Annotated in this window: 51 protein-coding genes and 5 pseudogenes (2 of these 56 running past the window's edge); 24 read left to right on the top strand and 32 right to left on the bottom strand. The window is 66.7% G+C overall.

Features of this window, described 5'->3' with window-relative positions; genetic code table 11:
* Positions 1–409, top strand: a pseudogene (locus EJC51_RS00555) (IS5 family transposase) (its annotated part extends 391 nt beyond the left edge of the window); the annotation flags it as partial.
* A gap of 754 nt (positions 410–1163) precedes the next feature.
* Here the strand turns inward: EJC51_RS00555 and EJC51_RS49360 are convergent.
* Entirely contained in the window at positions 1164–1763 is a 600-nt protein-coding gene (locus tag EJC51_RS49360) for a hypothetical protein (protein ID WP_126269173.1), read from the bottom strand.
* Positions 1764–2033: 270 nt separating this feature from the next.
* Positions 2034–2744 (bottom strand): hypothetical protein, encoded by a 711-nt coding sequence (locus EJC51_RS00545; protein ID WP_166682790.1) that lies wholly within the window; start codon positions 2742–2744, stop codon positions 2034–2036.
* 98 nt (positions 2745–2842) lie between these two features.
* On the opposite strand from EJC51_RS00545, the gene EJC51_RS00535 reads away from it, so the two are divergent.
* Positions 2843–3736, top strand: coding sequence for a S1 family serine peptidase (locus tag EJC51_RS00535; RefSeq protein ID WP_126269170.1), 894 nt, complete (start codon positions 2843–2845; stop codon positions 3734–3736).
* 158 nt (positions 3737–3894) lie between these two features.
* Here EJC51_RS00535 and EJC51_RS00530 read toward each other — a convergent pair whose 3' ends face one another.
* From EJC51_RS00530 to EJC51_RS00520, 3 genes are all read right to left on the bottom strand, one after another.
* Positions 3895–4473, bottom strand: coding sequence for a hypothetical protein (locus EJC51_RS00530; protein WP_126269169.1), 579 nt, complete (start codon positions 4471–4473; stop codon positions 3895–3897).
* An 860-nt stretch (positions 4474–5333) separates the two neighbouring features.
* Entirely contained in the window at positions 5334–6302 is a 969-nt protein-coding gene (locus EJC51_RS00525; RefSeq protein WP_244362301.1) for a hypothetical protein, read from the bottom strand.
* Positions 6303–6777: 475 nt separating this feature from the next.
* Positions 6778–6963 (bottom strand): hypothetical protein, encoded by a 186-nt coding sequence (locus EJC51_RS00520; RefSeq protein ID WP_126269168.1) that lies wholly within the window; start codon positions 6961–6963, stop codon positions 6778–6780.
* A gap of 656 nt (positions 6964–7619) precedes the next feature.
* Between EJC51_RS00520 and EJC51_RS49355 the strand changes: the two are divergent.
* Positions 7620–8720, top strand: a pseudogene (locus EJC51_RS49355) (PAS domain-containing protein); the annotation flags it as partial.
* A 933-nt stretch (positions 8721–9653) separates the two neighbouring features.
* Positions 9654–11297, top strand: a pseudogene (locus EJC51_RS48415) (ATP-binding protein); the annotation flags it as partial.
* 191 nt (positions 11298–11488) lie between these two features.
* On the opposite strand, the gene EJC51_RS48410 reads toward EJC51_RS48415, so the two are convergent.
* The 5 genes from EJC51_RS48410 to EJC51_RS00490 all read right to left on the bottom strand — a co-directional run bounded on the left by EJC51_RS48410 (position 11489) and on the right by EJC51_RS00490 (position 17969).
* Positions 11489–11821 carry a helicase associated domain-containing protein gene (locus EJC51_RS48410; RefSeq protein WP_244362298.1) on the bottom strand — a complete coding sequence of 111 codons (333 nt, stop codon included), beginning with the start codon at positions 11819–11821 and terminating at the stop codon, positions 11489–11491.
* 755 nt (positions 11822–12576) lie between these two features.
* A complete protein-coding gene (locus tag EJC51_RS48405) occupies positions 12577–13377 on the bottom strand; it encodes a helicase associated domain-containing protein (RefSeq protein WP_244362295.1) in 801 nt (266 codons plus the stop codon).
* Positions 13378–13620 carry a hypothetical protein gene (locus EJC51_RS48400; protein ID WP_244362292.1) on the bottom strand — a complete coding sequence of 81 codons (243 nt, stop codon included), beginning with the start codon at positions 13618–13620 and terminating at the stop codon, positions 13378–13380. It abuts the gene before it with no gap.
* Positions 13621–14131: 511 nt separating this feature from the next.
* On the bottom strand, positions 14132–17035 hold the full coding sequence (locus EJC51_RS00500; RefSeq protein ID WP_126269166.1) for an NACHT domain-containing protein: 2904 nt from the start codon (positions 17033–17035) through the stop codon (positions 14132–14134).
* Between the two features lie 490 nt (positions 17036–17525).
* The gene (locus tag EJC51_RS00490) at positions 17526–17969 is read right to left on the bottom strand and encodes a hypothetical protein (RefSeq protein ID WP_244362289.1); all 444 of its coding nucleotides are present in this window, start codon (positions 17967–17969) and stop codon (positions 17526–17528) included.
* A 182-nt stretch (positions 17970–18151) separates the two neighbouring features.
* Between EJC51_RS00490 and EJC51_RS00485 the strand changes: the two genes are divergently transcribed.
* On the top strand, positions 18152–18679 hold the full coding sequence (locus EJC51_RS00485) for a hypothetical protein (protein WP_126269164.1): 528 nt from the start codon (positions 18152–18154) through the stop codon (positions 18677–18679).
* Positions 18680–18748: 69 nt separating this feature from the next.
* Positions 18749–20287: an ISKra4 family transposase gene (locus EJC51_RS00480; RefSeq protein WP_126269163.1), complete on the top strand. Its 1539-nt coding sequence runs from the start codon at positions 18749–18751 to the stop codon at positions 20285–20287.
* Here EJC51_RS00480 and EJC51_RS00475 read toward each other — a convergent pair.
* From EJC51_RS00475 to EJC51_RS00455, 5 genes are all read right to left on the bottom strand, one after another.
* A complete protein-coding gene (locus EJC51_RS00475) occupies positions 20277–20606 on the bottom strand; it encodes a hypothetical protein (RefSeq protein WP_126269162.1) in 330 nt (109 codons plus the stop codon). The genes EJC51_RS00480 and EJC51_RS00475 overlap by 11 nt on opposite strands.
* Before the next feature lie 104 nt (positions 20607–20710).
* Positions 20711–22144 carry a hypothetical protein gene (locus tag EJC51_RS00470; protein ID WP_126269161.1) on the bottom strand — a complete coding sequence of 478 codons (1434 nt, stop codon included), beginning with the start codon at positions 22142–22144 and terminating at the stop codon, positions 20711–20713.
* A gap of 336 nt (positions 22145–22480) precedes the next feature.
* A complete protein-coding gene (locus EJC51_RS00465) occupies positions 22481–24850 on the bottom strand; it encodes a restriction endonuclease (protein WP_126269160.1) in 2370 nt (789 codons plus the stop codon).
* Positions 24851–24865: 15 nt separating this feature from the next.
* Entirely contained in the window at positions 24866–25087 is a 222-nt protein-coding gene (locus EJC51_RS00460) for a hypothetical protein (protein ID WP_126269159.1), read from the bottom strand.
* Positions 25088–25997: 910 nt separating this feature from the next.
* Positions 25998–26285 carry a hypothetical protein gene (locus tag EJC51_RS00455; RefSeq protein ID WP_126269158.1) on the bottom strand — a complete coding sequence of 96 codons (288 nt, stop codon included), beginning with the start codon at positions 26283–26285 and terminating at the stop codon, positions 25998–26000.
* A 142-nt stretch (positions 26286–26427) separates the two neighbouring features.
* On the opposite strand from EJC51_RS00455, the gene EJC51_RS00450 reads away from it, so the two are divergent.
* The 4 genes from EJC51_RS00450 (at position 26428) to EJC51_RS00435 (ending at position 30441) form a co-directional block, all read left to right on the top strand.
* A complete protein-coding gene (locus EJC51_RS00450; protein ID WP_126269157.1) occupies positions 26428–27468 on the top strand; it encodes a DUF5919 domain-containing protein in 1041 nt (346 codons plus the stop codon).
* A complete protein-coding gene (locus EJC51_RS00445) occupies positions 27465–28214 on the top strand; it encodes a phytanoyl-CoA dioxygenase family protein (RefSeq protein ID WP_126269156.1) in 750 nt (249 codons plus the stop codon). The genes EJC51_RS00450 and EJC51_RS00445 overlap by 4 nt, the downstream gene beginning before the upstream one ends.
* A 4-nt stretch (positions 28215–28218) precedes the next feature.
* Entirely contained in the window at positions 28219–28878 is a 660-nt protein-coding gene (locus EJC51_RS00440; protein ID WP_126269155.1) for an HAD family hydrolase, read from the top strand.
* Positions 28879–29242: 364 nt separating this feature from the next.
* Positions 29243–30441 (top strand): IS3 family transposase gene (locus tag EJC51_RS00435; protein WP_126269154.1). Its coding sequence is split into 2 segments (ribosomal slippage): positions 29243–29545 and positions 29548–30441, totalling 1197 coding nucleotides; the frame shifts between segments, so codons are not numbered across the junction.
* Positions 30442–31599: 1158 nt separating this feature from the next.
* On the opposite strand, the gene EJC51_RS00430 is transcribed toward EJC51_RS00435, so the two are convergent.
* Both EJC51_RS00430 and EJC51_RS00425 read right to left on the bottom strand, forming a co-directional pair.
* Positions 31600–31848 (bottom strand): hypothetical protein, encoded by a 249-nt coding sequence (locus tag EJC51_RS00430; protein WP_126269153.1) that lies wholly within the window; start codon positions 31846–31848, stop codon positions 31600–31602.
* A gap of 143 nt (positions 31849–31991) precedes the next feature.
* Positions 31992–32717, bottom strand: coding sequence for a hypothetical protein (locus tag EJC51_RS00425; RefSeq protein ID WP_126269152.1), 726 nt, complete (start codon positions 32715–32717; stop codon positions 31992–31994).
* A gap of 326 nt (positions 32718–33043) precedes the next feature.
* On the opposite strand from EJC51_RS00425, the gene EJC51_RS00420 reads away from it, so the two are divergent.
* Positions 33044–33832, top strand: a complete 789-nt coding sequence (locus tag EJC51_RS00420; RefSeq protein ID WP_126269151.1) for an SAVMC3_10250 family protein — start codon at positions 33044–33046, stop codon at positions 33830–33832.
* Between the two features lie 6 nt (positions 33833–33838).
* Here the strand turns inward: EJC51_RS00420 and EJC51_RS00415 are convergent, their stop codons facing one another.
* Both EJC51_RS00415 and EJC51_RS00410 read right to left on the bottom strand, forming a co-directional pair.
* Positions 33839–34468 (bottom strand): hypothetical protein, encoded by a 630-nt coding sequence (locus EJC51_RS00415; protein WP_126269150.1) that lies wholly within the window; start codon positions 34466–34468, stop codon positions 33839–33841.
* A gap of 515 nt (positions 34469–34983) precedes the next feature.
* Positions 34984–35532: a flavoprotein gene (locus EJC51_RS00410; protein WP_126269149.1), complete on the bottom strand. Its 549-nt coding sequence runs from the start codon at positions 35530–35532 to the stop codon at positions 34984–34986.
* 90 nt (positions 35533–35622) lie between these two features.
* Between EJC51_RS00410 and EJC51_RS00405 the strand changes: the two genes are divergently transcribed.
* From EJC51_RS00405 to EJC51_RS00390, 4 genes are all read left to right on the top strand, one after another.
* On the top strand, positions 35623–36813 hold the full coding sequence (locus tag EJC51_RS00405; RefSeq protein ID WP_126269148.1) for a helix-turn-helix domain-containing protein: 1191 nt from the start codon (positions 35623–35625) through the stop codon (positions 36811–36813).
* Between the two features lie 288 nt (positions 36814–37101).
* The gene (locus tag EJC51_RS00400) at positions 37102–37959 is read left to right on the top strand and encodes an IS5 family transposase (RefSeq protein ID WP_126269134.1); all 858 of its coding nucleotides are present in this window, start codon (positions 37102–37104) and stop codon (positions 37957–37959) included.
* Between the two features lie 16 nt (positions 37960–37975).
* On the top strand, positions 37976–38380 hold the full coding sequence (locus EJC51_RS00395) for a hypothetical protein (protein ID WP_126276729.1): 405 nt from the start codon (positions 37976–37978) through the stop codon (positions 38378–38380).
* A 71-nt stretch (positions 38381–38451) separates the two neighbouring features.
* Positions 38452–39269 (top strand): IS5 family transposase gene (locus EJC51_RS00390; RefSeq protein ID WP_126269147.1). Its coding sequence is split into 2 segments (ribosomal slippage): positions 38452–38794 and positions 38794–39269, totalling 819 coding nucleotides; the frame shifts between segments, so codons are not numbered across the junction.
* On the opposite strand, the gene EJC51_RS48395 is transcribed toward EJC51_RS00390, so the two are convergent.
* Positions 39239–39700, bottom strand: a complete 462-nt coding sequence (locus EJC51_RS48395) for a hypothetical protein (RefSeq protein ID WP_244362286.1) — start codon at positions 39698–39700, stop codon at positions 39239–39241. The genes EJC51_RS00390 and EJC51_RS48395 overlap by 31 nt on opposite strands.
* 216 nt (positions 39701–39916) lie before the next feature.
* Positions 39917–41635, bottom strand: a complete 1719-nt coding sequence (locus tag EJC51_RS00380; protein WP_126269146.1) for an SIR2 family protein — start codon at positions 41633–41635, stop codon at positions 39917–39919.
* 211 nt (positions 41636–41846) lie between these two features.
* Between EJC51_RS00380 and EJC51_RS00375 the strand changes: the two are divergent.
* Positions 41847–42196: pseudogene (locus tag EJC51_RS00375) on the top strand (DUF72 domain-containing protein); the annotation flags it as partial.
* A gap of 9 nt (positions 42197–42205) precedes the next feature.
* Here EJC51_RS00375 and EJC51_RS00370 read toward each other — a convergent pair.
* Positions 42206–42406 (bottom strand): hypothetical protein, encoded by a 201-nt coding sequence (locus EJC51_RS00370; protein WP_126269145.1) that lies wholly within the window; start codon positions 42404–42406, stop codon positions 42206–42208.
* A gap of 1740 nt (positions 42407–44146) precedes the next feature.
* Between EJC51_RS00370 and cdgB the strand changes: the two genes are divergently transcribed.
* Together cdgB and EJC51_RS00360 are read left to right on the top strand one after the other, a co-directional pair.
* On the top strand, positions 44147–45679 hold the full coding sequence (cdgB, locus tag EJC51_RS00365; protein WP_244363331.1) for a diguanylate cyclase CdgB: 1533 nt from the start codon (positions 44147–44149) through the stop codon (positions 45677–45679).
* 441 nt (positions 45680–46120) lie between these two features.
* Positions 46121–46504 (top strand): hypothetical protein, encoded by a 384-nt coding sequence (locus EJC51_RS00360; protein ID WP_126269144.1) that lies wholly within the window; start codon positions 46121–46123, stop codon positions 46502–46504.
* Between the two features lie 219 nt (positions 46505–46723).
* Here EJC51_RS00360 and EJC51_RS47555 read toward each other — a convergent pair whose 3' ends face one another.
* Both EJC51_RS47555 and EJC51_RS00355 read right to left on the bottom strand, forming a co-directional pair.
* Entirely contained in the window at positions 46724–46873 is a 150-nt protein-coding gene (locus tag EJC51_RS47555) for an ATP-dependent DNA ligase (RefSeq protein ID WP_166682771.1), read from the bottom strand.
* Positions 46874–47121: 248 nt separating this feature from the next.
* A pseudogene (locus tag EJC51_RS00355) lies at positions 47122–47538 on the bottom strand (ATP-dependent DNA ligase); the annotation flags it as partial.
* A 179-nt stretch (positions 47539–47717) separates the two neighbouring features.
* Between EJC51_RS00355 and EJC51_RS00350 the strand changes: the two are divergent.
* A complete protein-coding gene (locus EJC51_RS00350; protein WP_126269143.1) occupies positions 47718–48413 on the top strand; it encodes a hypothetical protein in 696 nt (231 codons plus the stop codon).
* Positions 48414–48851: 438 nt separating this feature from the next.
* On the opposite strand, the gene EJC51_RS00345 is transcribed toward EJC51_RS00350, so the two are convergent.
* The 4 genes from EJC51_RS00345 to EJC51_RS48390 all read right to left on the bottom strand — a co-directional run bounded on the left by EJC51_RS00345 (position 48852) and on the right by EJC51_RS48390 (position 50454).
* Positions 48852–49208 carry a hypothetical protein gene (locus EJC51_RS00345; RefSeq protein ID WP_126269142.1) on the bottom strand — a complete coding sequence of 119 codons (357 nt, stop codon included), beginning with the start codon at positions 49206–49208 and terminating at the stop codon, positions 48852–48854.
* A 192-nt stretch (positions 49209–49400) separates the two neighbouring features.
* Positions 49401–49613: a hypothetical protein gene (locus EJC51_RS00340; protein ID WP_126269141.1), complete on the bottom strand. Its 213-nt coding sequence runs from the start codon at positions 49611–49613 to the stop codon at positions 49401–49403.
* 427 nt (positions 49614–50040) lie between these two features.
* Positions 50041–50172, bottom strand: a complete 132-nt coding sequence (locus tag EJC51_RS49115) for a hypothetical protein (protein WP_279631326.1) — start codon at positions 50170–50172, stop codon at positions 50041–50043.
* A 144-nt stretch (positions 50173–50316) separates the two neighbouring features.
* Positions 50317–50454, bottom strand: a complete 138-nt coding sequence (locus EJC51_RS48390; protein ID WP_244362283.1) for a hypothetical protein — start codon at positions 50452–50454, stop codon at positions 50317–50319.
* A gap of 527 nt (positions 50455–50981) precedes the next feature.
* Here EJC51_RS48390 and EJC51_RS00330 point away from each other — a divergent pair.
* Both EJC51_RS00330 and ku read left to right on the top strand, forming a co-directional pair.
* Positions 50982–51992 carry an RNA-binding protein gene (locus EJC51_RS00330; protein ID WP_126269140.1) on the top strand — a complete coding sequence of 337 codons (1011 nt, stop codon included), beginning with the start codon at positions 50982–50984 and terminating at the stop codon, positions 51990–51992.
* A 127-nt stretch (positions 51993–52119) separates the two neighbouring features.
* Positions 52120–53091, top strand: coding sequence for a non-homologous end joining protein Ku (ku, locus tag EJC51_RS00325; protein WP_126269139.1), 972 nt, complete (start codon positions 52120–52122; stop codon positions 53089–53091).
* Positions 53092–54197: 1106 nt separating this feature from the next.
* On the opposite strand, the gene EJC51_RS00320 is transcribed toward ku, so the two are convergent.
* The 4 genes from EJC51_RS00320 to EJC51_RS00305 all read right to left on the bottom strand — a co-directional run bounded on the left by EJC51_RS00320 (position 54198) and on the right by EJC51_RS00305 (position 55814).
* Positions 54198–54638: a hypothetical protein gene (locus EJC51_RS00320; protein ID WP_126269138.1), complete on the bottom strand. Its 441-nt coding sequence runs from the start codon at positions 54636–54638 to the stop codon at positions 54198–54200.
* Positions 54639–54676: 38 nt separating this feature from the next.
* Complete coding sequence (locus EJC51_RS00315) at positions 54677–54976, bottom strand: hypothetical protein (RefSeq protein WP_126269137.1); 300 nt, start codon at positions 54974–54976, stop codon at positions 54677–54679.
* 159 nt (positions 54977–55135) lie between these two features.
* Complete coding sequence (locus EJC51_RS49350; protein ID WP_341870723.1) at positions 55136–55468, bottom strand: DUF6207 family protein; 333 nt, start codon at positions 55466–55468, stop codon at positions 55136–55138.
* A gap of 139 nt (positions 55469–55607) precedes the next feature.
* On the bottom strand, positions 55608–55814 hold the full coding sequence (locus EJC51_RS00305) for a DUF6207 family protein (RefSeq protein ID WP_126269135.1): 207 nt from the start codon (positions 55812–55814) through the stop codon (positions 55608–55610).
* Between the two features lie 246 nt (positions 55815–56060).
* Between EJC51_RS00305 and EJC51_RS00300 the strand changes: the two genes are divergently transcribed.
* From EJC51_RS00300 to EJC51_RS00290, 3 genes are all read left to right on the top strand, one after another.
* The gene (locus EJC51_RS00300; RefSeq protein ID WP_126269134.1) at positions 56061–56918 is read left to right on the top strand and encodes an IS5 family transposase; all 858 of its coding nucleotides are present in this window, start codon (positions 56061–56063) and stop codon (positions 56916–56918) included.
* A 16-nt stretch (positions 56919–56934) separates the two neighbouring features.
* Entirely contained in the window at positions 56935–57339 is a 405-nt protein-coding gene (locus tag EJC51_RS00295; RefSeq protein ID WP_126276729.1) for a hypothetical protein, read from the top strand.
* Positions 57340–57460: 121 nt separating this feature from the next.
* Positions 57461–57671: the start of a hypothetical protein gene (locus tag EJC51_RS00290; RefSeq protein WP_126269133.1), read on the top strand. Its footprint extends 476 nt past the window's final position; only the first 211 of its 687 coding nucleotides appear in the window; its start codon is at positions 57461–57463; its stop codon lies off the right edge, out of view.

Genomic DNA, 57671 nt, shown 5'->3' with positions numbered 1-57671 from the left:
TAAGCATCACCTGATCGTCGACCGGCACGGCACCCCGCTCGCCGTCACGCTGACCGGCGGCAACCGCCACGACGTCACACAGCTCCTGCCGCTTCTTGACGCGGTCCCACCGATCCGGGGCCTGCGCGGAGGCCCGCGCACACGGCCACGCAGGCTGTTCGCCGACCGAGGGTACGACTTCGACAAGTACCGCCGCCTGCTGTGGAAGCGTGGGATCAAGCCGCTCATCGCCCGTCGCGGCGTCGCCCACGGCTCGGGCCTGGGCAAGACCCGCTGGGTGGTCGAGCGGACGTTCGCATGGCTCCACCAGTTCAAGCGCCTGCGCATCCGCTACGAGATACGCGCAGACCTCCACCACGGCTTGCTTCAACTAGCCTGCAGCATCATCTGCCTGAGACGACTCCGAACCTCATTCGTGCCGTTCGACAACGGCGAAGGCCCGCGGCACGTCATGCTGGTCGACGTCTTCCCTCCGCGATGGGGCGATCCGCTTCACCCGCTCCGCAAGGAGTACCAGAACTTCTACGCGGGCACCGTCTTCCACCGGTACGCCGGAAAGACTCAGCCCGCGCGCGCAGCCGAGATCGATGCCCTGACGGAGCGGGCCCGGCGCGCGGCCAAGCGCGTGAATGTCACCGTAGGTGTTGCTGCGGGTGCTGTCGCTGTGGTGTCGCCCATCGAAGACACGCGCAGCAAGATCCTCGACGTCTTGCGTGAGGACCTTCTGAAGCAGCTCGACGCCAGGCGCCCTGCGAAGAAGACCAGCGCGACAGGAGCCCTCCCGTACGCCACGGCATTCGACGTGTTCCGCGCCCTGCCCCCCCACTGACTACCGCTCGCCCGATGACTTCCGCGAGCAGGTTGAGGAGTACCTGCGCGACTTCGACGCCGCGATGCAGCAATCCTTCGTACAGGCAGTTGGCACAGAGGGGACGCCACTGCGGCTGAAACTGACCAACCCGGGGGAGGAAAATCTCCGCAAGGTCGAAGTCGTGCTGAGTCTCCCCGACACGATCCTCGCGCACGTCACAGACGACGAAGAGGACGTCGAATGGCCTGACGAGCCCAAAGAATACGGATCAGCGGCCCTCCCCGTCAGCCTCAGCACCTTCCCGCGTATGGCTGCCCTGCAGGCATCAGTGCTTCGGCTGCCACCCATCGACTCACCGGACATCGAGCACGAAGAGGGCCGCACGATCATCCGCTTCACGCCGGTCGACTTGCGACCCCACGAGACGGTCCGTCTCGATCCGATCACGCTCTACAGCACGCAGGTGGCAGGCGACTCCTTCGTCGGCGAGTGGCGCGCTACGGCAACGAACGTCAGCGGCACCGTGCGCCAGCGTCTGCTCATCCCCACCCAGCACCTCGAAGTCGACCTGCGCCGAGCGCTTCTTCCTCTGACCAATGACGACATCACCGCATAGGCAGTCGACGTCCAAGAACCTGACGCGACCGGCGCCGCGGGGACCTGCGCTGGCCCGGAGCACGGCACGGGAGGCCTGGTCGGGACCGAGTGGGGTGTCGGCGGCGACCATCGCGGCCAGGTCCGGCCTGCTGCACACGGCGTCGACCTGGTCGGGATTGACCAGGACGGTGTCGCGGACGGCACTGAGGTCGGTGAGCAGGCCGCGGGCGATGAGCCGGCGGACCACGAACGCGGTGACGTGCGCGCGCTCGCCGTACTCGGTGGGGTTGGGCGTGCCGAGCGCGGAGGCGATCCGGTCGGCGGCGGCGCTGCCCAGGATCGCCTCGCGGGGCATGGCCGCCCTGATCGCTCCTGCATCCTGCCTCGACAGCGGCCCGCGACCACGCCCAGCCCCGGACGTCGGGGGCAGGGACAAGCCCGGCGTACCGGGCCCAGCGGAAGCAGGTCCGGCAACCCCCTTGAAGCACGCGCTCTTCTCGACACCGTGAGGCATGCAATGTCGCCTCGAACCGCCCGCGAACTCCGCCAGATCATCAGCAGGTTCGATGACGTCTGGAACCGACCGTCACCGCCGTACGACACGGACAGAAGATAAAAGAAAGGCCTATACGGGCGGCTCGTCCAGGTGGGTCCGCACCGCCTCGACGAACGCGTCGAGGCTGGTTTTGACGGCGGCGGAGGCCTCTGGGATGCCGACGGGCTTGAAGCCTCCTGCTGGCGGACGGTGCTGCCAGTGTTGCCGCAGCGTGGCGAGCTGGTGCAGGGTGAGTAGGCCCGTGCCCTTCACCGCCCGCCAGGCTTCGGCCCGCTGTTCGTCGGTTCCGGCCGGGTCGGTGAGCTGAGCGAGAGCGGCGGCGATGATTTCGTTTCCGGTGTCTGCGGCGTGCCGGAGTAGGGACCGCGCGTACCGGAGACGGTTCATACGCAGGGCGCGGACTGTGAGGTTCTCCATCCAGGCGTTGACGGTTTGGGCGTGCTTGGCGAGGACGTCCGGACCCTCGATGCGGATGACGGCCAAGGACCGGCCGACATCGAGCGGCACGCGTTGCTCAGCATGCACGAGGTAGTCCTCGATGGGTTCCTCGCTTTCGGCGAGCAGCACCGCTGACTTCTTGGCCTTCTCGACGGCGATGATGAATTCGACGGCGGCGTCGCGTCGCGCTTGTCGCCGAACCTGGTCGTGGGCGGCGCGGGCGGTGAGTTCGGCGGCGTGGCGGGCTGCGCGTGCCTGTCGGTATCCGACGAGGAGCGCGGCCGGGACGCCCAGGATTGCGGCCGCGGAGGCGGTTACGGCGGCGATGGCTTCGGTCTGCACCGGCAGCATCCTCCCGGATGCGTCGAACCCGGGGACTCGATAGCGGACTCCAAGGAACAGGCCACGGGTACTGATCGGTCGACGCGTAGTCTCCGGGCATGCAAGGAGTCCAGCGTGTGCACACCCTGTCCCTCGGCGCCCTCTACATCCAGTCCTGGAGCCGCTCCTACGGCGACGCAAAGGACAAGCTCCTCGGTCCCGCCACAGGGTTCTTGATCGGGGTCCCCGGGGACTACTGCCTCGTCACTGCCTGGCACGTCTTCAGCGGACGCCGTTCGGACGATGGTGAGATCATGCGTGAAGACGCCCTCTGCCCGGACTTTGTGCGCGTCCATTTCGCTGGAGAGGCGGACGATGGCTTCCAGCCGGTCATCCAGCAGTACGAGCTCTACGACGAGGAATTCCAGCATGGTCCCCGGTGGCGCAGTCCCGCCGACCGGCGGGTCGACATCGCGGCCTTGCACATCGGTGCCGCTCCCGAGGGGGTGGTGGAGGCGTTCATGCCCAACACCTGGCCCACCCTGCGTGATCTGTTCCCCCCTGAGCGCCGTGCCGCGCAGGGCAGCGAGGCGGACATCGACCTTCCCCTGCGGATCACCGACAAGCTGTTCGTCCTCGGTTTCCCGTTCGGAGATGTCGGCACGTGGCCGTTCGCGGTCTGGACCGTGGCGCCGGTCGCGAGTGAACCCCTGGCGTGCTGGAACAATCTGCCAGGGTTCCTGCTGGACTCCCGTACCAGGGAGGGCCAGTCAGGGGCTCCGGTCCTGATGCACATCCGCCCCGGTGAGCCGGTCGTCGTCGGCGGCGAGGCGATCGTGCACGATGAGTCGGTCACCGCACTGGTGGGGGTCTACAGCGGACGCATCCACAAGGAATCCGACCTGGGCAAGGTGTGGACGGTCGACGCCCTCTTCGAGCTCGTGCCCGAGGTCGCCCCGCCGGGCTGGAAACCCACTTCTGTTCACGCCCGATCACCTCGATCTGAACTTTAAGGAGCAGTCCAGCCACCGCCACCAAGAGCGAGGAAGTGGCTGACCGCCGTACAGACAGTACGAAATACCGCCGCGCCCCGCCCGCGCATTTTGGCTGGGGAGCTGGTCTGTTCCTTAAAGTTCAATGTCAGATGCGGGGGTTGAGCCCTGCGGCCTGATCAGTCGCCGTCTTCTTCGTCATCTTGAGGGCGGCGGTGGACGCGGTCCCAGGCCACCGCGGCGGCGGCCATGGCCGCGGTGCCGTACGGCTCGTACTCAGAGACCTTGCCGAACAGGAAGTCCGCGGTCGGCGATGTCAGGGAGACCTGGATGAGTGCGAGGACGGCCAGCAGGCCGCAGAAACAGACGAACACCGTGCGCGCCGCGTCCGGCGACAGCAGGGCGGCGTCGGTGGTGGAGAACTCGCGGAGGGTTTCATCAAGTTCTGCCCTGAGTTCATCGGGCACGTCGTCGCAGGGTGCGGGCGGGTATGCCTGCATCAGTACGGCTGCTGCGGCGGCCAGCTGGGGCTCGCTGACGTTGCGGAATCTCTCGACGGCGCCGGCGATCTGGGCGAGGGCTGCGGTGAGTTCGGGGCTGGCAAGGGTCCGGGTGACCTGGCGGCGGCTGTCCTCGGCATAGTGGGCCACGGTCTGGAGCGTCTGTGCGAGCCGTGCGAGGGACTCGTCCGACATCTGGTCGAGGGTCTGCTGAAGCCGGGTTTCCAGCAAGGCCTCTGTGTGGGGAGTGGTCACCATGCCGGTCACCCTGCCACAACGGGGCCGGGCCGTTGTGCGGGGTCTGCAATTCAAGAGTCCTAAGCCGCTCCCACCCGTATTCCTGTCGCCAGACCACGGGCCCGACCCATGAGTTTCGGCACTTCTACTGTCCTCCGCTCCCTAAGACCTGCCCAAGGGGTGAATGTCGTAGTTTCGGGGCGATGTTAGGTCCGGGGTGAAGGGGCCGGCGGTGAGGGTGCCGTCGTCGTTCAGGCGGACCTGGTCGGCGAGGTGGGCGAGCAATTGCTCCGCGCTCAGGCCGGTAGCGCGGCTGATGTTCCGCAGGCGGCGGCTGACCTCTGCCGACAGCCATACCTGCGCCTGTAGTTCGTCGCGAGCGTCGTTGTTCCAGCCGCCAGGCGGCATGCCTGGCGGTGGCCGCCTGGCGGCGCGTCTCGCGGTCCTGCTCCCACGCGCTGCCCTGGACGTCCTGTGCGGGCACGTAGACCGGCCAGCCTGCACCGTCCATAAGTGCGGCAACGCGCCGCCACTCGGTATGCCGGGCCGCCCACTGCTCAGCGAGCTGTACTGGATCGCTGGGCGACCCTCCCTGGCCCACTCCAGACCGAGCGCGGCCAGCTCGCTGCGCCGCTCGGCACTCAGCTTGGCGACCCGGTGCCGCGCGTTATCCAGGAACGCGGGTCGGCAACCTTCCGGCCGGAGGCGACCAGGTCGAGAACACGACGGCGGAACTCGGGCGGACAACTGCGGGGCATGATGGCCTCCGGAAGCTGCTGAACAGTCAGTTCTCCAGCGACCCGACTCCATCAGACCCAGGGCAGACCACCTCCACCGATCCCGGAGAGGTTCAGTCGGCTGCATGTGAGTTCGGCTGATGGCTACTTGCCGCGGAGCTCATTGATCTGTTGCTGCTCCCAGTAGTCCAGGATCATTTCGAGGCGCCTGACGGACGGTTCGATGGAGCTCAGGGCTCGGTCCAGGTTGATGAATGGAATCATCAGACCGGTGAGCGACGACGTCTTGGACATCAATCCCTCCGCTTGTTTCGCCCAGGACTTCAGGTTCTTGGACTTGTCGCTGAGTCCGGTCAGCATGCGGGCCATGTCGTCATCTGGAAGGGAGGGGTCGGCTTTTCCGGAGCTGTCGACGCCCAACAACTGCTGCGCGGTAGCTACGGCCGCCTTGACGGCTTGCACGCGCTTCACTGCGTGACCGTGGAACCGGCGGGCCATCGCTTTGACATCGACGTCGACGCCCTCTGTGAGTCGGTCCCGAAGCTGCTGTGGCGTCACGATGGGAGCTGGGTCCGATGACGCCATCGTCCATGCGATCGGTTTGTGCCGGCCGACAAGTTCGTCGGCCAGAACCCTGAAAGCCAGCACGAGATCTGAGATCAGATCTGGCTCCAGGGTGTCCCGGTGGTAGGCCGCGTTGCGGTACTCGTGCAGTCGGTCGAGCACTTCGCGTTCCTGCTCTGTCAGGACGCCCCTCTGCACCAGGAACTTGGTCTTTTCGTGCAGGGCAGCGTCCATGGCCTTTCGGCGCTTCGGTCCCACATGCTCCTCGACCAGCCGGCTGAGGTCCTCGCTGAGCTCTCCGCCACTGTCGCGGAACTCGCGCATCTCCTCAATGACGCTGTCAGCGATCTGGAACGCCAGCTGAGCGTTGACCTCACGGCCGATGACCACCTCCACCAGATGGTCGAGGAGAATGAGAGCAAGGCGGTCGTGTGCCTGATCGCCCGCTTCGGCGCATCGCCGGATCTCGGCTATCTCGACCGCGAGCCAGTTCCACTGCTCGGTCTGCTGCATGGACTGGCGGTCCCAGTCGAAAGCGAACGGTTGCATGAGTCGCATGGCACCAGTTTTCACCGTCTGGCCGGCAGACCACCAATGCTGCCGGACGAAACAGATGATCTCGCTACCTCGCGTGCGCTGCACCTATCGGCCGCAACGACGGGCGCCCCTCGCACCGGCAATCCCTGCACCTGTCCCACCGCCCTGCTCCTCATCGAACTCCGGCTGTCTCTCTGTTCCATGCACTTCGTGAGCTCGCACGCGAGTGCAGTTGGCTGACCTCGCCTATGCGCTACAGCGCCAATTGGGCAAACGGGACAAGTGTCCGGATGCCAAAGCGACCATCGGCAGGATCACCGACGTGATCTCCCAGCATGCAGGGGAAGCGCACTACCAACGGGCACATCATCGGTGACCACGCAACGGGGCCGTGCCGACTGCAGTCGGCACGGCCCCGTTGCGGACCTTATCGATCAGGAGATCGTTGTGGGCTTCTGGCCGCCGGGAGGCGGCCAAGAAGCTTTGTCTAGCGGCGGTATACGCCGACGCCGGCGAGGAAGAGGGTCATCGCGCCTCCGACGGTGCCGCCGCCGACGAGGATCGCGCTTGCTGTGCCTGCGCCGGAGTAGATCGCGATGATGCCGGATGCGCAGCCGAGGTTGAGGGCAGCTGACAGGGCCAGCAGGAGTGTGAGGACCTGCAGTTTTGTCATGCTGCACCGCCGGGGCGGACGTGCGGTGCGGGGTGGTCACAGGTACGGGGGGTGCGGGCCGTTCGGGCGGTACGGGTGCCGTTCCCAGCCGAGACCCCTACCTTCGCAGGCAGGTGATCAAGCATCCTAGAGGGGTCCTTCCTTCTCGCTGATGGATGGATGGTGGGCCTCGTGCCGTAGTCGTTGGCGAACGGAGTGCGGTGCGAGGCCCTGTGTTTTGCCGGTAGCGCCACACGGATTTCCGTGATGGCGCTACGCCCATATTTCAAACCCGCTAGAGTCGCTGAAGCCAGCGAAACGGAGTGCAACATCCCAGCTCAGCAAATGTGCAACATGCGAACTGCGATGTTGCATAGGGGGAGTTGGAGGGGTCGGCTATCGATGGTGACGCGGCAAGCGCGGGCTACCGCAGCAGCAAGGGACTGGGGCTGGCGGAGCTGCTGGGCCGGGGCGGGCAGCGCGCGGCGATCGATGCCTTCATCTTCTCGGTGCGCTGCCCGGAGCAGTTCGCGAAGTTGCCGGACAAAGAGCGGTTAGCCATCGAGACCGCGAACGCGGCCATCCGTACGCGCTTCAGCCGCGGGGTCCTGGCCCTGATCGTGGCCCTGCAGGAGCGCATCCTCGTTTCCCACGGTTCTCGGAACACTTTCCTCGACATGCTGCAGGAACAGGGCGTCACAGAGCTGAATGCGACGTTCCTGAGTCGGAGGCTGGGAGGGGCGAACAAGAAGGGACCGTACGGCCACTGGTGGCTGCCGGACCTGATCGCCGAGCACTGCGCCGGTGACACGGCACCCGACCAGTTGCGCTTGCAGTTCGCCCGGCTCTGGCACACGGCCTACGGCGAATTACCCAAGTCCTTCAGCACCGAAGACCTGGGCGGATCACTCGCGCCTGCCAGTGACGAGGAGATCGCGGAGTTCATCGACCCGCCCGAAGCTCTCCTGCCGCCGGGTGCTGTGCCGAGCGACAGTTGGGCTCTACAGAGCGCATCTGACCTTGCTGTATGGGCAGATGGCTTCCCCGACGCGGTGCTCTTCACTGACTCTCACGGGACGATCCTTCAGTCCAACGGTGCTGCCAGAGCGCTCTGGGGGGCTGGGGACGAGGGCTTCCTCGGCAGGAGCCTGCTTGAGCTTCTGCCGTCGTTCGACATCTCTCGGCTGCCCCACTTCGCCAGGAGCGAGGACGCGTCCCAGGCCGGGAGAATGCCATCGCTGCGCAGCGAGGCACGTCGTCTCGACGGACAGGACCTCTTGGTCGAGGTCCACAGTGTGCGTCTCGACGCACCCCCTACCCCCGCCGGTGAAACAGCTAGATCAAATAGGCAGGCACCTCCCAGCGGCTCCGCCGACGGCCAACTGATGATCCTGATCAAGGATCTGACAGGCGTCCAGAGACTCGAGACGGAGCTCGTCAGGCAGCAGCGCCAGATCGAGTTGATCCTGCACACCGCCACCGAAGGCATCATCCGTGTCGGTGCCGACGCCCAGATCACTCTGGCCAACGCGGCCGCCGCATCCGCGCTCGCCTATGAGCCGAGCGAGCTCACAGGGCGTTCGTTCCCCTCGCTGACCCAGAACTCCCGTCTGGACGGGCAGCCCCAGCCCTACGCCGACACTCTCCTGGGGCGCTCTCTCCTCGAGGCCAAGCCCTGCAGCCTGCAAGGCCAGGTCCTCAAGGCCAAGGACGGCAGCGAAGTACGTGTCGACTTGCGCACCACCCCCGTGGTCGAAGGAGACAGCCGCAGCGGATCCGTGATCACCTTCACGGTCCGCCTGGACAAGAGCTCCTCCCCGCAACACCCGTTCATCCTGCCGCGGGACGACCAGGCCCGGGCCGAGGCCAGCCGGCTGAGGCTTCAGACCATGGAATACCACCAACTCCTCATCCAGATCCTCGCGCGGATGGACGAGCCCGGCACCGAGGCCGTCGCTCAGCTATGCGGCGCACTCCCGGCCGCTGCCCGCGCAGACTTGCTACGCAGTGCCAAAGAAGCCCGCGCGGCCATTGCGGTCCCTGCCCCAGCCCTCACCCTGAACCAGACGCACCCCGCTCCCCCCGCCGAGTCCAGCACACTCAGTTCGGCAGTCCACGAAGGCGTACGAGCGGCGACTGCTGGGACCGGCCTGGAGCAGACACGCTTCATGGTGTTCGCGCCGCCCACGCTCATCGGCTTGGACGCACAATGGCTGCCCAACACACTCACCCGGCTGATCATCGCAGCCGCCCCCAGAGCAGCAGGCCAAACCCCCGTGACCGTTTCAGCTGCACAACGGGACCAATCCATTCGCGTCGACGTCAAAGGCTCTTTCCCTGACCTCGACTCGGATCAGATGGCGCAGGTGGAGGCTGATGTACTGGCACATGGCGCCACACTCCGGACGATCAAAGACATGCCAGAAAAAGGCAAACACGTCATAGTGCTTGAAATGCCTCACGCAGGTCAGCGGGAAGCAGGGAGCAACCCGGACAACAAACACCACACCGTTAAATCAGCCGAGCCATACACCCCGCAGCGAATCATCACCGAGCAGCCCCGCATCAACATCCCTGGCGCCCGCCCTGCACCCCCCTCTATAGGCGCCTCCGGACCCGACCGAGCTGCCCAACCCTCAATGACCGGCACAGACGCTCAGAACCATGAGAAGGCCGCTGCGGAGCCGTACCCAGTTCCACACACGGTTCCAGTGCCACTCTTCACTCCTGCCACCCCCGAATCCCCGCCTTCGACAGACCACGATCAGGATGGCAGCGCCCCGGACCAGCGCCCCTCCACTACATCCCACCCGCCTGCCTCCGGAGAGCACACGCCCGCGCCCGAGCACACGGTGCAGCTTGTTACGGGCGACTATCTCCTGACCGTCAACCCCGTCGACGACAGCGACATTGAGGTTTGCCCGCCGCATAGGCGCCCGGGGCGGCCGAGGAAGCTCACGGCAGCTGAGCGCCCCAAGCTGGGCCGAGCGACCAGACCGATTGTCGTGGGGGAGTTGGAGGCACGGCGAAGGCTCCCTCTCCTGGAGCGGCAAGACGAGCGCGAGCGGCTGGTTCGGCTGCTGGCTCGCGGCCGCTCAGTCCGGCTGACCGGACCCGCCGGCGCCGGCCGCACCGCGCTGCTCGACGTCGTCGCCGAGGATTGCTCGGACCTTGCTCCCGACGGCGTCGTCCGCCTCAGCGGCTTCCACCGCACCCTCGGCGACCTGCTCCACGAACTCTTCTATGCCATCTACTACGCGCCTCTGTACCGCCCGGATCGGGACGAGCTGCTCCTATACGTGCGGGAGATCGGCGCGATCGTCGTCCTCGACGACATGGAGTTCGGAGGCTCCCAACTCGATGAGCTGCTGGATGCGGCGCCCGAGTGCGCCTTCCTGATCGGCACTACTCCCGATATGCCTGCACCCCCCGCTGACTCTGCCGTCGAGGAGGTCCTCATCAGCGGACTGACACGCGCGGGCGGACTGGAACTCCTCAAGCGCGTCGTTGACCGCGACCTCACCGAGGAGGAGGCCAATTGGGCGGGCGACATCTGGTTCGAGACCGAAGGGCTGCCGCTGGGCTTCGTCCAGGCCGGGGCCCTGCTGCGCCAACGCGGTCAACTGCCGTCTCTGAACGAGGCCGCTACGCCTGCACCGCTGCTGGCTGCGGGGCTCAGCACCTCCGCGCGCGACACCCTGCGATTCGCGGTCGCGCTCGGCGGCGAGGTCCCCCACCAGATGCATCTGCCGGCGCTGATAGGCGACACTCACGCGGACGCCGCTCTTGGCGAATTGGAGTTCTGCGGACTGGTCTCGCCAGCCGGTCCCCGCTACCACCTCGCGGCCGGAGTGCTGCAGCAACTCCAGGCCGCCGGGTACGGTGACGACGCCGCAGACCGAGCCCTGACGGCAGCTCAGCACTACGCCTGGTGGGCCGGGCACCCCGCGGTCACCGCACAACGTGTGTGCGCTGAAGCCGACGCCCTGCTTGCGACACTCAGCGTGCTGGTGCCGGGCACAACGGCATCGGCCAACGGCGAGGAAGACGTAACTGTGCAGTTGGCTCGCACAGCGGCACTGGCGTTCGCCATAGGCATGCGCTGGAGCGCTTGGGAGCGGGCGCTGCGGCTAGGCGCCGAGGCCTCCCGGCTTGCCGGTGAGATATCGGAACAGGCCCACTTTCACCACGAGCTGGGCATCCTCGCGCTGTGCGGTAAACAGTTCGAGCAGGCCCGCGCGGAGCTGGAAGCCTCCATCGTCCAGCGCGCCGGGCTTGCTGACAAGCGGGGCACCGTATCGAGCCGCCGCGCACTCGCCCTGGTCATCTTCCACTCCGACACAACATCGGGGCCCGAGACTGTGCCTGTCAGGCAGCCACCTGACACAGCCCCGGGCGTAGGCAGCTTGCGTAACGTCGACAAGCCAGCAAAGCCCTTATCGGAGGCCCTTAAGAGGCTCTGGAAGAAGGACAATTGACCGAACGGCTATGTACGCGCAACTCGCGTGCACAGCCACGGGCGTTGTGACGTCCGCAACCGCGCCTTCTACCAGTGCATGTCGAGTGTGTTGAGGGCGTCGCGTCGTTCTGCGGACAGTTTGGTGGCGCGGCGGCGGGTGTTGTCGAGGAACGTTCCGAGTTTGATCTCTTCGCCGTTGACGATCTCGATGTGCTTGCGTGACGGCTGCAGGTGTCCTTCGCGGGCGTGGAACTGGCGGGCTGTGGCGAGGTGGGTCTCCCACCGGCGGCACACCTGCATCCGGGGCGAGCCGACGCTCTCCAACAGACACTGCTGCGTCGGCACCAGTCTCTCCCAGCCGACGGCTGCGCGGCGATCCAGGTCCCCGAGATCCTTGCCCGCGACGATCAGTTCACTCACCCTGGCGGACAGGATGCCGTTGACGCGGAGGCGGCCTTCCCACGCGCTCGACGCACGCCTGCTGCCGTGGCACCGGTGAGGGATCGCCTGCCAGTTTCAAGATCGAAGTCTCGTGCACGCGCCACCCTTGTTCGCCACGTTTCACTCCTGCTCGCCAGGGTGTTGGGATCGCCGAGCAGGGGGCAATACTGGATCGTGTCCACATAGACCTCCTGTTGATGCAGGAGCCGCATGGTCCGCGGTGCCCGGGCTCTGGTGGCCTCCAGAGCCCGGGCCGGATGTGCGGAGCGTTGAGGCGGGTCCGGCCGATCATCTGCCGGTCGGGCCCGCCCGCGCGAGCCCCACCGTGGCCGTCCGGCTGTGTCTTTGCCTCAACGCCTCAGCGTGCGAACTGAGCCGCACATCCTGCGATCGCAGTGACCGCCGTGAGCGCAGCGACAACCACCTGCGCCCGGCTGGCCGGGTCCCACCGCTGCATGCGGCGGTCACCCTTCTTCCGCTTTCGCATGCCCACCTCCCTTACCGAAGAGAGCCCAGATCCTGGGCGTGCCCAGCCCGGTTGCTGGGACAGGCAGGTCCGGTACAAAGGTGAGCAGTCTCAGAGTGGCCTCATCACCCAGTGGCACACCATCAGGCGCACCCTGGCGAACCCTGGCGATTAGTTGCACGGCAACGACCCCAACGGCCGCGCACACACAGCGAGTCGGCCGTGCGGTCATGCGGCCGACGCACGCTTCAACAGCGCTTTCCCGCACCTACCATCGCATGCCCAACTCATCCAAAGCAGTACGTCGTTCGGGGCTGAGTTTGTCGGCGCGGCGCCGGGTGTTGTCGAGGAACGTTCCGAGTTTGATCTTTTCGCCGTTGACGGTCTCGATGTGCTTGCGCGCGGGCCGCAGGTGTCCTTCTCGGGCGTGGAACTGCCGGGCCGCGGCGAGGTTGGCGGCCCATCGTGCGTCTTGCGAGCGCCGTGCCGGCACTACCGGCAGGCTCTCGGTCTCCGGGTGCACGCCGATCGTCTCGAGGAGGTACTGCTGTGCGAGTACGAGCCGGTCCCAACCAGCCACCTTTCCGGCGATCCACACTCCGAGGTCTTCGCCCTGGACGACGACGTCCCCTGGCCCGGCCGGGAGCGCGCCCCCGGCTTGTATGTGGGCGAGCAGGAGCCGGTAGCAGCGCTGCCAGGCGATCTCCCATCCCTCCGGGGCCCACCCGGGATCGATCTCGTTCAACGCCTCCATGCGGCTGGCGGACAGCTCTCCGGCGTAGGACAGCCCGGTCTCGCCGTTCGCCCGGCGTAGGGCGTTCTCCCGCGTCCGCTTGGCCGCCGCCCGCTGGTTCTTGGCCCAGACCCCAATGGGGAACCCGTCCCCGCCCCACACGGCTGAGGTCGGCGGGAGGAGGTGGCCGTGGACGGTGGCGTAGTCGCGGGCGACGGCGAGGCCGGCCTCCCAGGCGGAGGCGTGCACGGACCACACCATGCCCAGCGCCTCCAACTCCGCCACGCGCTTGGTCTCCAGGGTCCCGGCGGTGTAGTAGCGGCGCTGATCCGCCACCTATACCCCCAGCGGATGCCCTCCAAGCGCCCCCCACTCCCCAGGCGTCTCGAACGTGTAGGGCACGCGCAGTTCGGTGTTGTCGGTCTGGTGTAGCCAGCGGGTGGCGGCTTCGATGCCGCGGCGCCAGTAGGTCCCTTCGGGGTCGATGACCCGTAGCCGTACGAACTGCGCGAGTGCGGCTGGGTCGCGTTCCTCGGTGAACCGCAGCACCCCCGCCGCGGCGGCCCCGATCGGCGGCACCAGATCCCGCTCCTCCGCTCCTCACCCTCGTCGTCCTGTCCGTCGTCGTCCTGGTCGTCGATGTCGTCCGCGAGGCCTTCGCCGTCGTCCTCGGAGGACCAACTGCCGCTGCGGACACGGGGATCGGCGAGGGCTTCGATGGTCTGGGCATCGTGGGCCCGCAGGGCTGTCAGCACCTTGGACAGGCTGCCATAAGCGTCAGACGTGAGAAGCTCGTTCGGATCTTCGTCGGGTCCGAGGAACACCGGGACGATCAACGTGGCCAGTTTCCCGCGCCCGGGATGCAGTCGAAGTGCGCGTCCGACCATTTGCACGATATCGACCATCGAGCCGCGCGCATCCGTGAAAAGGACCGCGTCGCATTCGGCGGTGTCGATGATCTAGAGGTGGCGAGACGGTGAGCGACGTTTGGTCTGAATGCTGGATGCATAGGTGGCGGCGGATGCGCAGCTGATGGGTCCGCGTTGAAGAGAAGCCGATCTATGTGCTGAGACCTCAACCAGATGGGTGATCAGATGATTTCTGTGCGGGGTCGTGGGTAGAGACGCACCGCTTCTGGACCGAACTCCTCTCGGCCAACGACATAATTCGCGTAACTCAAGGAGATTGTAAGATCTTTGATTTTTTTCAAGGGGGTGACGTCGGTGATGTCGGGCAGGGATGACCGACAGTTGACGAAAATCTCTTTCACATTGGGAAAGGTATCCGGCACCAGGTCCAACTGGGTGTCTGAGTCGATAGGGGAAAGGTGCAGGTAAGTGACGCTATTTATGGGAGTGGCCTGCGCGAGGTCATATTGTCCGAGGCTAAGTCTTGATAGGTGGGGCAGGCTGGAAATTTCTCGCCATTCCGCGGGCGTAGGTGCCGCGTTGATCACTAGCTCCCGCAGTTGATTCCATTTAGAGATGCCTGTCAGGGGTACGCCGATCCATTCGGCGAGGCGTAGTGAGGTGAGATCTGCTGGTGCGGGTAGCTCTCCCAGGCTATTCCATGGCAGGCGTGTGTAGAGAGCGAGTTCGGTGAGGTGGGGAAGGGTGGCCAGTGCGTTGAATGAGAAAGAGTCCGGGAGTTGAAGCAGTCTCAGGTTGGGTAGTGGCAGCCCTTCAAGGTCTTCGAGGTGACCGAGTTTTGTGCAGCTGCTGAGAGCGAGTTCCTTTAGGGCGGGGAAATCGCGTACGAATGTCAAATCTTCGAGCAGTTGACCCGAGTAGATCTCGATCTTCCGAGTGTGATCAGGAGAAAGGTGCTCGGTGATCTCGGCTTGGGTGAATTCTCCCCTGAAGGCGACGTTGGTGATAGGTTTGAGGAATCGCAGGGCGTTCCTCTGGTCTTGAGTCTGTACGCTCAGATGCAATCCTTCTTTGAAGCGGAAAAGGATGTCCTGGGCATATTGGTCTGCATTGAATTTCTCCCAGGCGTCGACTAGCTCGTAGTTTGCCGGGGTAGGAGACGATGTTTGTGTGAAGTGCTGAAGGAAGGCGTATGCTTGGTCACCGCCGATAACAGCAGACGTGCGGAAAACCGCATTCACTTCATCCTGCTTCAGGCCTTGGGGCCCGGGCAGCAGATCCAGGATGCCCGGACCCAGCGCGGCAAGCTCCTCCGCTTCCTCAGAAGAGCGGGGAGGCATCAGAAGGCGTGCTCGCTGTTCGACCAGCCTGCGGACCTCGGGTTCGATTTCAGTGGCGTACTGCAGACTGGCGGCTGCCAGGAGGTGGAGTCTGCCCCGGTGTTCGCCGTCGGCATCACCGCGTTTGACGAGGCGGCGGAGGAGATCAGCGCTCTCGGCTGGGCGGGCGTGGGCGACGGCCATGCGTACGACGTCCTCCCACTGGTCGTCGTGGGCGTTGTTGACCAACAGGGGGAAGTCGTGGGCTTCGATGGCGGCTTTGGCCCCGAGGTAGTCCTGGAAGGTGCGGTGGACGAAGTCGATGGTGTCCGCGGTGGGCTGGCGCAGGAGCCCGCTGCGGCCGACCAGGTGAGCCAGAACCTGGTCGGCAGTGCCCTGCTCGGCCACGGCCTGCATGGCGGGCAGCGCGTCGTCGACCAGGGCCATCGCGGTGGCCCGTTCCATCTCGGTCTGGCGGTTGCGGATGAGCCAGTAGGCCAGACGCTGCAGGAGCTGGACGCTCTGGTGTTCGGTGAGCTGAATGCCTTCCGGTACATCGATGCTGCGCTCAAGGTCTCGGCGTACGAGCAGCATCGACAGCGCTGCTTCGTACAACTCCATGCGGCTGTGGGGCAGATGACCGCGGCGGTCCCGGTGCAGCGCGCAGATCAGCGCACACATCAGGGGCGTGCTGGAGAGCTGCGCCAGGTCACGCTGAGCGCGCACCGTGACCTGGAGCGCTGCTTCGAGATCATGCAATTGTGAGCGTTCGGCGTCGGTTGCCGCATTGTGTCGCGCTGCGGTGTGCCACCGGTGTACGAAGACTCCGGTGTCGGCGGCACTCATGGGCCGTACTGACAGTTCGGTGAAGTGCGACGAAGCTAGCCAGCCTTCCGGCACAGCGGACGGGCGCGTGGTGACCACGAAGCGCGCGTCCCTGTAGGCCGCCAAGAGCCGCTCGAGCCAGTCCCGCGTAGCACCCCGGTGCTCTTGAGGAACCTCGTCGATGCCGTCGACCAGGACGAGTGCCTCGCCCCCGGCAAGTACGGCATCGGCCCACCCATCCGGCTGGGAGGCGGCCAGGGGGGTGCCGACCGCAGACAGGAAGTCGTGCGGCTCCGGAAGAGGCCCACGCCTCACCAGCGTCCGCAGCGGCAGGACGAACGGAATCCACCCTCGCCAGTCCGCCAGTTCCTCCGGCAGCTCATCGCGCGCCGTTGCGACAGCCAACCACTGCAGCAGTGTCGTCTTTCCACTGCCGGCGAGCCCTCTCAGAAGAACTCGTCGGCAGTTGGCCAGCGCGTGCTCGGCACGCTTCACTACGACGGTCGGCCGGTCCGCTTCCTCATCGCCTGCAGGCCAGTCCTCTGACCGCTCTGCCAGTTCCAAGCTCAAGTACGCCGCGTCCAGCGGCCAGCACGCACGTTCCGGTCGACTCAAATCCAGCCCTACGACGGTCAGCTGGGAATGCCGTTCTGCCACGTAGTTGAGATACCGCTTCTGAAAGGGCGCCTCCACCTTCGGCCGTACCCGCCTGCGCACCATTCTTACTGGCGAGACATTCGGCTGGCGCGCTGCGGCTTCGCGCAGGGCCAGCATAGAGTCCACATCAGCACCCAGGGCCTTCGCCAAGGCCACCAGCGTGGCCTCGGAGGGCACCACTTGGCCGTTCAGTGCCTGGCTGACCGTCGTCCGACCCAGCCCGGTCCTCTGCTGCAACCCGCCCATCTGTAAACCCCGCTGAGCCCTGAGGGAGCGCAGCTGCAGCGCGAGCTCCGCCAACGGATCCGCGTGTACTTCCCCCATGTCCTGCTTCTCCGTCCCCCGGGCGACCGTCTTCGTTCATCTTTGTTCGCCCTGAACCCCGGTGAACACGAAAGCCGCGAAATTTCCTGGAGTCCCCGTCGTCGACCGCTCCGGGAAGAAGTCATGAACACCTCACCCATCCACCTGATGCTCCTGGTCCTGCTCCTAGCAGTCGTTGCACTCTTCTGCATGCTCGTAGGAGCAGCGGCTGGCGTACTTGCCCGCCTCGACGGAGCCACTTACGCCAGCGCCCTGCTACGGGGTGCCGTGGCCTTCGCGGGCAGTGCCACGCTCTCCCTGGCATTGCTGACCTTCGTCCTCGCAGCACTATGAACGACGGACGCCTTGCCGTACTTCGTCAGGCCCACGCGGCGTGCGCTGTGGTGATGCCGTCGGTCGTGGGCGCCTGGATACGGCCAGTGCCAGGGCGTCGGCTGCGGGATCTCTGTTGGGTGCGGATCCTTTGGAGTGACGGTTCCCTCCTCGGGGATCAGTTCGTGGCATCCCATTCGTCCGGGGTCATGGGCTTGGCGTCCGGATAGTGTCGTCGGATCTCGTTGAGTACCCACTCGTCTGCTGTGCGGACATCCCAGCTTGAACTGTCGAACTCCCTCAGGGTCAGCACGAGCTCGCTACCCGCGTAGCCTTCAAAGTCTCCGTCGACGGCCTGCAGGTGGGGCGCGTCCATGGCCAACAGCTCGAGGGTGGGGATTCCGTGGCCGGCTGAAGCTCTGACCAGCTCCGCGAAGCTGGAGTGTGGGTGATCGTCGAAGATCCGGGCTCGCCACGTGAGCGTGAGGCCGTAACTCCCCAGGCGGATCAGGAGTTCGGCCAGGGTGACGTAGTGCCGATCGGCATGGTGGCCCGTATGCGGGGCAGTGTCCCGCCAGGCCGCAAAGGAGACCATCTGCATCGTGGGCGGTGTTTTGATCATCGGCTCAGCACCCTGCTCCGGTCTAGGGGAATCACTGATTGCACTTGCCTATTGTCCTGCTCTTCCCCTTCGAATGATCGATTGGGTGTAGTTGCTCCCGGGCGGGGAGAGCTGGGCAAACGCTGATTGGTGTGTGGTGGTGTCGTCGGGCTTCTACCGTGGCGGGATGGAGGTGGGGCGCCATGGTGTCTTTGCCGGAAGAGCTTCAGGCTCGAGAGGCCGCAGCTCGGCGGCGCGTGGAGGCACTCCAAGCTGAGGCAGCCGAGTTGGCCATCCGGCTGGAGGCGGCTCGGGAGGATCTTTCGCGGCTCGAGATCACGCGGGAGACCGTCGCGCAGGTGCTGGCGGAACTGTCGGCCGCTCAGGCCGGACCGCACCTTGCGGCGGGGGATGCTCCGGCGCCGGACGAGACGTCGGTGCCTCACGGCGTCGGGGTGATGATGGTGCCGCCTTGGCGGGAGGGCCTGGTGGTGGCGGTATTACCGGATGTCTACCGGGACATCGTGGAGATCATCGCTGACGCGCCAGGACCGCTGCAGGCCAAGCAGATCGTGCCGCGGATCGGTCTGCCGACGACGACCGGGAAGATCGAGGGCACCCGGGAAAAGCTGAAGCGGCTGGTGGAACGAGGCTGGCTGGACGAGAACACGCCGGGACAGTTCACCCTCGCCCGGCAAGGCCCGGGGCGAGACCGCAGCAACTCGCAGTGACCAAGGGGCTCTTCTCCGTAGATTCGTAGGTGCCAACCAAAACGAATCACTCCCGAAGAAGAGCCCTCGATGGAACCGTACGATGCCTTACCCGAGCCTGATCCATACTCCGCCTCCCGTGATGCCTTCGAACGCCTCATCTCGACGCTGGCCGACGGCCCGGCAGCAGACTTGTCTCACGACGAACTCGAAGCCCAGCTCGAAGAGTTAGGGCGCGAACTGCTGCGGCATTTGATGCAGAACCACCTCGATCAGCGAGCCAGGAAGGAGGAGGACACGATGCGAGCGGACCGAGGGCAGCCCCTGGTACTCGGTCCGGAAGGACAGCCTCGAACCTGGCGAGAGATGGGTCACCGCCGCCTACTGACGTGCGTGTTCGGGCCAGTTCGGGTGACCCGGATCGCCCATCGTGGCCGAGGCGTTGCCAACGTGCACCCAGCAGACGAGAAGCTGTCGCTGCCCGCGGGCCGGCACTCACGCGGCCTTGCCCGGCTCGCGGTCCTGGAAGCCGTGAGAGGCTCGTTCGACCAGGCTGCCGCTGCAATCGAGCGACGATGTGGGAAGGTGCTGGGCAAGCGCCGCCTCAAAGAACTGGTGGTCGCCTCCGCGGTCGACATCGCCGCCTACTACACGGCGAAGATCCCCACCCCGTGCACCCGCGAGATGCCGCTGGTCATCGAGATCGACGGCAAGGGCGTGGTGATGCGCCCCGAAGCCCTGCGCGAAGCCACCCGCCGAGCCGCGGCCAAGAGCGCGGCGGCCGGGCGACGCGGACGCCTGGCCCCGGGCGAGAAGCCCAACCGCAAACGCATGGCGACGGTGGCCTGCGTCTTCGATGTCGTTCCGGCCCCACGTCGGCCGCACGATATCGTCCACCCGCCCGGTGGCCGAAGCGAAACCCGGCCGCCACGACAGGGCCCGAAAGCGGAGCGCAAATGGTGCACCGCCTCGGTGATGCACTCTCCAGAACTGGTCGTCGCCGACGCCTTCGACCAGGCCGAGGCCCGCGACCCCCGGCATCTGCGGGACTGGCTCGTCCTCGTCGACGGCGCCCGCCACCAACTCGACCTGATCCAGGCCGAAGCCGACCGCCGCGGCATTCACCTGAATATCCTGCTCGACTTCGTGCACGTCGCCGAGTACACGTGGACGGACGCGCATGCCTTCCATCCGGTCGGCAGCCGCGAGGCCGAGACCTGGGCCGCAGACAAACTCACCGCGATCCTCGCCGGACACGCCGACCGCGCCGCCACCGAGATGACCGCCCAGGCCGCAGCAGAACAGCTTCCCGCAACCCGCTGCGACGCCGTCACCACCTGCGCTCGCTATCTCACCGGTCACCTCGACCAGCTCCACTACGACACCGCCCTCACGGCTGGCTGGCCAATCGCCACCGGCGCCGTCGAAGGCGCCTGCCGCCACCTCATCGCCGACCGCCTTGACATCACCGGCGCCCGCTGGGGACTCGACGGCGCCGAAGCCGTCCTCCAACTCCGCGCACTGATCACGAACGGCGACTTCGAGGACTACTGGCGCTACCACGCGGTGCGTGAACATCAACGCCTCTACCCCAGCCCCGACCCGCAGAACTACGGCCTCACCGCTTGATCCCGACGGTCACTTCAAAGGATCCGCACCCAAAGCCGATGGCATCCCGATACGACTCCACCACCGCCTGCGGCGGGTGCGCCATGCGGCTGCCCTGCCAGTGCACCTCCTGGCCGGAAGAGCCGGGCAGCACGGCGGTCAGCCCGTCGGCCGCTTCCGCTGGCGTGCGTACCGCGGGCCAGCTGCCGTAGACGTTGGAAACTTGTAGCGCCCCGGCCTCGTCGGTGGCCTGTAGTGTGCCGCCGGGGACCAGCAGCTGGCGGACCTTGTTGCGCTCGTATCTCTCTTCAGCCCATACGGGCTGCGTGCTCACGTTCATCCAGGTGCTCTCTGTTGCAGGTCCGGGCGCCAGCCCGTGGCGATGTGAGTGCAGAAGGCGAAGGGTTCACGACATCGGCTGATGCCAAGAGCCGTGCCTGCGGTTCAGCGGCGGTATCCGCGCTCTGGGGAGCGCGCAGGGACGTTGAGGAAGTCTTCGAACCAGTTGTCCGGGTGCAAGGCGGGCGGGACGCCGACAGGCTCCCTGCCCTCGGCTTCTCCGGCGTCTTCGCTGTACTTGCTGTCGTACAGCCACAGCACATCGTGGTCCTGGAAGAAGAAATCCGAGCAGGCGTCGAAGTCATAGTCGTCGCGGTGCGTGGGCAGTGCCGCATGCGGACTGCCGTCACCGGCTTCCAGATGCTCGAGGGCATCGTCGAGGGCGAGATGCAAGACCATCTCCTCCGCCGCGCAGACGGGCCGGGGCCATCTGCCGCTCGCGAGGTCGCCTGCCAGATCGTCGCAGGCCCGGGCCAGGCCGCGCCGCCACTGCGCGTTCTGGCGCCAGGTCACCTGCGGAAGACGGGAGAAGAAGCCCCAGGCACCGTCATCGTCCTTGATGACGGGACGATCACCCAACTCGGCGGCATCGTCGTAAGCCGACTCAGCAAGCTCGACCAGCGCGCTGTACAGCAGCTCGGCCGTGCGCGGCGTGAGCGTCCAGTCGCACTTGCGGCAGTCCTCCTCCTCGCAGTCGCACGCCGCGGGCAGCGCGAAGAGAGCGGCGAAGTCCGGCTGCTCCTGGTCGCTCTCGGGCACAGCGCCCGTGCTCGAGGCGGTGCCGGAGCGATTGGTCCGGTGCAGGCGCCAGCCCGAGCCGAAATCGACGCGGACCGGCTCAGCCGACCAGTCGGCGACCTCGTCTCCCTGAGCAGACAGCAGCAGTTGACCTTCCTGCGTGTCGTTCAGGCAGTCCGCGCCCGGCAGGTCACCCGTGGTCTCGGCAGCGAACATGACAGCGCCGGTCAGGTCGTGCGGATCCTCCTGGGTGAGCTCCTCCTGCGGCGCAGGCTCCCAGCCGCTGGCGGCCGCTGCCGTGAGTGCCTTGGCCTGGTCGTAGACGTGGAACTCGCGCAACTGGACCACGCGAATCACCGGACCGGGCAGGTCGGCGAGCCGAGCGTCCCTCGGGGTGCGGATAGCGGAAACGGGAAGTGCCTCTTCCGTGCCGCTCTCCTGCACCCAGTCGAACGGGTCGTCGGAAGGCCAGGTGAACCCCGGCGAGCCGGCGGGCCACACCCCCGCGCGTGCCTGGTCGAGAGCTTGACGGAAGGAGGCAGCAGGAGCATCCGGCAGCACAGTGAGCAGTTTGCCCGCCGTGTTCTGCTGCGGCGCGGTGAGGATCCCGTTGCGGGCAGCGAGGGAGAGGAGGAGCGCGGCATGCTGGGCCACGAGCGCATCCTTGCAGGTCATGACGGCCTGCAGGCTGGAGGGCCCGTCAGGGTGTGCCAGCAGAACGAGAACGCGGCTTTTGCTGGCGGAGTGCTCGCAGAAGAAGTCGCGGGGCAGCGCAGATGGGGTGGCCTGGACGGCTGTCATGGAGGAGCTCCAACGATGCGCGGCAAGCCGAAGCCCGCCGCAGTGAGAAGAAAGCTGCTGGTGGGCACGGTACGACCGCATCCCCGGACAGCGTGGAAGTCTGTTGCAGCTCGTGCCATCGCTACGAGCGGCGACCCGGGCCTGAAACGCGACTTTAGCCCCCGAGTAGCGAACAGGCAGGCAGATTCGGGTTATTTCCGATCGCGGCACGACAGCGCCCGCGCGCGGCGCGCTCCGCGACTGGTTCAGTCGACCAGGGACAGGCACAGCCGAAGCAGCGATGGCCTTCGCGAACGACGCTGCCAGCCGTACGGCTGGCAGCGAGAGCCGGGATGCTCAGGCAATGTCTCCCGGATTCCACTCAGGCGGAAGACGGCCAAGTCCGAGCCGGGCCTCGATGCCGAGGTGTTCACGCAGAAGGGCTTTCAGAGTTCGGCCGTCCACCAGATCGATGCGGCCGCTGCGTTGGGCGAACGCATGGCTGCTTGCCCCGAACCAGCTGGTGGTGACCAGGATGCCCCGGCTGGCCTGCACGTCCAGCATCTGCCCGGCCAGGGCGTGAACCGTCTCCAGAGGCACGACGTGCCGGTTGCGCCGGCACTGAAGCACCCACCGTTCGCCGGTGGTGGGCCTGTCACGCAAGACAGTGGTTGCTGGCCCTGGTCCGATCAACTCGCGGGGGCCGCCTTCAGTAGTGCCGTGCAGCTCCATGCAGAGGCGGTGGACGAGATCGTCCAAGTCCTCGGGGGACAGGCTCACCAGATCGATACGGTCGTCGGCGGCCGCAACGACGGCGGGACGCGGCGTGTCGTGTGCGAGGGCGGCCTCGTACCACTTGTCGTCGCTTTGATAGGCAGGATCTCCTTTGCGGAAACGCTCCGCCCATGCGGCGGCTTCATCGTGCAGGGCCTTTGCTCCGTCTCCGGGGATCAGGTTCCGCAGACCGGGATCGTTCCTGCGGAAGGCGCGGAAGAGGGTGGCCAGGGGACTGGTGTTGGGCGCGTATCCCAACCGCTGGGCGTGCCGGGGAGCAAGAGGGCCGGGGCCGCGCACGGCATGGACGACCGCACGCCATTCCGGGCTGTCGTAATCGAATGCCGTCTTGGTGAAGTTGACGGGCACGTGGTCACAGTGGATCTCACCGACCAGCCTGCCCTTCGCGGGCCCGTCCACCGGATACTCCACCATGGAGCGGTCAGGGCCATCCTCGAAGAAGAACAGGCCTTTGTCCCTGACGAGAACCTTGCGGCCGTTGCGATAGAAGTCGAGGCCGTAGTCACTGCCGTGCAGATAGCGCTGAACGCCCAGCCAGCCCCATACGCGTTGTTCCGTCAACTCGAGCTGTGTTCCCTGGCACTGCAGACAATGCGGTGAGCCAAGCGGACTGGTGTGACGGCAGTTCCGGCAGCGATACCGCGTGGCCAGCACGATGTCGAGGCGCTGCACGGCCGCGATGTTGCCCTCGCGCCGCTGGACAACGCGGTTCTCGCCCCAGATGCACGGCATGCGGGGAGCCACCGGCCGGTCAGACACGGTCAGCTGTACCTGCTCCTTGCGCAGCAGGTAGCTGTAAATGTCTCCCAGCTGATGCCGCAGACGGTTCTGCCTGCCCGGCGGCCAGGGGTCGCGCAGGGCTTTGATGGTGATGAACGTGCCCTGGTCCTCCGCCGCTGCTTTGGGTTCCGCGCCGATGAGCGCGTGCCAGGGGGAGCCGGCGGTAAGGGAGGCCAGATCGAAGGTGAGGACGGTCCATGCCGTATCGCCTGCCCGGGCGGTGCGCAGCGTGATGTGCGCACCCAGCTGCAGACACGCCACGACAAAGCCCAGGCCGAAGATGTCCTGGTCCTGCGTCCCGCCGGTCCAACTTGCCAGGAAAGCCTTGCTGATGGTGTCGCGGTCCATACCGGTGTGCCGGCACGAGACGGTGATCGTCTCGTGGCCGGGGGAGTCCGGATCGTGCTGGAATCCGACCGTGACCGCAGGGTGCTGCCCCGCCCCTGTGCTGCCTTTCATCACGGCGTCCACCAACTCGGCCACAGCCGCCCACTCGGCCAGCGGGATGTCGGCCAACGCGGCCAGCGCGGCCGGAGCAGGCACCAACATCAACGGCTTCGCCGGGGCCTTGAGGTCTCGTGCCGTACGAGCCCGTGCGGCACGAGAGTTGGTGTCGGCACGCTCCCAGGCAGCTGCCCAGGCTGCTGCCTCACTGCGTCCTACCCCCACGATCTCGGCGAACATCACCACCAGGTTCCGGCGGGGATTCACCGCTCCGCTCAGGACATTGCTCAAGGTGCTCCGCGTCAGCCTCTTTCCAGCCCGATCTTCCAGCTCACGCAGGCTCGGCGAACCTGCCAGGGCGCGCAGGCGGTTCATCGCTTCGCGCAATTCCTCGAAAGTGCCCACCTGCCCGATGGAGATCACATCGGGGCCCTGGTCGATCCCCTCAAGGGCGGCCTTCGCCTTCAGCCAGAGCTGTCTGGCCTCGGCTACGTCCGTGCCGCAGGCCCGGGTGAACGCCTCGACCACCGGCCAGGGGGAGCGCCAGCCGTGGGCTGCCCGGTTGAGTCTGCCCCTGCTGAAGCCCGTAGCCTGTACGAGGTCTTCGTACGTGAGGCCCGACAGGTGGCGCGACTGCCGCAGCCAGCGCGCCACCTCCGCCATTTCCGGCACCCGGGCAACAAGCTCCTTCTCCCGTCGCCCCGCCATGACATCAACCAGCCGTCACATGCGGTCGTGCGCCGACGGCTTCACCACGGCCACCACCATCGCGGCCACTACCGCGGCCACTGTCTCGGTGACGAGTACCTGCGCCGCGTCCTGCCAGGCCGCCGCCGAACCCAGCGTGCCGACCACCACGATCAGCACGGCAACGACCATCACGACATCGGACAGGTGACGCGGCACCGGAGCGCCGTCCCCGACACACAGCAGAGCCTTACTCATGCGTGAACTCCCTTGATGCACCTCGGACATGTGTGCCACTGCCGACGGGAGGTTTGGGGCCAGCCCGCCGCTGCACACATCCCAGATCCTGCCGGACCCGCCCCCCTCAACACCACCCGGAACCTAGAGTTCAAGGCATTGTCCCAACTGTGTCCAGAACAGGACTCCGATGCGTTCTCCCTGTTCAAAGGCCTCCTCCGGCTAGTCGGCACGAGGCAGAACAACGCTGTCCCGCCCGTGTCCAGGTTTCGAGTTGCTTCCTGCGGCCAGCCTGGGACACCCTGGTCGCAGGATCTGGGCACCTCGGACAACGCCGTGCACGGAACCCGGACCGCAGCGCATTTGGGGTGCGCCCGGTCAGCGGTGAGGCCGCGCGCCCAGCGCGCGGCCCGCCCGCACACCTCCGTGCAAAGCACCGTCTGAGCGCAACGGCGCCGCGTCTTCTCGAGCGCGGACGGCACACTGGGGATCATGACCCCGGTACAGATTTCCTTCGGCATCGGCGAACACAAAGACACCGCACGGCGTTGCTCCAGCGCGAGTGGCCCCTGACGGATCTGCCGTTCCCCGTGAACGAGCCGCAGCTCTGGACCATGATCTGCGTAGGCTCGAACGCCCTCGTCGGACTTGCCGTGGTGGCCAACGGATTCAGAGCCCCAGCGGTGTCAGCTCACGGCCCGCGTCCCTACCGCCCGCTACAGCCCGTCGACCTGCTCGACGAAGGTGCGTCGCCGACACGACGGCCGGTCACGAAAGAACCGCCGTCCTCGCAATCGGATGACCAACTGCTGTCTTCCAAGCTGGCGTTCGGCCAGTCCGCGCTCATACGCGGAGTGCGCGCCCTCCTCGACTGTGCCTGCAGCCCGGACATCGCGGCGGCGGACTGCAGGCACCGGCGCACCCCGTTCCCCTAACGGTGGATGAACCAGTACAAAACCGTGCCCGTGCCGGTGGCACCGCACGTGTACGCCGCGCCGGCTACGGCCGCCCAGAGCGCCTCGTGCAGCAGGCGGCGGGGCATGCGCGATGCGCGCTGCGGCCGGCCTCGGGTGCGGCCGGCCGCGCCCCCCTCGCAGCAGTGGGGCGCGCCGCAGCCGCACGGTCGGCCGGAGGCGGGGATGCACGGAGTCGTCGTGACCACGATGGGCTGAGGCTCGGGGATGCGCGCGAGCCGGTGGCCGCGGGGTGCTGGGAGCATGGAGGGATCTCCGCATCTGCTGAACTGACAGTGACAGGGAGATCCTGTTCGGCCCCGAAAAGGGCCAACAGCCCTTCAGACGGCGTGCATTGGAACGCTCTGGACACCAGTGGACACCGCCTCTGCGGCGTAACGTATGCTCATGAGGGTCACCGTGGCGACGCTGGCAAGGGCTCAGGGCCTGCGCGACGACTTCGACAGCCTGCAACGTCTGCGCCACGGCAGGGGCATCGCCAGCCCCGGTGATCTTTACTACCTGTCCGAGTTCGTCAAGCGCCGGGTGCTGTGTATCGAAGACGACACCGATAGCCAGCTCACCCAGGGGCTGGACAACCTCAAGAAGCTCATCGAGAGGGCACCGCCGCGTGAGCGGGAGCTGTTGAGGCTCAGTTTCAACATCGACGGCGCATTCGGTGACTTCAACTGGCTCGAACGAGTCGAAGACTTCGCGCTGGCGCACGAGTGGATCGGCAGTTCGCGCAACGTACGACACCAGGCCGACCTCGCGCTGTTGCAGCTGCTCATGCGGGCCCGCCCCGCTGCCGAGAGCGAGCCGGTGCCGCCGTCCGATTTCGACACGGTGATCGAACCGGCCCAGCCGAACGGACATGCACCGACCACGGCCGGTGGCGTGTTCATCGAAAACTACGTGCACAACAGCCCTCGGTTCGCGGCGTCCTGGAAACATGCCCGCACCGTCGACATGTGCGGCTTCGGCCACAACCGGATGGCTGTCACCTACTCCGACGAGATCGGCCGCATCCTCAGGTCGGGCGGCCAGGTCCGCGTCCTCATGCAGGATCCGGAGGGCCAAGCGGTCCTTGACGCAAACCGCCGCAGCTCCACGCCCAAGGCATCGGCCGAAGACGTCCGCCATCAACACCGCAGCGCCATCGCCACCCTGACATCGATCAGAGCAGCGGCAGCGGCCCCGGCCGACAGCCTGCAGCTGCGCGCCTACGACATCATGCCGCCCTTCACGGCGTACTTCTTCGACGCGGACGACGAGCGGGCGCACGTCTACATCTGGTTCTGGTCGTGGCGACAGCCATCGTCCTGGCGTCCGGGCTTCCTCGTGGCACGGGCGACCGACGCGTTGTGGTACGCACGCTTTCGAAGCCAATTCGAAGGGATGTGGACGAACGAGGAAACCCGCGAGATCGCTAACGGGAGGGGATCATGACAGACCTGGCCCGCTTCTTCGAAGCGACCGGCTACGCGAAACTCCCTGATCGTCTGCCTCCCGATCTGGTGAGCCGCATGCGCACGGTGATCGATGATCATTTCGCTCGCGGCGTCCCGCCCTACCGTGTCAACGACACAGGAACGCCCTGCCGACTCGATGATCTGCTGGAAAGAGACCCTGTCTTCCTGGAAGCGCTGCGCCACGAGTGCGTTGCAGCGGCGTTGCGGCAAGTCCTCGGGCCAGCTGTCGACGTGGTGCACGCCAGGCACAATCATGCAACGCTGAACGGCCCAGGTGACATTCCGTTCCGGCTGCACCGCGACATTCAGCAGTGGTCACAGCCACTCGTCGCCGTCTTCTTCTACCTCGAGCCGGCCACCATCGCCAACGGCTGCACCACGGTCGTTCCGGCATCCCACCGTCTGCCGTATGCCGGCCCCCAGTCCGGCGGCGGCGGGGGCAACTGGGCCGACGAACACGACCAGTACCAGCACTTGATCGGCCAGGAGCTGCCGGTCGAAATGCCCGCCGGTGGCATCCTGCTCCTCAACTGCCTGTGTTTCCACAGCGTGGGGCGCAACACCTCGGCATTCTCGCGGCGCAGTGTGGTCTTCGCCTGCCGTGGCTCCGACGAACTCAGCCAGGTCGACCACCCCGGGGCGACCCAGCTGTTCGGCAAGCGCCGCTTCCTCGCCAACCGCGTACTCCGCGTCTCCGGATCACTGCGGCAGGGACAGAGCTGACCTGATGCTGGCTCTGTTCGACTTCGATGACACGCTGGTCAGCCGCTCTGCCGCCATCCGGCGCTGGGCGCGGTTGCTCGCCCGCCGCGAAGGCATGCCCGAAGGCGCCGTTGAGGCCATCGTCGACGCCGACCAAAAGGGCACCAGGCCGCGGGACGAGTTCCTGGCAGTGGTGCGCACTCTCCCCGGGGTCCACATGACCGATGGTGAGATGCGCGAGTGGTACGCGGTCAGCTACCCCTCGTGCTACGGAACAGAACAGGAGTCGATTCAGGCCCTGACCCTGCTACGCGATGCCGGCTGGAAGATCGGCGTGGTGACCAACGGATCGAACACGAGGACGAGCCAGAAACTCGCCCGCTCGGGGCTGACGCCGTTGATCGACGCGCTGTGCGTGGCGGAGGACGTCGGCGTAGGCAAGCCGGATCGAAGGATCTTCGAAGAGGCGGCCCGCCGCTGCGGTGTTGAACTGGCCGGGTGGATGGTCGGTGATGCACCGGTTGAGGACATCTTCGGGGGAGCACAGGCCGGTCTGCGGACAGCATGGCTCCGCAGAGGCCGGAGTTGGAACGGCACGATGACTCACCCCGACATCGAGGTCGATTCCGCCCTCGAAGCCGCGATCACCATCGTGAACAGTCCTCAACGCATGGTCAGCGGTTAAAGCGTGGTGCAAAAGCCGTGACCGGGTAGGTGTGGGCTGAGCAGGGCCTGCACGTGCCGGACGCGGCCAGCGAGCCTGCCACGCCACGGTCACCGTTACAGGTCGCTCACATACCTGCTCACGGCGGTTCCAGGTCGCGGAGTGCTTGTAGTTCAGCGTCCCGCCGTTCTGCACAGGTGACAGTGCAGTTCGCTTGTGAGTCGAACGCACTGTTGCTGCGAGCCATGGAAGCCTTGAAGGCTTCCAGGAAGCTCTGTTCGACCGTTGTCGCGCGCGTGTAGGCAGCGGAAAGGATGTAGGGACTGCTGCAGGGTTGGGTGACCCTGATCTGGCTCGCTGAGGGGCGGGCTGGAAGGATGTCGCAATGCCCAAGCCGTATCCGAAGGAGTTCCGCGAGGACGTCGTGCGGGTCGCGCGCAACCGCGAGCCCGGCGTCACCCTGGAGCAAGTCGCCGCTGATTTCGGCGTCCACCCGGCCTCATTGACGAAGTGGATCCGACGCGCGGCGGCTGAGGAACGCGGCGAGCCGGGCCCGGCCGCCGGTCCTGGCTCCGCAAGGAGTGAGTTGGCTGAGCTGGCCGAGGCCCGCAAGCGGATCAGGCTGCTGGAGCAGGAGAACGAGGTACTGCGCCGGGCCGCGGCGTATCTGTCGCAGGCGAATCTGCCGGCAAAATGATGTACCCGCTCGTCCGCGAGCTGGCCGCCGCCGTCGCCCCTCGTCGTGTGCCGGTGGCGGTGACGTGCCGGGTGCTCGGGCTGGCCCGTCAGCCCTACTACCGGTGGCTGAGGTCCCCGGTCACCGACACCGAACTGACCGAGGCCTACCGGGCCAACGCCCTGTTCAACGCGCACCGCGACGACCCGGAGTTCGGCCACCGCTTCCTCGTCGACGAGGCCCGCGCCGCAGGCGAGGCGATGGCTGAGCGGACCGCCTGGCGGATCTGCCGGGACAACCGCTGGTGGAGCGTGTTCGGCAAGCGCAAGGGCCGCGGCAAGAACGCCAAGGCGGGGCCGCCGGTTCACAACGACCGGGTGCAGCGCGACTTCACCGCCCAGGCGCCGAACCGACTGTGGCTGACCGACATCACCGAGCACCCCACCGGCGAGGGCAAGCTGTATCTCTGTGCGGTCAAGGACGTGTTCTCGGGCCGCATCGTGGGCTACTCCATCGACGCAAGGATGAAGTCCCGCCTCGCGGTGACCGCGCTGGAGTCTGCCATCGCCCGCCGCGGCCAGGTCGCCGGATGCATCGTGCATTCGGATCGTGGATCGCAGTTCCGTTCACGGAAATTCGTCGCCGTTCTCACCCACCACGGCATGGCCGGCTCGATGGGAAAGGTCGGGGCAGCCGGCGACAACGCGGCGATGGAGAGCTTCTTCGCGCTGCTGCAGAAGAACGTCCTGGATCGCCAAGTCTGGTCCATTCGACAGGAGTTGCGGATCGCGATCGTGACCTGGATCGAGCGCAATTACCACCGCCGTCGACGCCAAAGACGCCTGGCCCGTTTGACCCCCATCGAGTACGAGACCATCATGACCCCACCCGCAGCCCTGGCTGCATAAATCCCGCTGTCACCTGATCACGCAGCAGTCCCTATGGCGGTAGACGAAGCTGCTGAGGGCGACGAAGTGAACCAGCCACCAGTCAGGCTGAGAGCGGAAGCACAGAAGAGGCGTCGGAAGTCGGCGTTGTCGCGCAGGAGCGCGACGAGACTTGCGTGAGGGCGGCGTCGAGCGAAGAGCACCAGTGACTCCAGCAGTGTGACGTCCCGAACGATGACCGGGACGAACGACCGGAATGACGTCGTTTGTGTCCCGCGGCCTACGGAGGGCCACGGAACGATCGCTGGTCAATCACAGAGGTGATGCATGACAGGCATCGTACGGGCCACGGCATCATCACATCTCCCGCGCTCCCGAAGGACAGCGAGCTGGAGGCGTCTCTGCGAGGGAAACACCTGCTTGCCGTCGTACGACGCCTACGTCGGCTGCGCTGGCCGTGCAATTGGCTGCTGTAGCGAGGCGCGCCACCCACGCGGTTACGTCCGGAGGCCATTCGGCGCATCGCCTGCACTCCTTCCCGGCGGTCCGCATCTTGGTCTCGCACCAGCCCCGCTGTGCCGTACCTCCTGAAGGTGAGGTGGCGCTCCCGCCATCGTTGACGTGCCTCCCTCATCAGTTCGGGATCCGCGAGCGGCACGTCGCCTACCTTCGGCAGAGCCCAGGCAGCGGCGAAGAGATCACGCACAGGAAACAGGTTTTCCCCTGGTGGGGGAGCAGATCCTGAGGGCGCGGTTTTGCGGATCCGGTAAGCCGCTTGCTTGCATGCGTTGCCGCAGTAGCGGCGAGGTCGGCCTGTCGCGGTCGGCTCCAGCATCGGCTTGCGGCAGTGTGCGCACCGAGGCACGCGGTCCTGTGCCTCCATTGCTGCGCGCATCATGAGCGAATGCCGTGGACCGTGCTCTGCTGCGTAATCTTCACGCAAGCCCTCTACCGCAGATGAGGTGCGCAGCTGCTGCAGAATGGTGCCCAGCACCATGTCGAGTCGCTGGTCGACTTCTCTCGTCGCGGTGATCGCCAGAGACAGCTGAGTACGGCTGGCCCCGCCCACGTAGGCGAGCAAGATCTCCCTGTCGCACGGATGCAGTTCGTTCAGCGCCCGATCCAGCCACCGTTCGTCCGCATGACGCGACGTCGGATCACGGAAGGTCGACGGCCGGCTCATCGCTGTTCTCCTTCCGAGGCCGAACCCGATGGAGCACCGGTCAACACCCCCTGGGCTTTGCGGCTCGGCAGCAGTGCAACCAGGGTGCGGCCCGTGACTTCCAGGGTCGAGACCAAGTCGGCCCCGTTCAGGCGCCGTACGACCATGACTGCGATGACACCGAAGACCACAATAGCCGCGATGACCGGCACGAGGGCTGCCAGCACGATCAGGGTGCTGGTATGGAGGAGCTGAGTAGGGAACACGATGAGAGCCTCCGGCCCTGAAAATGACGAAAGGCCCCCAGCGTGAAGCTGGGAGCCCGGATGAGTTGAGGAAAGCGAAAAGCCCGCCAGTAGGCGGGCTCGAAGCTTGACTAGGGCACAAGAATGCCCGACGTCAACCAATGTTACACATGATCAGGCAGGCATGAAACGTGCAGGTCAGATCGCCGGCCGGTGCTACTCGCCGCTTTCGTAACACAGCTCGATCGCCCAACTGTGCATCGTTGCACTGGTGGGGAAGCGGTGACACGACTACGGTGCTGCCCCCCCCTGTGCCAGCAGTCCGCGACGTCCTCTGTCGGCGCGTCCTTCCTCGGCTGCAGCGGCGGGGCCTGGACGTCGGCGCGCCTTGGGGCGTTGGAGATGAACGAGCCGAGCCCGAGCAGCTTCGCCGTCGACGTCCTCGCGGTGCTGACGACCCACGCGAAGGTGCCCCTCCCGGGTGTGGAACTGGCATGGTCGAAGGGACGGACCCGGCGCGCTCCATCGGGCGGATCTGGCGTCTCCACGAAGAGGATCTCGGGCAGCACTTTGATGAACCATGGCGTGAGCTCGGGGAGTGCAGTTGCCAGCGCGTCGGAGCGCAACCTGACGGTGGGGACCACCTCGAAGTGCATGGGCCGACTGGTGTAGAGGTCGATCATGTGACGGAGGACCTTCACGAACGACTGCCCCGCCGTCATCCACACCTCAGTGAGCTTGAGGGCGGAGGCCAGAGTCAGCCGAACCCGGTCAGTGCCGTTGATGGGGGCGCGCATGGGGACGGTGAAGCCGTAGCCAGCGGCATACGGCGCCTGGACGCCGATGCGCGGCAGTGAGTGGAAGATGGCGTCGGCGTCCTGGCCGCGCATGTCGAACTGGTACTGGACGATGTCCCATTGCGGCTACTCGCCGCGGGCGAGCCACATATGGGCGATCGCGTCGAGGAGGCTGCGCTGATCCTGCGTGAGCTCCACGTCGAAGAGCGATTCCAAGGAAACCTCGTGGTACGAAGCAGAGGTGGCGGGCGACCATGGTGGTGCGTCCGTGTCCGACAGACCGTCAGGGCGCGTTCATCCTACCGATTCCCTCCTTCGTCACCCTTGTGTAGATCCTTTATGCGAGCCTGCTTGTGTGAGAACGACCTCTGAAGCCGAGGGCTTCACCGAGTCGTCAGGGCGGGTAGTGGGGGATTGCTGTGGATTTGGTCTATGTCTCTGAGCGCAAAATCTACGGGCGGCTTGGTATCCGGCCTGTCTCCGTGCAGCAGGGTCTGCAGGCCTCGTTGAAGGTTCCGCCGTTGATCGAGGTGTCGGGAAGCCGGAGCTGGGATGAGGCGGCTGAGCCAATCGCCGGGCACGCGTTAGTGGAGAAGGCCCGGAGCAGCATCGAGCGGCGGTTCAGCCCGGTGCCGTTTACGACCCGAAACTTGCAGGTGAATCAGTGGGTCAGTTTCGATCTGGACATGGCTCAAGTAGCCGTTCACGAAGACAGTGGCACACCGCCCGAGGACGTTGCTTTGTTCGTCGGGCAGGTTCCTGCGGGGACGGCTGGCCAGCCGCGCGACCTGGGGCTCATGTTGTGCGGCTCGGTGCAGCATCTGCGTACGCAGGTGTGCGGGCGAGGCCGGATGGGCTCGGATACCACGTGGCTGCACGATCTGATTCTCGAGGTTGAGCGTCGTGAGGACCGCGGACTGAACGTGATTCCCGAGTTCCTCAATGATCTGATGCCCCATCGCCGCAGCGAAGTGCTCATCGAAGACGCCGCGTTCGGGGTGCACGGCTGGATTCAGCGAGAGCACCCGCCGTCTACTCGGGGACGTCTGCGAGGGCATGCCATTGTGTTGATGGACATTGATCGTCCGCGGTGGGTTCACCGGCTGGTGGTGGCGACCCCTTTGTATGTGGAGGCCGTGCACGAGCCGACGTCACAGGCGCGAAGGCGGATTCTTCCCAAGATGCGCAGGCGGGCTCGTACGCCCTGATGTTCATCAGCGTTCGTTGACAGTCGGCGAGGTGGGCATCAGGTCCGCGCGTGCCTGGCTCTTGATGCTCGCGATGAGGGACTGCAGTTCCTGCCACTGCTGCCAGCACCCCTGTTCGGGCCGGGATGATGCCGGGGCGTCGTCGGACTCGGTCGGCAGCATGGTCAGCCGTATGTGTGCGACGAACTGTGCGTAAGGACCCTGCAGCTCGCGAATCTTCCGCAGCACCTCCGGACTCCAGTAGAACGCGGCTGCGGCTGTGCTGGTTGGCGGTGAGACGACTTCCCAGGGTCGGACGCTGATGAGTGCTTCGGCTTTGTCCCGCATCGGCTGCTTGTCCGACACGGCCCCAAAGTAAATCTCGTCGAGGGTCTGGCCCAGGCGGTGAAGCCAGATACCGAGTGCTTCATAGCTGTCTTTCAGCTCCTCACGCGACCTCCTGTGCGCGTCGGTCTGCCGCTGAATATCTTGTTGGTGTTCGAAGAGCCGACGGCTGTTCTCGAAGTGCCGGTCTATCAGATCGATGTGGTGCGCTGTTCCGCGAGCTGCGACGATGTAGCCGAGACGGGTGCCGATCGCCAGGGCGAAGAACACGGTGATGAGGTTGGCTACAAAAGAAATGGAGTTATCTGTCACTCCGCCAGTGTCCACAGCACCTGCAGCGTGCGCAGGACAACAGCCAAGAGCAAGCGGCCGGGATGATCGCGGAGCGGATCGTGCCGAGAGAACCAGGCGGGTTCACGCCGCTCGCCACCTGCGGCCGGCAAGGAGGTCAGGTCTCACAACGCATGGCGCCGCGTCGATGCTGGGGCCGTGGTTGCGCTCACCGGCGAGGAATTCCCAGAGCCACTGCGGGCGCGGCGGCGCCGTTGCTGACAGGTCCTCAACGACGCAGTCATGGCCGAGTGAGCTCCTTCCCACAGGTGCCCGGACGCTGCGGAGCGCCTGGCCGATGTGTTGCTCGCCGCGGCCGGTAGTAGTCGGGCTGTGGCTTGTGGTCAGAGGAGGGGGTGGACCTTTCCTTGACGAAGGCGGCGGTATGGGCGAGGCCGTTGTCGGGCCATCCCATGGGTTACGGCCCATGACGAGAGATTGAGTGGCTCCTTGCCGTGGATGAGCGGGCTGCCCCTGCTGCACTTGGGGAGCAGGTGTTAGCTCGGGGGTGAGGCGTGTTCGGCTGCGTCGAGGAGGAGGTGCCAGGGGTACTCCTTGGGTTTGCCTTGGCCTGGCTGGTTGGGGATGAAGCCGTCCTTGCCGTACAGGACCCCAACGCCCATCGCGCGAAGCTCGGCGACGCTGCGTTCGAACCCGTGATGCTGTACGTATGCAGCGTTGACGCAGGGCATGGTCACGGTCGGAATGTTCTTGCCGATGGCTTCGGCGGCGACGCCCACCACGAAGTCGTGGGTGAGGCCGAGCGCCCATGAGTTGATCGTGTTGAAGGTGGCCGGCGCGACCGCGATCACGTCCGCTGTCGGCCACACGTCCGGTTCGCCGGGCAGCTTGTACTCGCTGCGCACGGGATGCCCGGTCAAGCGCTCCAGCTCGGCGAGTTGCGGGGCCAGCCAGCGTGCGGCGGTGGGGGTGAGACCGAGGCACACGTCGAAGCCGCGCTCGTGCGCGTTGTGGATCACCTGCGCGACGTCGAAGACGGGAGGGGCGGCGCTGCCGAACAGGTAGAGCACACGAGTCGTCGTCATGGCTCTATACGACCACATGCAACGGTGCCCGCCCGGAGGGGAGTCGGGCGCGGGTAGTGTTCCCAGTGGGTGCTTTGAACGGAGAGCAGAATGCCCACACCGGACGAGAACCACACGGGCGCACGGATCAGGGAGCAGCGCAGGCTGGCCCGGCTCACGCAGCGGCAGTTCGCTGCCCGGTTGCCCTACTCCTACAGCTACCTCACCCAGGTGGAGTGCGGTGCGCGCCCGGCGACGGCCGACTTTGTGGCGGCGTGTGCGAAGACGCTCAACATTGACGTGACCGTGCTGACCGGCCAGCCGTACGTGACGCAGCTCCAGCGGGACCGGCTGGCCGAACTCGTGCGGCCGATCCGTGAAGCTCTCGACCTGTATGACCTCGGCCCGAACCCGGACGTGACTGCACGGCCGGCCGGCCAGCTCGTCGCCGGTGCGGACCAACTGTGCGCACAGGTCCGTGCCGCGCACTTGCGGACGGCTGCCCGCGCTCTTCCGGGCATCATTGCCGAGCTGACGCACACGGCGTGGTCGACGCCTTCGACCGCGTTGTGGCAGGCCCTTGCCTCGTGCTACCGCACCGCGCACGACATCAGTGTGAAGCTCGGCTACTACGACCTGTCGGCTGTTGCCCTGGACCGGATGGATTGGGCGGCGCAACGGGCCTCCGACCCCTGCCTGGCCGCGGTGCGCCAGTACATGCGGGCCCTGGTCTACTTCCGCGAGGGCGAGTACCGGATCGGCCAGAGGCTGATCGCTTCTGGCCAGAGCGTGGTGGGCCAGGACGGCACGACCCGCGAGGCGTTGGCCGTCACAGGACAGCTGCACCTGGGTGCCTCAGTGATCTCCGCACGTGCTGAAGACGCCGCCGCCGTCCAGGTCCACATCGGCGAGGCGCGCCGCATCGCGGGAAAGCTCGGTGACGCCGGCGAGATCCACTGGCTCAGCTTCGGCCCGACCAACGTGGACCTGCACGAGATGTCCGCGGCCGTGGAGATGCACGCCTACGACGACGCCCTCACCAAAGCCCACAAGATCGGAAAGAAGCTGCCGCCGCAGCTGGCTACTTCCCGGCGAGCTCATTTCCTGATCGACCAGGCACGCACCCAGATGGAGACGGGACACGCCGACGGCGCGCTGATGTCGCTGCTTGAAGCCCGTCGCGTTGCTCCGGAGCAGACCCGCTATCACCCGGCGGCGAGGGAGACTATCACCGGCCTGGTGCACCTGTCCCGCCGGACCCCGGACAGCCTCAACCACATGGCTGCCTGGATCGGCCTGTAAAGCGCTCTCGCATCTCTCACAAAACAGTGAGAGTTCTGCCCCTCGCACCGCGCCACGCTGTTCTCATTCCTGGTCAACGATCAGGCGGTGTGAGCACGGTGACACCTGCTCAGACTCTCAATGCAGCGTCGGCCCGTGCTTCCACCGAGGCCGTGATGGGGTGCGCCCCGACAGCCGCGCAAGCGGCTTGGGGGACTGGCCTATCTGAGTGGGTGTTCTGCGAGTCGTCGTGTCTGGTTGTCCGGTTTGAGGGGTTGCGGTTGACGGCTTCTGCGGTGTGCTGGAGACGTGGCTGAGCGGCAGCCGTACCCGAGTGATCTGTCGGATGAGGCATGGGAGTTGATCCGGCCGGTCATCACGGCCTGGAAGGGACAGCACCGCTCGGTCAGCGGTCATCAGGGCCGATACGAGATGCGGGAGATCGTGAACGCGATCCTGTATCAGGCCCGGGTCGGCTGCCAGTGGCGTTACCTGCCGCACGACTTCCCGCCGTACACCGCGGTGTACTACTACTTCGGGCTGTGGCGCGATGACGGCACCGACCAGACCATCCACGATCTGCTGCGCTGGCAGGTCCGCGAGTCGAAGGGCCGGCGCGAGGACCCGTCCGCGGTCGTCATGGACTCCCAGACCGTGCACGCCTCGGTCAACGCCCCCAAGGAGACGACCGGGCTGGACCCGGGCAAGAAGAGCCGGGGCCGCAAGCGGGGCATCGCCACCGATGTACTCGGTCTGCTCATCGCCGTGATCGTGGTCGCCGCGAGCGTGCACGACAACGCCGTCGGAATCACGCTGCTGGACAAGGTGGCCGCCGACAACCCCGGCGTGGTGAAGAGCTGGGTCGATGCCGGGTTCAAGAACGCCGTCATCGAGCACGGCAGGTCGCTGGGCATCGACGTCGAGGTGGTATCGCGTGACCCGCAGGCGAAGGGGTTCGCCCCGTCACCGAAGCGGTGGATCGTCGAGCAGACCTTCGGCACACTCATGCTGCACCGCCGCCTGGCCCGCGACTACGAGACCCTGCCCGCCAGTTCCGCGTCCTGGATCCGCTGGTCGATGACCGACGTCATGACCCACCGGCTCACCGCCACGACCACTCCCACCTGGCGGGACCGCCGCCGACCCGCTTCCCCCGGACCGGCATGAACGAGTGAGCGTGAGCATGCAGGAGTTCCTGGAACAGCTCGAGATCCGCGAGGCGGCCGGCCGTGACCTCGCGGACAGACTCCGCACTCAGATCGCCGAGCTCACCACCCAACTCGCGGCCGCCGAAAAGGCGTTGGAGAGACTGAGGATCACCCGGGAGACGATTCTGGAGATCGCACCAGACCTTCCCGGCGGCCTCGCTCCGCTGCCCTCGGCCTACCGTCAGATCCTCGCCCTCTTCGAAGACACCGCAGACGGACTGCGCCCCAAGGACGTCTGCATCGCCCTGGACACCGGCACCGAACCCCGGCATGTCGAAGGCGTCCGCGCGAAACTGAAACGCCTGGTCAGCCGCGGCATTCTCACCGAGCCGGAGCCCGGCCTCTTCCGGCTACCGCAACCAACGCCATCCCCGGACTGAGACCCCACGAAAGCTCACAGAACACCCACTTAGACCGTGTCCTACGTGGTGAGGCGGACGTTGATTCGTTCATGGGGCGGGGTACATGGAGTTGGATTGTTCCGGACGGGCTGTGGGAGATCGCAAAGCCACTGATCCCTCCGTCACGGGTGCGGCCGCAGGGCGGCGGAACGCAGGACACGCCTGACGAGACACTGTTCGCGGCCATCATCTACGTCCTGGTCAGCGGCTGCGCCTGGCGCCAACTGCCGCCCTGCTTCGGCATATCGAAGTCGACCGCCCACCGCCGGTTCCTGATCTGGTCGAGAGCCGGCGTCTGGGGCCGCCTGCACGAAGCCGTACTGCACCGCCTCGACGACGCCGGCCTCATCGACGTCACCCGCGTCGTCCTCGACACGGCCCACGTCAGGGCTAAAAAGGGGGCGAACACACAGGTCCGAGCCCCGTGGACCGAGGCAAACCGGGTTCCAAGATGCACGTCCTGTCGGACGCGAACGGACTGCCCCTTCTCGTCGGCATCTCAGTCGGCAACACCCACGACAGCGAAGGGCTGAAGCCCATGATCGAGGGTCACCAAACGAGACACGACCCCTGCAACGGCCGGTACTTCAAGCCCCAGCGTCTACACGCAGACAAAGCTTACGACCGTGCCGACCTGCGCAGATGGCTCCGATGGAAACGCATAGGCGTGCGCATCGCCCGCAAAGGCATCGAGTCCAGCGAACGATTAGGGCGGCGCAGGTGGGTGATCGAGCGCACCATGTCGTGGCTGTCCGGCTACCGCAGACTCAGCCCCCGCTACGAGCGAAATCCCCGTAACTACCTGGCCTTCCTCGGGCTCGCCGCAGCCATCTGCTGCTACAAGCGGCTCGTCCGCCTCACCACGTAGGACACGGTCTTACTCGTATCGCACGGCAGGACGTCTAGGACCGGCTTCGTCACGGACGGGGGCAGCGGCTGTGACGGCAGCGACGGCGAGGACGGCTTCTTCGGCGGACCAGCATGCTGACGCGCTGAGAACCATCTTTGAATCTTTGATCGATCGCTGCCCCAAAGGCGGTGACTTTGGCGAGGGCGCGTCGTTGCGGTGACGTCGGCGACCAGGTCGCGGTGCGGGAGCTTCAGGAGCCGCGTGAGGGTGAAGGCGAAGCCGATCGGCGTACGGGCGAGGGCCTGGTACCAGGCTGCCGCGATGAGCATGCGGGCCAGGACCTCCTCTTCGTCTTGGCCGCGATCGACCGGCAGCTCCCGGTTGTCGAGGTCCAGGCGCCGCACCGTCTCGGTGAGGCGCACCGCGAGCTCGGTGCCGACCGTTCGCATCCGCAGACCCGCCCCGCGGCCGCCGATCCCGTGGTGACCTTGATGTCGATCCCGCCATCCCCGCCGCGCCCGTTGACGACCTCGACCGCCGCGGTGGCGTCGCAGCCTGCTGGTAGGGCTCGGGGGCTGCCTCGCGGGTGATCACCGGCACGATGACGGCGGGGGCGTACCTCCCGCCGGCTGCCGGGGAGGTGCCGTGACTGCGTCCGCGTTCGGCTACGCGTAGCGCATCTGTTGGGCCATGTAGTTGAAGGATTTCTCGACGCGGGTGACTGCCTGGTCGAGCCGTTGGCGGCTGCCGTCGAGGAGGCCTTCGCGGAGTACGGGGATGTTGTCGCCGTACTGGTCGATCTGCTTCTTCAGCCAGGCGGCGGGGGCGGGGTCGAAGGTGCCGAGGTAGCCGGTCGGGCTGATGTGCGGCAGGCTGAAGGCCAGATCGGCATCGTCCTCGACGAGCACGCGCAAATACTCGAAGCGTTCCCACGCCTCGCCGTAGGCGGTCTCGCTGAGGGCGAGGTGCTGGGTGAAGACGGGGCGCAGCTGGTCGTGAACGCGCTTGGAGGAGCCGTTGACGTTGAGGGTCTCCCACGGGCTCAGGAGGGCGGCCGCGGCGTAGGTCTTCCCGTTGATCCGCTGCTCGACTCGGGGCTCGGTGAGAACGTGGGCGAGAGTGTCCCAGCGCTCGTTGGCCAGTGCGGCGATACCCGCCGCGTAGATCATCATGGTGGCGGGGGCCCTGACGAGTTTCATCAGGCCGAGGTCGCCGCCGGGATCGTGGAGTGCGCCGAGCTGTTCGATGTCGCGCAGCCACCAGCGGTCGGTCGTGTTGTTCCCCCAGTAGGCGGTGACGGCGACCAGGGTGAGCAGGAGTTCCATCTCGGTTTCCAGGGTGTTGAGCCGTCGGCCGTGCTCGGCATCGGTCTCGGCGCGGTTCCCGACGTTCCACGGGCCGGTGGTGCGCAGGGGGAGGGCGGCGATGCGGTCGATCTCGCGGCGGAGGGTGTCGTGCAGGGTGATGCCCTGGCTGAAGCCGTCCAGGGCGCGCTTGGCGGCGGCCACGGCGATGTCGATGCTCGCGGGGTGCCGGCGCTTGGTGTCGGTGACCGCGTCGGCTGCGTCGGCGGTCCGGGTGAAGAAGGTGTCGGCGTCGGCCTGGACGTAGGTGAAGGCGCGGTGGGTGAGAAGTTTCTGGGCGGTCTCCGACAGCGGCCTGGGGTCGGTCCAGTAGGAGGCGAAGTAGCGGGTGGTGCTTCGGGCGATGGCGTTGCGCAGGGCGGGGTCCCAGGTGCTGGACCAGCCGGAGATGATCAGCCCGTAGTCGGTGAAGACGCGGTCGAGCAGGCGGTCGATGTCCTCGGCGTAGCGGTCGAGTTCCTCGGGGGTGTTGAGCATGCTCGTCGGGGTGAGGTAGTCGCCGTGGACATGGACGACGAGGCACCTGATGGTGTGCAGCGGGGCGAGGCCGGCGGCGTCGGCCGCGTCGGCGACGACGACGGGCTCGATGTTGACCTCACGCAGCGCGGTCTCAACAAGCCGGTCGAAGTTCGTCGTCAGCACGATGCGGACGTGTCCCGCGGCAACCAGACGGGCGATCTCGCGGTGCGCGGCGGTGGGCTGTTTGAGGCCGTCCTCCCGCTCCTGCTCGTCGGGCTCGAAGTAGGAGCGCAGCAGCGCCTGCCGCTCGAACGGGGTGCTCGTGAGCGCCGCCAGGAGATCGTCGTAGGTAGCCGAGTGGCTGAAGCGCTCCTGGTACCAGGCGTGGGGGTCCCCGATCCCGGTGGAGCCCTCGGTGGCCGCCAGGCGCGCGATGAGATCCTCTTGGACGTCCCACGCCGACGGCATGCCCGCAGCGATCGAGGCGCCGGCCCCGAGCAGGACCGCGTACGCGCCGGGGGTGTCGCGCATGGTGAACGCGAGCTTGACGTAGGGCTCCACAACTGGCCTCCGGGTGCGACGGCATGACCGGGTGTCGGTCGCACGGGGCGGCCTCTCCGCATCCAATCTTACCGTCAGTTTGACGAGAATGGGAATCGGAGAGAAAGGGACCTTCTGGATCGTCGGACGCTGTGGAGTCAGTAGCCGCCGATGAGCCGGACATCCCGGCCAATACCCGCACTACGATGCGCGGATGAGCGAGCTGGTGTCGGCCACGTGCACGCTGCTCGCGCGGTACGGCATGGCCGCCGCCACCGTCGACATGAACCCGGCACTCCCGTCCTCCCGGCTCTCCGTCGTACGGTTCCACGGGCGCAGCGAGTCCTGGAGGCCCGGGAACAAGGAGGAGCGGTTCCGGTACTCGTACGACCGGGACGAGCTCACCGAATGGTGCTGCCACGGCTGCACGCCCTCGCCGAGCGGGCCGAGCGCGTCCACGTCCTGTTCGACAACTGCTGTGGGGACGCTGCCGTACGCGCCGCCGAGACCATGACCCGGCTGCTCCCCGGCAGGCCGGCGAGTGCCACTACAAGGGTCAGAGACAACGACGAACTCCCTTGACCGCTCCGGTCACGTCCGGTCCAGCGCCGAGAAGATGGCGAGGCACAGGGTGAGGCTGGCGGCGAACGCGATGCCGCAGCGGGACAGGGCCGACGGCACGGCGGCTCCCTCCCAGCGGGCGAGGGCGAAGGCGATCGCCGCAGCGACGACGGAGAAGAGGACGGCCACCGCCAGCGCGAGGAGCAGGAACGCCGGGAGGGTGTGTTTCATGAAGGCACCGCCTGGGTCGTGTGGTGTCGATGACGAATTACGACGATCCCTGCGCGGAATCGCAGGTGGGGCGGTTGGATGATTCTCCGGTAACAACAGAGGGTTGTCCGGCGAACAAACCATGGGGGAGAACGAGTGGCCGGCGAGAGGAAGCGAGCGGGGCGCCCGTGGGGACCGGCCCGGGGCTCGTGCGTCGAGATCAATCAGCTGGTCGCGGTGGTGCGCTCCTGGCTCGATGAATCAGCGGTGTCTGTACGGGAGCTGCACGCACGGCTCACTCCCGAGCACTTCATCGCCGGCGCCGTGCCCGAGTTACGCCGGTTGCGCGACCGGCTGTCCGGTGAGTCGCTGGCGTGGGATCTCGTCGAGGCCGTGGCCGACGTGTGTTTTCCCCACGAACAGGCCGGCCTCTCCCGGCAGCGCCTCGAGGAGGCGAGGATGCTGTGGGATCGGGCGGGCACGAACCCCACAGCGATCACGGAGGCGCAGGAGCTGGTGCCTGCCCGGGAGTTGCTGGAGGCCAAGGACCGCATCATCGAGGTTCTCCAGGAGATGCAGCGCGCCCGGCAGGCCTACGAGGCTGGCGAGCACGGGCGGCAACAGGCCCTGTCAATCGCCACGTTGCTGTTCGTCATGCTCGGACAGGCCCAGGCGAAGGTCGCCGAATTGAGGCGTCGGCTTGACGCGCTGGAGTCGGTGGCGGTCCACCTCCCTGGCGGTCAAGGGGTGGTGGAGCTTCTCTTCCGAGCGCAACGGCAGGAGACGGAACTAAGTGAACAGCTGATTCGCGCCGAGCGGGAGCGGGATATCGCCCAGCAGGTCGCCGACCACGCGGCACGCCGTATCGATGAACTGGAGGCCGAACTAGCCCAGTTGCGGCACCGAATGGGGGAGGACGGGCCATCCCGGACGCAGGAGCCAGCCCCGCTGCTGTCCCGGCCCGATCTGCACGCACTCAGCCCGGACGACGCTGCGCTCAACGACGTGGACCGTGCGCTGGAGAAGGCGCGCGCCGTCCTCGACCAGGAGCACGAAGCCGTTCAGCAGGCCGCCGACGAGGTGGGTTACTGGTCGTCCTCAAGTCCCCCTGCTTCTCCGGCGCAAGCCAGCGTCTTAGCGCCCGGACACATTCGGCAGAACCCAGGGGGACAACCCTTCGGGTCGTCCGGAACAACCCCGAACAACCCGCCGACCAGCCAGGACACAACCTTCCCCGCGCTCGAATCCCCACGGCCTCCGGCCGCCGACCCCCAGGGCGACATCTCCGAGGCCGCCCGGCGGATCACCTGGGGAAGGGACCCGGAGGACATCGTGACGCGGCTGCGCCGGGCCGCCGTCCCCACCGTCGCTGACGCGGTCATGGTCTACCTGCGGGACCCGCTCCCGGTGGACGACGAAGAACACGCGGGCCCGCTGGTGCTCCGGCTGCAACAAGTGCAGCCGCTCCATGCCGGAGGGGGTGCCGCGCAGTGCGAGGTACGCCCCGACAGCGCGCTCTTCGAAGTACTGAACGGGGCACTGCCGGTCACCACCGACTCGCCGGTCGGTGACACCGCACTGCTGGAACTGCTCGGCGAGGGGCATAAGGCACCTGGCGGAGGCCACACCGTTCTTGTGCCCCTGCACGGTCGCAGGCGGATCATCGGCACGGCGGTCCTCCTGCGGCACCCCACCGAGCAGCCCTTCCAGGACGCCGATCTGTCGGTTGCTGCCGAGTTCGCCACCGGCAGCGCGCTCGCCATCGACAAGATTCACAGTCTGCGGGCCGCGGTCCAGGGTCTCCATCTCGCCCACAATCTCGCGGACACCCTGAAGGTCGTCGCCCACGGAGTTGTGGCCGGTCTCGGGTACGAGCTGGCATCCGTCAACCTCGTCCGCCCGGACGGCGATCTCGTGGTCGCCTCTTTCGCGGGCAACCCCGCCGCCGAGGCACAGATCACTGGCCGGGTCGGCTCCCGTGACTCCTGGGAGCGCCGGCTGAGCATGGGTGAGAACTGGGGAGACCTGGTCTTCATCCCGCACACCGAGGGCTGGGTCCTCGACGACGACGACGTACCGCAGTGGTACACCGACGGCCCCGTACCCCGCTTCGAGGACGAGTGGCACCCCTCCGACCGCCTCTTCGCGCCGATGTACACCCGGAGCGCTCCCGGCGCCGCCCACCGTGAGCTGCTCGGTGTGATTTCCGTGGACCAACCCCTCACCCGCCGTCGTCCCCGGCCGGACGAGCGCCGGGATTTGGAGGAGTACGCCTTCCAGGCCGCCATCGCGATCAGCAACGCGCGGCTACGCTCGAATATGCAGCGGGCACTGGTCAGGCTCGAAAGGGAGCAGCAGGCGCTGCGGGCCAGCGAGGAATCCTTCCGGCAGGCCTTCGAGTACGGGCCCAACGGTATGGCCATCGCCGAGATGGACGGCGGCCGCCACGGCAGCATCCTCCGGACGAACGACGCACTGTGCCGCATGCTCGGCCGCCCCGCCTCTGCCATGCGCCGCTATTCGTTCTCTGATTTCGTCCACCCCGAGGACATGGCCATCCTGCTCCGCACCAGCGCCGAGGGCGGGCGCGCGGAACTACGCCTCGGGCGCCGCGACGGGACGTATCTGTGGGTCTCGCTGCGCAACAGCGTGGTCGCGGACGCCGCCGATGGCCCCCGCTTCTTGCTCATTCACGTCGAGGAGATAGAGGACCGCAAGCGCCGCGAGCTCCGGCTCGCCCACCGCGCCTCCCACGACTCCCTCACCGGCCTGCCGAACTCCGCCGAGTTGCACGCCCGTATTGACGCCAGGCTCTGCGCATACCGGGGCCACGGGTCCGACACTGCTGCGGAGCGGGTCGACGACCCCCACCTCCGCCACGCCGACCAGGCCGCGTCCCCCCACATCCACGTATTGGCCCCTGTGGGCGACGACAACACCCATGGCCTGGCCGTGGTGTTCCTCGCCCTCCGCGACTTCAAGGCGATCAACACCCGCTTCGGGCACGACGCGGGGGACAGAGTCCTCGTCGAGGTCGCCCGGCGGCTCAGTAAGGCCGTACGCGACGGCGACACGGTCGCCCGGTATGGCGGTGACGAGTTCGTCGTCCTCGCCGACGGCTTCGGTCCCGCCGATGCGCACAGCGCCGCGGTGTGGATGCAGTCCCAGATCCACCTGCCGATCCCCCTGGGCAACCAGACCGTGCAGATGCGCGCAGGTGTCGGTATCGCATGGGCCCAGTGCGGGACCGCTCCAAGTGACATCCTGCGGGCGGCCCGCGGGTTCGCGTCGTGAGCGTAGACCTTCAAGGACCGGTGCGCTGGACGGAAACGGCGTTGTGCGGCGGGCTGAGTCTTGTAGTTCTGCGGTCGAACTTCGGTGGCCGGCTGCCACACGAGCCGCGTTTCTTGAGGACGGGATGGTGCGGCGGATCCCGCGCGCCCCGCTCCTCGGTACGCGATCGTGGCACGGCAACGGCGGAGTGAAGCGGTGAGCGGCAGTTGCGGCCCAGGGCGGTGGGGATGGCGTATATCGCCGTGCTGTTGGAGTGAACTGGGACGACGGTGCCGTTCCCCGGGCGCCGGGACCTCAGTTGGGCGTGTGGTCAACAGGAAGCCGAAGTCTACGGCCGTTCATGAGTGCAACGCGCACGGGGTGGTGCCGAAACCGATGGTGTTCCGGGACAAGCCAGCCGTGATCGGGGGCCGGATGTACCCGCCCACTGCACGGATGCGCGTGGAGGACGAGGACACCGTCTTTGATCTGATCGCGTCGCTGTATGCCGTGGTCCATGAGGAGGTCACCGGGCCGTGTGCCGACATCCTGACGGTGATCTGTCATGCGTGGCTGCAGCAGAGCCCCGTCGGATTCCCGTTGCTGGAGGACGTACCGGCCAGTTTCTCTGCTCTGCGGGAGCGGGCCGCCCGTCTCTTTGCGAACGGCGTGTACGAGCGGGACGAGCACGGCGGATACGTCGCCGCGCACAGCCATCATGCCCATGGAGGTCCCGGTCCCGGTCCTGGGCATCGGCATGATCACGCGCCTCGTTCCGCGACGGTGCCACCGGTATTCCGCGGTCTGGCTTACCAGCCCGCCGCGGAGCAGGCGACCATCTGGTGAGCGCACCGATGGCGCGCCAGTGAGAGTTCCCGCATCATCTCTGTCACTCGATCGCGTCCGGGCGGCCGTGCGCTGCTCGGATCCGGGCTACGAAGGGTCCGGCTGACACTCGGGCGGAGTGCCAGCCGTCCAGCTGCCGGTCCAGCGATCCGCGCGTCCTGGAACGCAGCGGCGCCTTGGTACACGACGGGCGCAACTGGAACACCTGCCGCTGACCCGCTAGAGGGCCGTCCCGAACCGCGGCACCTCGCCGGGCTCCATGTCGGTGCGGATACGTGTGAGCCGTGTCGGGTGGCGCCAGCGCCCGGCGCTGTCCCGGGCAACGTCCACGGCGACTTCGGCGATGACCTCGGGCACGACCAGGAGCACCGACAAGTGCTCCCGGGAGCCCCACTCGGCGGATTCTCTGTCAAGTTCAGCATGTTGGCGCGCAATGGCCCACCCGTCAGCTCAACCGATGACCGGGCTGCAGCGTTCGACGGAACCCGGTCTCTCGCCGAGCGGCCGAAGACGCGTACGAGCACGCGTGGGAAATGAGGGCGCCTTACGAGCACTACAAGCCAGGCGGCAGCCTGCTCGGGGTCAGTCGTGGTCGGGCACAGCGACCACGGCGCCGCCAGGGCGTGCTCGCGGAACAGTTCCTCCAGCGCGATCAGACGCTCAGCGAGCGGACGGCTGGTCAGATCCCGTCCGTGCAGACGCAGGACATCGAACGCCACCAGGTGCGCCGGCCACTTCTCCGCCGCCCGGGCCGCACCCGCGCCGCGGCGGTGCATGCGCTGCTGGAGACGCTCGAACGCCAGCCGACCCGCCTCCCACACCACCAGTTCGCAGTCGACGGCCGTGTCGACGGGCAGCTGCTCCACCGCGTGCGCGATCTCCGGGAACGGGGCGGCCAGGTCCCGGCCGTTACGGCTCCGTACGGCGATATGGCCGTCGGCCCACCGCCCCGCGAGGGCGCGATAGCCATCCCACTTGACCTGTGCCGCGCACCCGGAAGGCAAAGCCGGATCGTTGACCGGTACGGCGCGCATCGGTTCGGCCAGAGACCAGTCGGGCGTAGGCGAGGACATGGTCAACGACTTCCACCGTCATGAGCATCTTTGGCACAGGCCCCCCGGACGGCTGCACAGATGGCGTGGAGGGCGCTGCCCGCTTCGTCGGATTCGGCAAATCGGCGCGCCATGTCCGCAGTGCAGGTTGAATGCCGCGCATGGACCTTGTTGAGGGCAGCCTCGCGGCTGCTGCCGCGCTCTTCACGGGCTGGGCTGCGTACAGCGCCATGGACGCCGCGAAGACAGCTAAGAAGGCTGCCGAGTCGTCAGACCACAACGGGCAGACGGCGAATCGGACGGCCGAACTGGCTGCTCAGACTGCCGAGTCGGTGGCCCAGATCGAGCGGGACCGCTGGCACCGCGAACTGACCCCCCGCCTCCGAGTACGCGTTGACCTTTCCGAGCCCAATCACGTGCTCGTTCTGCGATTCGAGGGACCAGGGGAGCTGGGACGCCTTCAGGTCCGCCTGAGCATCCGCGACGACCGCGACCACTCCGATGACCCGGTCCTTGGCGCGGACCCCGAGGAACAGCGAGCCGAGCGCGCCGCAGTGATCTGGGGCCCGCTGAGGTTCCGTCAAGGGGTCGACCGGGCCGACGCAGGAGAGCGAACCGCTGGGCCTTTCCACCTGGAGGCTCACGACGAGCGGAAGGTCACTGTCCAACCCAGCATGCGGCCGCGCTGGTACGAGGGCGCGTCCGGCGAGTTGCGATGGGAAGCCGACTACCGCTACCAGCGTCCCCTGCGGTTGTGGGCCGACTGCGAAGCTGAAGGGCATAAGCCGTGGCGCCTGCCCTTCGAAGTGTCCACCACGAGCGGCGCGTGGGCTGTGCCCTACGCCGACACGGCCTGAGCACGTGCGGGCTGGGGACGTGTCGCTGGTCGCAGAGGGGCGTTCTGCCAGACGGGACGTACTACCAGATTTCCCGTCCCGCCGCGGTCTAGCAGCCTGGTCGGCCGCCCCGTGAGCCCATCCCCAGCGAGACCGCGGCTCTTGAAGCGACTGCCGCCGCCGACCTGCGGGCGGCGAACTGGCTTCGTTCCTGCCTGGCCCGGCGACCGGGAACTGGATCACAGGAGATCTGGCCGACGCTGTCGAGGAGGCCACGAGCAGCCTGGACCCGGCGGACTGCGATGAGCCCGACCGATGGGGAGAGGCCGGCGTCCCGGAAGTTCTGGCGATCACAGGCTGCGTGCTCGGCATCCCGAAGATCGTCGCCAGCGATCCCGTCGCCGCTGTCCAGAAGGAGCTGGCGGCAATGTACGTAATTCTCGACAGCGCGCATCTGCCTCAGGTTGGGCCAGGAGCTGTATAGGTGATGCCGATGTCCCCGGCGGACGTCGCGGCCAGGGCCACCACCTTCCAGATCGCCTCGGGAACATCGTCCCGGGGCCCGTCCCAGGAGTCATTGAGGAGATCCACGGTCAACCCCACGTTCTTGCCGTCCGGTCCCGTCGCTGAAAACTTGACCTCCTGCGCTGCCCACGGGTTGTCGTGGACGCCGACGAACTGCACCACGGCGCGGTACGGCTCGAAGTCCTCTCCGTCCCGGATGAGGGTGAGGCTGCCCGGCCGGAGATCCAGGCCGACGTGGACATGGGTGTCTTCCTGCACGACGGCGGGTTCGCCGGTGGCGCTCAGTTCCACACTGCTCTCCAAAGGTGGGGTGAGGTGTGCGTTCGGCGGCTCAGCATGGCAGTTGGTTGTCTGTCGGGAGAGGGTGCCTCAGCAACCGGTCCGTTCCCGTACACCCGCGGTGTGCTGCCCTTCAGGATTCGCGGATGCTCGGGAACGATTGCATGGGAGGCGAAGGATGCCCAGGGCCGGGCAAGAGCCCCATCACTGGCGGTTGCGCACGCCGATCTGCACGCCGCCCAGAGCCGTTACTGCCGTGCCGATGGCGCCGACGGTGGCTGCGGCCTCGGTGTTGTGGGTCAGGGACAGGACCACGATCCCGATGATGGAGACGAGTCCGGTCAGGGCGGTCAGCCGCGTGAGCCATGCGGAGCTGGGCGGCGGGGTCTCGCCTGGGGTACGTTCGTGAAGCGTCATCCGGTTGGTCTCCTAACAGCGGACAAGCCGTTGACGACACGAGAGGGAGATCCCCGCGTGGCCAGGCCCGCCAAAGCACGGACCGCGCAGGGGTCTCCCTTCGTCATGCCTCCGAAGGGGTTTTCGGTAGCGACAACCGTACTGGTGGGGACTTACACCGGACACGACCTGTATTCGGGCTAATCGGACTATCGCGACGCCCGGAAACGTGGATTTCGGCGTTCAGGTAGCGTGTTGCTCAACCTCTTGCCTACGTCCGGCGCTTTTCCAAAAACCGCTGGTCAGGGGCATTTGGGCCTGTCGCAGAGGAGCAGGACCGTGTGCTCCGAATCACACTTCGTGAGTCCATGCGGCGTGTCGCTGTAGCCGTCGGCCTCGCAGTCGTGGTCGCGTTCATCTGCGGCGAAGAAGTCGACCAGCATGCAGTTCACGTACGCGTGGACCTCGTATTCCTTGTTGAAGACAGGTCGTCGTCCTTGAGGTAAGCGCCGTCGGTCATCCGGATCTTGTCCTGCTCCTTCTCCATGGGCAGCAGGTTGCCGTCCCCGATGACGAACATCGTCGAAAGCGGTACTGAACACGTGCCCATCGGCGCAACAGACAACGGCGCACTGATGGTGGAAACAGCGCCCGTCCCCGGCTCTCGGGGGTAGGCGCTGCGTTCTACGGCTCATCGCCCCCCCCGGGGGGGGGCTTGACCGGCCTAGTGGTTGACCTTCTTCAGGCAGGTCTGGGGGACCTGTCCGCCTCGGACGATCTGCCACAGGTGTCCGTCGCGGCCGCACTTGTGGTAGGCGGGTCCGCTCTCGGTTCTGGCGATGGCGGTGACGCAGGAGGTCACGCGGTCGCCCTCCGCTCGCCGGGCGCCGTACGGCCACCGTCTTGCCCGTGACCTCCCACTGCGTGGTGCACGGTGCGGCGGTCGTCTTCTGCGGGGGTGCGGCGGCGGCCTGTGGAGCAACGGCGAGGCCGGCGAGGATGGCCGTGATCGCGGTCATGGTCATGAATCGGTTCATAATCGTGCAAACTGTCGTGATCTCCTGGCCCGTCACGGCCTGCGATCCAAGATCACTCCGTTGTGGGGTGCCTCGTACAAGAGGGCGCACCGCGGGGCCGGGTGCAGCGGCGGCCGACCAGGAGCCCGACCATCGACGTCCCTGTCGAGGCGATCGCATACCCGGCGGGCGCTCCCGCGTGCGCAACGGGTGGGCCGGTCATAGCCTGCTGTAGGATCTCGCGGCTCGTGTCACAGAGCATTGCGCTGACGAGCAGGTTCCTGATCTGTCTCAAGATATTGGCCTACGCCTCTGTCTCACCTCCCATGACATTTCCTCGGGGGGCGACACAAGCGTGCTGGATGATGGGGCGGTGCAGCTCCCCTACGTCTACCGCGTCACCAAGTACGACCCTGCCGACCGTGACGAACACGGGCATTACACGGGCAGTGAGGACACCGTCAGCGATCACGGCGAGGTCGAGGCGTCTTATCTTCAGGCGGTCGCGGCCTTCGCCGGGGACAGCGGCGTCGATCACCTGGCCGTACGTGAACCACAGGTCCCGTCCTTGGCGCACTTCGGTGTGGAGCCTCCGGTGGACGGCTTTGGGTTGGACGGGCTCTTCCCTGGCGGCCTTACCGGTTTTCACGACGGGGCAGAAGTACCGCTCGATATCGGGCTGCAGCTGGTGCGAGCCATGTTGCGCGAATACGGAGCCTGGTGTCGGCTGGAGGCGGAAGGCGCGTTCGCGGTCCATGTGGGATGGGACCAGTACCTCTACATCAGCAGCAGTCGGCCTTGCGAGGAAGCGTTGGCCCACACCCGGGAGCTCGGACTCTTCCCAGAACGCCTGGACGCCTCCCCGTACGCCTTCGAGGCCGAGGAGGAAGAGCAGGTCATCCAGCGTCCCGGCGATGACGACTTCTGGGCCGACCTGTACTGGGCAGTCGTCACCGGCCAAGCAGGAATTCTGGAAGAGACGTATCTCGAAGGTGCCTCACGATGGCACCACCTCACCAGCGACACCATCGACCCCGTTCGCGCTGGACTGGCTCCCCGGGCCCGTCTCGCCGTCTGGCCGCCCCTGTCCACCAACATCGACGCCGTCCTGAGAGCCCTGCCCGCTGATGGCCTCGTCGAAGGCGTGTGGCAGGACGACGACGGCAACATCCGCAGCGCCATCGCCGAAGAGGACGAGTTCCCCGAACTGGCCGCCCGGATATCCCGTGCTCATGCCGCCGCGTTCCTGTCTGTATATGCGGGTGAATCTGTGCCTCTGTGCACTGCTGTCATGCCCGACAACGACGGAGTCCTACGGGCTCGTTGGCGAACCGAGCCGACGCCGGGCGACCGCGACTGGGCACTTCGTCAGCCTCCAGGGTGAGCGCTTCGACCTGCGGGTCTCAGATTGGTGGCCGCCCGGCCATCGAGTGGCCATCGGTCGTGAGATTCGGCCACGGAATCTGAGATCCCACACCTGCTGGTGCTCGGGGTTTGTGCGGAGGTCAGTCATGCCCCGAACCATCTGGTCAGGTGCCATCAGCTTCGGTCTGGTGACCGTTCCTGTGCATGTTCAGTCCGCGACGGAAGATCACAGCATCCGCTTCCACCAGTACCACCTGGAGGACATGGGCCGGGTACGGGTGAAGAAGGTGTGCGAGCTGGAGGACCGTGAGGTCAGCCAGTCTGAGATCGGCAAGGGCTACGAGTACGCACAAGACCAAGAAGTCGTCCCGATCACCGATGAGGAGCTGCGTGAGCTTCCGCTGCCGACCGCGAAGGCCATCGAGATCGAGGCGTTCGTGCCGCTCGACAGCATCGACCCGATCCGCATCGCGGAGGGCTACTACCTGGCGCCGGACGGGCAGGTCGCGGCGAAGCCGTACCGGCTGCTGGTGCAGGCGCTCGGCCGGTCGTCGAAGGTGGCCGTCGCGAAGTACGCCTGGTCGGGCCGCGAGCGGCTGGGCCTGCTGCGGGTCCGGGACGATGTGATCGTGCTGCATGCGATGCGCTGGCCGGATGAGGTCCGCAGCCCGGCTGAGCTGCTGCCGCCGCCCACGGAGGTGTCCGACGACGAGATCGAGGGTGCGCTGGCGCTGATGGAGTCGATGAGCCGCGACGACCTCGAAGGCCCAGAGTTTGCGGACGCCTACACCGACGCCATGGCGAAGATCATCGAAGCGAAGCGCGAGGAGAAACCCCTTCCCGAGGCCCCGGAGTCGGGGAAGCCGGGCAAGGTACTGGACCTGATGGCTGCCCTGACGGAGTCCGTGCAGAAGGCCAAGGCCTCCCGCGGCGAGGCGGGCGACGCCGACGTCCACGATCTGACCCAGGCCAAGAAGACCACCAGGAAGAAGACCGCCGCGAAGAAGACGGCAGCCACGAAGAGCACGGCGAAGAAGACGGCAGCGAAGACCGCGAAGAAGACGACCGCCCGTAAGACTGCGAAGAAGAGCGCCGGCCGCAAGCCGCGCAGCGCCTGATCCCGGCGTGCCGTCCCTCGGTAGCGAGGGCGGGAATGTCTGCCCGGCCGGGCAGGTTGTGAGGGACGTGGTTGTGAAGGGGACAGTGTCCCCGGGCCTCACCTATTGCCTGCAGGGACGATCGTTCGGCTGAAGCCCTGCAGTGCCTTTCGCCGCGTAGGCGACCGCCCTTCACCTCCACACTCTGCGTACGCGGCCCCGAGCGCTCCACTGCCCGGGGCCGCGGTGCGGCTGTGGGTGCGCCGCCATCGCGAGGGACATCAGCCGTGGACGGTCACCTACAACGTGACCGTTCCCGACCCGCGGTGATCGCTTCCCTCGTACTGCATGGCTGGGGGAGCGAACCGGCCCTTGGGTGCGGGGCCTGCCCGTGCGAGGTCTCAGCCCGGAAGCCCGTCGACGCCATCATGAGCCCACTGGCAGTCCCACTTGGTGCCGTAGAGCTCGTCTGCCCACCTCTCGACATTTGCGTGTGTCGCTGAGTCGTTCTGGAGTCGGCCCTCGTACGCCGCGACTGCGCCAGCAGGGTCGTATCCACCGTTGATGTCTTCTTCAAGCGCAGTCGCCGAGTCATGGTAGCGAGACAGCGTTCCGGCATAAGCCTTGAGTGTTCCCACGTAGTCGGAGCAGTCTCCTTCTTCGGCCCCCTGGAGCCCTGACGAGCAACCCGCTGCTGCCAACATCAACAGGGCGACAGCCACTGTCCTCGTACGTCTCAATTCCTGCCCCCTGGCTAGCGATGGCGGATGGTGCCCCTGATTGTGCGGCTCAGGGGTGTGGCCTTGTAGGGCCCTTCGGTGTTTACGCTGAGCACGGCCGTCTCGGTGGTTTCCCCCCCGTGCCACCGGGACGGCTTTGGCGTTTGCCGAGGCCGTCCGGAGAGTGTCTCAGCGCGTGCTGTCGCCGGGGGCGAGCAGACGGCGGGCACCGCTTCTCCCTTGCCACAGATAACAGGGTCGCTTCGCACACGGCCCCGCGGAGTCGCCGCAGGTCGTGATCGGCGATGCCGCAGATGATAGGGCGTTATCTGCGGGAAGACTTCAGAACACCGAACGCTCGCGAGAGCCTGCCTGCATCACGTTGACCTCCACCTGCTCTCTCGGGGCTCACCCGCGGTCGCCGTCTCCTGAGCGCGCCGCCTTCCGGCGGGCGCGATATGCCTTCTGACGGCACGCGTTGGAGCAGTACTCGCGCGGTCGCCGAGCGCTCTTGGGACGCTCGAAGACCACGCGACACTGTCGGCAGTGGGGCGCGAACCGTTCCTCGATCTTCCATTCGCGGATCAGGGCCCGCAATTCCTCGTCGATGACAAGGGAGTTTCCATCGTCCGTGTACCAGAGTTCCCGGGCGCTGCTGTGGTTCCTCGGCAGGCGTGCTTGAAACAGCGCAGTCTGAGACTTGAAATGGGCGAGCCACTCGTTGATCCCTCCCAGCCCCCGAGCCAGGTCTGCACGGTTCGCGCCATACAGCGCGTAGGCGAGGAGTAGGACCGCCGTCTCGTGGTCGAGAGAGCGGAGGAGGTAAGTCAGCGAGGCGGTGCGCTCCACGCGGGGCCGGTGTTGCCCGCTGGCTCGGGGCCGCCGACTCATCCCTCGTGCCCTGACCTGGCAGACCGCAGCGCGGTCTCGCTCCGCACGACGACCACGGTCGGCACTGCAGCGGGTTCCTGCTCCACAACCGGGGGCGTCTGGAGGGCCAGTGGCGCCGAGGGCTTGCCCCAGGGCAGCAGGCCGCAGAGCGCGGAAATGACGTGACTGAGCCCAAGCAGAACCTGCGGTAGGTCGGCGGACGGGGTCCGTCGCGCAATCAGCCAGGCCATGCAGACCACCATGCCGAGCAGGGCCACGAGGAGCAACGCGGCCAGCACTGCCAGCCAGATGGGCATGCCCAGCAGGGCGGCGGACGGGGTGGGCAACGGTACCTCCAGGTACGAAAAAAGCCCCTGGGGTCACCCAGGGGCTGGTCGAAGAAACAAAAAAGGCCCGTCTTCGCCACTGGAAGAAGAGCCTCAGCATGTGAGGGCACACGCGTGTTGCCCTCAATCTCATCTTGTCAGAGTCGCCGCAACAGGGTCAACCCCCGGAAAACCGCAGGGCAGTTGTGATCCGGCTGCATGGGTGGGGTTCCTTCGAATTTCGTAACGCACCTGTCCTCGGCGTGGGTGGGCAGCTACGCGGTCGCGGTGACCCGTGGAATCGGTGTCCCGCCCTACGGCGACGGCGTCGCCGTGCTTCCACTGACCTGGCAAGCACCCCGGTGGGGCGCACCGCGCGGCGAGCAGCTCTTGGATGGCGAAGGCGGTCGTGTCATCGGCGGCCGCGATCTCCACCACGGCCAGGCCCGGTAGCGCCGTATGTGCCTGGTTGATGTACGGCATGACGCGCTGGCGCGTACGGGCGTTCTCGATCAGCGGTGCGTTGACGTGGTCGGCCTCATGGTCGGGGCGCGCCACCCGTGGTCTGCCCCGACCATGAGGCCGACCACGGGTGGGTGTGGAGGTGCGGGGCTAGGGCTGCCTAGGTGTCGTTGTCCTGGCGGATGTCGAGGTAACAGGTCAGCCGCACGCCGGGTTCGCCGGGTTCCCGGTAGGGGTTGGTCACTGACGTCGCCCACCGTCCGGCGAGCGTGGCCTGGACGGCGAGTGCGGTCGCCGTGTCCGCGGCCGCGATTTCCACCATGGCGAGCCCGGGCTCTTTCAGGTGCTGCTTCTTGATCTGCCTCATGCCCGGTACGACGGGTTGGCGCCGGCCAGGGTTCTGCTCGCGGGGTGTCTTCACCCGACCGGGTGGCCCGTGTACATCGGCAGGCCTCGGACAGGGCGCGCCGCACGGAGAGCAGGCTCGGAGCGCGATAGCTGTCGGCGCATGGCTGTCGAACGCGACGATGTCAGTGGGTGTTCTGCGAGTCGTCGTGTCTGGTTGTCCGGTTTGAGGGGTTGCGGTTGACGGCTTCTGCGGTGTGCTGGAGACGTGGCTGAGCGGCAGCCGTACCCGAGTGATCTGTCGGATGAGGCATGGGAGTTGATCCGGCCGGTCATCACGGCCTGGAAGGGACAGCACCGCTCGGTCAGCGGTCATCAGGGCCGATACGAGATGCGGGAGATCGTGAACGCGATCCTGTATCAGGCCCGGGTCGGCTGCCAGTGGCGTTACCTGCCGCACGACTTCCCGCCGTACACCGCGGTGTACTACTACTTCGGGCTGTGGCGCGATGACGGCACCGACCAGACCATCCACGATCTGCTGCGCTGGCAGGTCCGCGAGTCGAAGGGCCGGCGCGAGGACCCGTCCGCGGTCGTCATGGACTCCCAGACCGTGCACGCCTCGGTCAACGCCCCCAAGGAGACGACCGGGCTGGACCCGGGCAAGAAGAGCCGGGGCCGCAAGCGGGGCATCGCCACCGATGTACTCGGTCTGCTCATCGCCGTGATCGTGGTCGCCGCGAGCGTGCACGACAACGCCGTCGGAATCACGCTGCTGGACAAGGTGGCCGCCGACAACCCCGGCGTGGTGAAGAGCTGGGTCGATGCCGGGTTCAAGAACGCCGTCATCGAGCACGGCAGGTCGCTGGGCATCGACGTCGAGGTGGTATCGCGTGACCCGCAGGCGAAGGGGTTCGCCCCGTCACCGAAGCGGTGGATCGTCGAGCAGACCTTCGGCACACTCATGCTGCACCGCCGCCTGGCCCGCGACTACGAGACCCTGCCCGCCAGTTCCGCGTCCTGGATCCGCTGGTCGATGACCGACGTCATGACCCACCGGCTCACCGCCACGACCACTCCCACCTGGCGGGACCGCCGCCGACCCGCTTCCCCCGGACCGGCATGAACGAGTGAGCGTGAGCATGCAGGAGTTCCTGGAACAGCTCGAGATCCGCGAGGCGGCCGGCCGTGACCTCGCGGACAGACTCCGCACTCAGATCGCCGAGCTCACCACCCAACTCGCGGCCGCCGAAAAGGCGTTGGAGAGACTGAGGATCACCCGGGAGACGATTCTGGAGATCGCACCAGACCTTCCCGGCGGCCTCGCTCCGCTGCCCTCGGCCTACCGTCAGATCCTCGCCCTCTTCGAAGACACCGCAGACGGACTGCGCCCCAAGGACGTCTGCATCGCCCTGGACACCGGCACCGAACCCCGGCATGTCGAAGGCGTCCGCGCGAAACTGAAACGCCTGGTCAGCCGCGGCATTCTCACCGAGCCGGAGCCCGGCCTCTTCCGGCTACCGCAACCAACGCCATCCCCGGACTGAGACCCCACGAAAGCTCACAGAACACCCACTCAGAGCTCTGCGCAACGCCTACAGCAGGACCCTGGACCAAGGGGACGCGCTGTTCGCCACCGAGCCGTTGTCGAAAAGGATTCTGCACGCCGTGGTCGCTGCTTCGGCCGCGGACGCTGACTCATGGGTTGCCAGCCGGGTGGATGACGGCGACGAATTGCGCAAGGAACTGGCGCCCCTGGTGGAGGAACTGCAGAAGCATGATGTCGTTGGCAACAGCCTCCAGGCCGTGCGGAAGTGGGTCGCCGAGCAGATGTTGAGCCTGGGTTCTGCTGCCGTCCTGCACACCACGTGGCCCTGGT

Origin of the sequence: Streptomyces aquilus, from assembly GCF_003955715.1 — a bacterium.
Classification (GTDB): domain Bacteria; phylum Actinomycetota; class Actinomycetes; order Streptomycetales; family Streptomycetaceae; genus Streptomyces; species Streptomyces aquilus.
This window is presented reverse-complemented; position numbering and strand designations above follow the sequence as displayed.

Excerpts from the sequence above, each read along its gene's own strand:
- EJC51_RS00520 (WP_126269168.1), bottom strand. The coding sequence starts at position 6,963 with ATGACAAAACTGCAGGTCCTCACACTCCTGCTGGCCCTGTCAGCTGCC.
- EJC51_RS00470 (WP_126269161.1), bottom strand. The coding sequence starts at position 22,144 with ATGACAGCCGTCCAGGCCACCCCATCTGCGCTGCCCCGCGACTTCTTC.
- EJC51_RS48395 (WP_244362286.1), bottom strand. The coding sequence starts at position 39,700 with ATGCGAACGGTCGGCACCGAGCTCGCGGTGCGCCTCACCGAGACGGTG.
- EJC51_RS00295 (WP_126276729.1), top strand. The coding sequence starts at position 56,935 with ATGCAGGAGTTCCTGGAACAGCTCGAGATCCGCGAGGCGGCCGGCCGT.
- EJC51_RS00370 (WP_126269145.1), bottom strand. The coding sequence starts at position 42,406 with ATGAAACACACCCTCCCGGCGTTCCTGCTCCTCGCGCTGGCGGTGGCC.
- EJC51_RS00535 (WP_126269170.1), top strand. The coding sequence starts at position 2,843 with ATGCAAGGAGTCCAGCGTGTGCACACCCTGTCCCTCGGCGCCCTCTAC.
- EJC51_RS00440 (WP_126269155.1), top strand. The coding sequence starts at position 28,219 with ATGCTGGCTCTGTTCGACTTCGATGACACGCTGGTCAGCCGCTCTGCC.
- EJC51_RS00425 (WP_126269152.1), bottom strand. The coding sequence starts at position 32,717 with ATGCGCGGCCAGGACGCCGACGCCATCTTCCACTCACTGCCGCGCATC.
- EJC51_RS00445 (WP_126269156.1), top strand. The coding sequence starts at position 27,465 with ATGACAGACCTGGCCCGCTTCTTCGAAGCGACCGGCTACGCGAAACTC.
- EJC51_RS49350 (WP_341870723.1), bottom strand. The coding sequence starts at position 55,468 with ATGCCGTACATCAACCAGGCACATACGGCGCTACCGGGCCTGGCCGTG.
- EJC51_RS00410 (WP_126269149.1), bottom strand. The coding sequence starts at position 35,532 with ATGACGACGACTCGTGTGCTCTACCTGTTCGGCAGCGCCGCCCCTCCC.
- EJC51_RS00305 (WP_126269135.1), bottom strand. The coding sequence starts at position 55,814 with ATGAGGCAGATCAAGAAGCAGCACCTGAAAGAGCCCGGGCTCGCCATG.
- EJC51_RS00485 (WP_126269164.1), top strand. The coding sequence starts at position 18,152 with ATGGTGTCTTTGCCGGAAGAGCTTCAGGCTCGAGAGGCCGCAGCTCGG.
- EJC51_RS49115 (WP_279631326.1), bottom strand. The coding sequence starts at position 50,172 with ATGTTCGTCATCGGGGACGGCAACCTGCTGCCCATGGAGAAGGAGCAG.
- EJC51_RS00315 (WP_126269137.1), bottom strand. The coding sequence starts at position 54,976 with ATGCCCATCTGGCTGGCAGTGCTGGCCGCGTTGCTCCTCGTGGCCCTG.
- EJC51_RS00395 (WP_126276729.1), top strand. The coding sequence starts at position 37,976 with ATGCAGGAGTTCCTGGAACAGCTCGAGATCCGCGAGGCGGCCGGCCGT.
- EJC51_RS00525 (WP_244362301.1), bottom strand. The coding sequence starts at position 6,302 with ATGCAACCGTTCGCTTTCGACTGGGACCGCCAGTCCATGCAGCAGACC.
- EJC51_RS00455 (WP_126269158.1), bottom strand. The coding sequence starts at position 26,285 with ATGCTCCCAGCACCCCGCGGCCACCGGCTCGCGCGCATCCCCGAGCCT.
- EJC51_RS49360 (WP_126269173.1), bottom strand. The coding sequence starts at position 1,763 with ATGCCCCGCGAGGCGATCCTGGGCAGCGCCGCCGCCGACCGGATCGCC.
- EJC51_RS00350 (WP_126269143.1), top strand. The coding sequence starts at position 47,718 with ATGGACCTTGTTGAGGGCAGCCTCGCGGCTGCTGCCGCGCTCTTCACG.
- EJC51_RS00465 (WP_126269160.1), bottom strand. The coding sequence starts at position 24,850 with ATGGCGGGGCGACGGGAGAAGGAGCTTGTTGCCCGGGTGCCGGAAATG.
- EJC51_RS00340 (WP_126269141.1), bottom strand. The coding sequence starts at position 49,613 with ATGACGCTTCACGAACGTACCCCAGGCGAGACCCCGCCGCCCAGCTCC.
- EJC51_RS00500 (WP_126269166.1), bottom strand. The coding sequence starts at position 17,035 with ATGGGGGAAGTACACGCGGATCCGTTGGCGGAGCTCGCGCTGCAGCTG.
- EJC51_RS00450 (WP_126269157.1), top strand. The coding sequence starts at position 26,428 with ATGAGGGTCACCGTGGCGACGCTGGCAAGGGCTCAGGGCCTGCGCGAC.
- EJC51_RS00480 (WP_126269163.1), top strand. The coding sequence starts at position 18,749 with ATGGAACCGTACGATGCCTTACCCGAGCCTGATCCATACTCCGCCTCC.
- EJC51_RS00490 (WP_244362289.1), bottom strand. The coding sequence starts at position 17,969 with ATGATCAAAACACCGCCCACGATGCAGATGGTCTCCTTTGCGGCCTGG.
- EJC51_RS00530 (WP_126269169.1), bottom strand. The coding sequence starts at position 4,473 with ATGGTGACCACTCCCCACACAGAGGCCTTGCTGGAAACCCGGCTTCAG.
- EJC51_RS00405 (WP_126269148.1), top strand. The coding sequence starts at position 35,623 with ATGCCCACACCGGACGAGAACCACACGGGCGCACGGATCAGGGAGCAG.
- EJC51_RS00475 (WP_126269162.1), bottom strand. The coding sequence starts at position 20,606 with ATGAACGTGAGCACGCAGCCCGTATGGGCTGAAGAGAGATACGAGCGC.
- ku (WP_126269139.1), top strand. The coding sequence starts at position 52,120 with ATGCCCCGAACCATCTGGTCAGGTGCCATCAGCTTCGGTCTGGTGACC.
- EJC51_RS00460 (WP_126269159.1), bottom strand. The coding sequence starts at position 25,087 with ATGAGTAAGGCTCTGCTGTGTGTCGGGGACGGCGCTCCGGTGCCGCGT.